Raw genomic sequence first — 50,581 nt, 5'->3', positions numbered from 1 at the left:
CTGGCAACAAGATTCTGATCAACCGTGGATTTGTGACCGCACAGGCAGCGGCGCAGGTGCGCGCGATGCTGGCAGAGAAACGCAAGTTGCCGGCCAGTGAACGATTGGCGGTAAATGGTTTGCTGCGCATCAGCGAGCCGGGCGGCGGTTTTCTGCGTCATAACGATCCGGCGGCGGATCGCTGGCATTCGCGTGATGTCGAATCCATCGCTGCCTCGCGCGGACTGACGCCGGTGGCGCCGTATTTCATTGATGCCGATGCCAGCCCGACGGCACCTGACCCGGTGCTGACAGTGAATGAACAGCCGGTCGGTGGATTAACGGTGATCGCCTTCCACAATAATCATTTGGCCTATGCACTAACTTGGTATGCTCTCGCCTTGATGGTCGTCGCCATTGTGGTGTGGATTCTGCGTACCGAACGTCGGCGCGCACGAGGTACCGGCGACCAGATCGATTGATTCGACGTCACCGGAACCGGCCATGGCAAAGAGCGAAACCGCAGGCAGCGAGCAGGGCGCACGCAGAAGATGGGTGCCGAACCTGGGCGGCAATGTCGCTGGCCACCGCAACATGCAGCAATTGATTCAGTTGCGCTGGATTGCGGTGATCGGCCAGCTTTCGACCATCTTTGTCGTTACCGTGGTGTTCGGTATCGATTTGCCGGTCAGGCTAATGCTCGAAGTACTGGTCTGCCTGATTGCCTTCAATCTGGCCAGTCATCTGCGCTGGCACGAGCGGCCGATCGTTTCGAACAAGGAATTGTTCCTCGCGATGCTGGTCGATGTGACGATTCTCACCGCCCAGTTGTACCTCAGTGGCGGCACCAGCAATCCCTTCGTTTTCCTTTATCTGCTGCAGATCATCCTGAGTGCCTTGCTGCTCGAAGCCTGGTCAACCTGGATGATTGTCGGTATCACCAGCACCTGTCTGGTCGGATTGTCGGTGTTTTCGCGGCCATTGGTCCTGCCCCCTGAAAACGAATCGCTGTTCTTCAGTTTGTATGTGCAAGGCATCCTGATCTGTTTCGTGCTGAATGCGGCGCTGCTCGCTTTCTTCATTATTCGCATCATGGGTAATCTGCGCATGGGCGATGCCGAACTGGCGGCCTTGCGCAATCGTGCGGTCGAGGAAGAACACATCGTGCGCATGGGCTTGCTTGCCTCCGGTGCGGCACATGAACTTGGTACGCCGCTGTCCACGCTGTCCGTGATTCTGGGGGATTGGCGGCGCATGCCCGAGTTCCAGAGCAGCGAAGTGCAGGCCGAGATTGCCGAGATGGAAGCGCAGATTCAGCGTTGCAAGAGCATTGTCAGCAGCATTCTGTTGTCGGCCGGTGAAGCGCGTGGTGAATCGTCGGTCAAGACTACCTTGCGGACTTTTCTCGATGAACTGGTTGCCGAGTGGCGCGAGAATCGTTCCGTTGCAGCGTTCGATTACATCAATCGCATCGAGCAGGATGTGCCGGTCGTGTTCGATTCGGTGCTCAAGCAGATGATCTGCAATGTGCTCGATAATGCGGCAGAGGCATCGCCGCGCTGGGTCGGTTTCGATGTTGCGCGCGAAGGTCAATCGCTGTGCTTGCGCATCACGGATGCCGGGCCCGGTTTTCCGCCGGCGATGCTGCCGCAGCTCGGCAAACCGTATCAATCGACCAAGGGCCGGCCGGGGCGCGGACTGGGTTTGTTTCTGGTTGTAAATGTCGCGCGCAAGCTGGGGGGCACCATCGCAGCGCGCAATCGCGAAGAGGGCGGTGCCATCGTCGAGGTGACCTTGCCGCTGGCCGCGATCAGTCTGGAAGAGGAAGAAAACGATGTTGGATGAACGACAGTTATTGATCATCGAGGATGACACGGCTTTTGCACGAACCTTGTCGCGCTCGTTCGAGCGTCGCGGCTACCAGGTCTTGCTGGCGACCAATCAGGATGAAGCGGCGGTTGTATTGCGTGACCATGTGCCGAGCTATGCCGTGGTCGATCTGAAGCTAGAGGGCAATTCATCCGGGCTGGCATGCGTACAAATGCTGCACAACCATAATCCCGCCATGTTGATCGTGGTGCTGACCGGTTTTGCCAGTCTGGCGACAGCGGTCGAGGCGATCAAGCTCGGTGCTTGCCAGTATCTGGCCAAGCCTTCGAATACCGACGACATCGAAGCCGCCTTCAACCATGTGGCGGGGACGACCGAGATCGAACTGACGAATCGATCGACCTCCATCAAGACGCTCGAATGGGAGCGCATTCATCAAGTCCTCGTTGAAACCGATTTCAACATCTCCGAAACGGCGCGACGCCTCGGCATGCATCGCCGCACGCTGGCACGCAAGCTCGAAAAACAGCGCGTGAAATAATAAGTGCATTGCTCGCCGTCCTTTCATGAGACGGCCTGCTATTTCCTGAGACGAGAATTTTGTAGCTCAAAAGGAATCTTTTCTCGCCTGCGGCCTCCAAGTTTCCACATCGGATTTCTTGCAATCTGATTAAGAGCCGTATCTGGTTCGCAGCGAGCTTACGCGCTCGGGTGTGAAATCCACGTAGTGACTAAGTCTTGTTGGTCTGGAAAACGAATAGTAGGTTTGTTCCGCGTATTGCGGTTTTCCACAGTTTTTCGGTTTTTAACCGCAATTTAATTTGAAAATAAAATATTCACGAGTAGAATAAATTCACATTGCATATTTTTCCGGAGGCGGATCATGTCAGAAGAACAAACAATCGGGCAACAGGTGCCGGCGCAGACCGGCTTCCGCAATCGCTGGGTACAACTGATCCTTGGCATCCTGTGTATGGGGTTGGTTGCCAATCTGCAATATGGCTGGACCTTGTTTGTCGAACCGATGAATGCCAAGCATCAATGGGGTACTGCAGCGATCCAATTGGCATTTTCGATTTTCATCGTGACGGAAACCTGGCTGGTGCCGATCGAGGGTTGGCTCGGTGACAAGTTTGGTCCACGTCCTGTGGTGGCAGGCGGTGCGATCTTTGCCGGTATCGGCTGGGTGCTCAACAGCATGGCCGACTCCCTGCCTTTGCTTTATACGGCGGCGGTGATCTCGGGTATTGGCGCAGGTTGCGTGTACGGAACTTGTGTTGGTAATGCACTCAAGTGGTTTCCCGATCGTCGAGGCTTGGCTGCCGGTCTGACTGCAGCGGGTTTTGGTGCTGGTGCCGCGATCACCGTGATCCCGATTGCCAACATGATCGCCAGCGATGGCTATGAAAAGACCTTCCTGACATTCGGCATTTTGCAAGGCGTGGTGATTTTTGCGCTGGCCTTGTTCCTGGTTCGCCCGCGTGCGCCAAAAGCTGCCGCCAATGGCAAGAAAATCGTTGAAGCGGCTGATTACACGCCGAAGCAGATGCTGAAAACGCCGGTGTTCTGGCTCATCTATGTCATCTATGTCGGTGTTGCCGCAGGTGGCGTGATGGCGACCGCACAGCTAGGCCCGATTGCGCATGACTATGGCATCGCCGGTACGCCGATCACCTTGTTCGGTGCAACCTTGCCCCTGCTGACAATGGCGCTGTCCATCGATAACGTGGCGAATGGCATCACGCGTCCGCTGTGCGGCATGATCTCGGACAAGATCGGTCGTGAAAACACCATGCTGATCGTGTTCATCGGCGAAGGCTTGGCACTGCTGGGTCTGATGCAATGGGGCCACAACCCTTATGCATTCATGGTGTTTGCTGCACTGATCTTCATGTTCTGGGGCGAGATCTTCTCGATTTTCCCAGCCATTTGTGGCGATACCTTCGGTAGCAAGTTTGCCTCGGCCAATGCAGGCACCTTGTACACCGCCAAGGGTGCGGCCGCGGCGCTGGTTCCGGTGGCTTCGCTGCTGGCTGTGGGCGGTAACTGGAATCGCGTTTTCATCCTGGCTGCGATTGTCACGATCACCGCAGGTATTGCTGCCAAGTTCCTGCTGGCACCGATGCGCAAACGCTTCATCGCAGATGGGCTGGAGCGTGCCAAACAGGCGCAGTAATCTGTTGCTGCATCATGAAAAAAGCCGGCTTCAAGCCGGCTTTTTTTATGGCTGGCTGGATCAGCCGGCATCGCCTCCCGAGACAAAACGTTTTTCGCCGCGCAGGTAACGTGACAACCACTGCAGCAAGGCAACCGCATCACCGAACTCAAGGAAACCTTCCTCGCCTTTTTCAGCGAAGACGCGTTTGCCGTTCAGGCTGCTGTCGATTACCAGACCATCGAAGGTTGCCATCGGAATGTAGCCTTCGTTGACCTTGAAGCGATTGTTGTTGAGAAGGGCATTGACGACATGACCGAGAAACTGGAATTCTGGTGTGCGCATCGATGCCATGTCGTGATCACGCATGTAGATGCCGACGGACAGCAGCGAGTTGCTGACCAGCACGCGGGCGTAATCCATTTTTTCCAATGGATGCTCACGCAAATACTCGCTCGCTTCATGGAAATCGATCTCTTCCGAAGGATGTGCCTCTTCAGCGACGATGTTGCCGGCTGAACCGGTCTTTTGCTGACGTGGTTTGCGCTTGAGCAGAAGGCCGGACAGTAAATCGGACTCGACCGAGCCGACCTCGTCTGCCTGCAAAATGGTGGCAACGGAAATCGGCAGGACCTGCAATTGTTCTTCGATCAGATGAAGCGTGCATTGGGAAACGCTTTCCCCGCTCATATTCGTGGCCATGTCGGTTCCTTTCTTGTTGTGGTTACGAGGCGAAAAAGGAAAGGGCGACGGTCGGGCGTATCCCGATTGCCTCCCTTCCTTGACAACTTATCGAGACAACTCATTGTAAGGATGGCAAAACACTTTTTATGTACGTTGACGAACAGTGCTGCTGTGCGCCAAATCCGGCAGGTGCCGGGATCATTGTGAACCAACGCACAGACTTTGGCGAGCGCCATGCCTAAGCTGGTCGCCATATTGCGCGTGCTGCATAGTGCCTGGCATATGTTTCCATGCACAGCGCCAGGCGCGCCTGATCGATAGCGAGAGGCATGTCTTGAAACAACGTTGGGTTGACGGTAATCACTTTGCCTTGCTGGAAAATGGCGAAGCATTTTTTCCTCGTGTATTCGAGGCGATTGCGGCTGCGCAGAAAGACATCTATCTCGAAACCTTCATCCTGTTCGACGACAAGGTCGGACGTGCCTTGCAACAGGCATTGATCGAAGCGGCACAACGTGGCGTGGAAGTCGACATGACCATCGATGGCTGGGGCTCGCCGGATCTGTCGGAGGAATTCATTTCGGCGCTGACGCAAGCGGGCGTGCGCGTGCATGTGTTCGATCCGGCACCAGGCATGTTTCGCCGTGTCCATCTTTTCCGCCGTCTGCATCGCAAACTGATCGTGATTGATGACACCTTGGGTTTCATTGGCGGGATCAATTTTTCTGCCGATCATCTTGGCGATTTCGGCCCCGAGGCCAAGCAGGACTATTCGGTGGAAGTCCACGGTCCCATCGTGCATCACATGTACGCCTTTGCACAGGCAGCGGTGAAGAAGACGCGTGAGCGACGTCGCTGGTTCCGCCGCGACCGTGGTGCAACGCCAAGGTCCTTCGCCGAACCGCAAGGCGCATTGGCTGCTTTCGTCTGGCGCGACAACCATCGCAATCGTAACGACATCGAGCGCCAGTATCGCCTGGCGATTCGGCTGGCGCGACAGCGCATCGTGATTGCCAACGCCTATTTCTTCCCGGGTTATGCATTTCTGAAATCCTTGCGCAAGGCGGCACGCCGTGGTGTGGAAGTGTCGCTGATCCTGCAGGGCAATCCCGACATGCCGATTGTCCAGTACGCGGCCAGCATGCTGTATCACCATTTGCTGAGTGCCGGTGTGACGATTTACGAATACTGCGATCGACCGCTGCACGGCAAGGTGGCTCTTGTCGACGACGAATGGGCTACGGTCGGTTCCAGCAATCTCGATCCCTTGAGTCTGGCCTTGAATCTGGAAGCGAACGTCATGATTCGCGATCGTGCATTCAATGCCGAGCTCGGACGCAGCCTTGATCGGCTGATGAAGGAAAGCTGCAAGAAGCTAAGCATCGAAGACATTCAGGAACCGACCTGGTGGCGTCTGGTGCGCAGCTTCTTCCTGTTCCATATTCTGCGTCGCTATCCGGCATGGATGGGCTGGCTGCCTACACATGCGCCTTCACTCAAGGCGGCGCATCGCACCCAGACCACCGCTTCGGTCGAAGCAGTGACCCAGGAAGCGTGATGCGCACATCGTCTGCCACACTGCCGGCCAAGTCGCCTGGCGACACGGAAGGCGGGTGGCGCGAACGTCCCTGGTGGCCGTGGCTGATGCGCTTTCTCAAAGTTGCCTTCTTTGTCGCCGTCACCTGGTTGATCGTCACACATGCGCGCACCATCGAATGGGGCGATGTCATCAATACCTTGAGGGAACGCTCGCTTTGGGCCTTGTGGCCGGCGATTCTTCTGGTGCTGGTCAGCCACGGTTTGTATGGCTGTTTCGATCTGCTGGGACGCTATCTGGTCGGCCATGCATTACGGGTGTGGCAAGTCATCAGCGTGACCATGATCAGTTACGCCTTCAACCTCAATCTGGGCTCGCTGGTCGGGGGTGTCGCATTCCGTTATCGCCTGTATTCGCGGCTGGGGTTGGATGCCAACACCATCACGCGTGTGGTGGCGACCAGCATGCTGACGAACTGGCTGGGTTACATGCTGGTGGCAGGATTGCTGTTCTGGTTTCGCCCCTTGTCCTTGCCGCCATCATGGAAGATCGATACCGTGCAACTGCACTGGCTGGGCGTGCCGCTGGTCAGCGTAGTCCTGGCTTATCTCGTGCTGTGTGCCGTACGAGGCGGCAAAACGCTATCGTGGCGCGGACATGACATGCAGTTGCCATCACTGCCATTCGGCTTGCTGCAGCTGGTGATGTCGAGTGCCAACTGGATGGTGATGGGCGTGGTGATCTTCTTCCTGCTGGAGCAGAAGATTGCCTATGTCGATGTCTTGAGCGTGTTGCTGATTGCCGCGATTGCCGGTGTGATCACGCATGTGCCGGCAGGGCTGGGGGTGATTGAAGCAGTGTTCGTGGCCTTGCTGTCACATCGCGTCCCGGCGAATGAATTGCTGGCCGGATTGCTGCTGTACCGCACCTTGTATTATTTCATTCCGCTGGGTCTGGCGACGATTGCCTATCTGTTGATGGAAGCCGGTGCGAAGTCATCGTCGATGCAGGCGAATCCTCATCAATCTTCGGCAAGTGGCGGGCACTGATCGGCCAGCAGCTTCTCGAGAAGCTCGGCCAGTTGTGTCTGTTCGGCCTTGCTCAGGTTGCATACGATGGCTTTCTGATTTTGCACATGCGGCACGATCATTTCCTCGATCAGTGCCAATCCCTTCTTGCTCAGTTTGACCAGCGAGCCGCGACCGTCAGTGGGGTGGGCTGTGCGCTGCACGAGGCCGGCTTTTTCCAGCCGTTCGATGCGGTTGGTCATGCTGCCGGAGGAAATCATCGCCGTGTTGTACAGCGCCGTCGGTGTGAGCGCATAGGGCGTGCCGCTACGACGCAAGGTAGCCAGGACGTCGAACTCGCCGGGTTGCAAGCCGTATTCGGCAAATAGCGGATGCAGGCGGTCGCGTGCAATCACTTGCGCAGTTTCCTGCAGGCGACCGAGCAACACCATCGGGCCGACATCGATATCGGGACGCTCCTTGCGCCACTGGCGGGCGGCTTTTTCTGCTCTGTCCATTCCGGGTTTCCTTATATATCTCTACGTAGAGATAAATTTTGCGGTAGTATCACATCTTGATATCTCGACGTAGAGATACTTTATCTGCTTGTATTGTGTTCATCAAGGTCGTTTGACATGGCATCCGCATCCCACGAGCGTTCTTCGGGTACTTCGCTGTTCTGGTTTTCGGTCGCGATTATCGTGATCGGGCTGAACCTGCGTCCTGCTCTGGCCACCATTGGTCCCTTGCTGGACGAAATGCGTATTGCCAACGGTCTTGGCAATACGGGAGCGAGCCTGCTGACGACGATTCCTGTAGTACTGATGGGCTTGTGCGGCTTGATGGCAGGGCGCTTGCGGCAATGGCTGGGCGTGAGTCGCGGCATCCTGTATGGCTTGCTGGCGATTGCGGCGGCCTGTGCGGTGCGTCTTGCTCATCCCGCTGCCAGCACGATGGTGCTGACGGCAGTCGCGGCCGGTCTGGGAATCGCCGTGGTGCAGGCCTTGTTGCCTGTGTTGATCCGCCAGCATTACGCGCAGCGTGCCGGCAACGCGATGGGTTTCTATACCACGGCCATTATGGGTGGCGCGCTGATTGCTGGTGTCAGTGCACCGCGTATTGCGCTCGAAAGCGACTGGGCATTCGCTTTCGGTATCTGGGCCTTGCCTGCGCTGTTTGCCGTGTTGCTCTGGTGGCTGCTACGCGTGGCCGAACCGACTGCAACACCGTCATCGGCACAGGTATCGCCTTCCTTGCTGCGAGTGCCGCGTGCCTGGTTGCTGATGCTGTTTTTCGGTCTGGGAACAGGCGCCTATGCGCTGGTGCTCGCATGGTTGCCGCCTTATTACACCGCTCTGGGCTGGACGCCTTCCGAAGCCGGTTCGCTACTGGGCGTGGTGACATTTGCGGAAGTCGCAGTCGGGCTTGCCGTTTCGACCTGGATCGATCGGCTGCGTGATCGCCGCATTGCGTTGCATGCCGCCATCACTTCCTTGCTGCTTGCACTGGGTTTGCTAATTGCGATGCCGATTGCTGCGGCATGGCCGATGGCGGTATTGCTTGGTTTGGGGATCGGTGCGCTATTCCCGCTTTCGCTGATCGTGGCAATGGATCACGCCGATACACCGCAACGAGCAGGTGAGATCGTTGCCTTCGCGCAGGGTGGCGGTTACATCCTCGCTGCCTTGTTTCCTTTCGTTGCCGGGCTGGTACGGCAATACGCCGATGACTTGCGTTACGCATGGATGCTGATGGCCGTGGGTGCCGTCATCATGTTTGTCATGGCACAGCGTTTTGCGCCAGACCGCTGTCATCTGCATGGCGCAGTCAAAAAAGGGCACAGCATGACATCTTCCACTGCATCGCCGTTGCGTCACGAACATCTGGGTACGGCGGCACTGCTGCTGATGTCGGTTGCGTGCGGCTTGTGCGCGGGCGGTAACTATTTCAACCAGCCGCTGCTGCATTCGATCGCCGCGAGTTTCCAGATCAGCGACGCCACGGCTGCCTTGACGGTGACGGTGGCACAAGTCGCCTATGCTTGTGGCTTGCTGTTGCTGGTGCCCTTGGGTGACAAACTGGAGCGCCGCAGTCTGGTGGTGTTTCTGATGTTATTGACGGCGGCCGGCCAGTTCATCAGCGGCTTCACGCATGAGATCGGTTTGCTATTCGCCGGCATCGTCATGGCGGGCCTGTTTTCGGTCGCGGCTCAGATTCTGGTACCGATGGCCGCTACCTTGTCCGACCCTGCACGCAGCGGGCGTGCCGTGGGTATCGTCATGAGTGGTTTGCTGATCGGTATTCTGGCAGCGCGTAGTGTGGCCGGCTTGTTGTCCGGGCTGGGTGGCTGGCATACCGTGTATCGCGCGGCGGGCGTGGCAATGCTGCTGGTCGCCTTATTGTTGTGGCGCGTATTGCCGCGTTCACGCAATCCGGTTGCCACGAGTTACGTGCAGATATTACTGTCCATGCTGCAATTGATTCGGTCCTTGCCGCGTTTGCGCAGCCGCTCGCTGATTGGCGGCCTGGCGTTTGCGTCGGTGAGTGCGCTGTTTTCAACAATGGCCTTGTTGCTGTCGGGGCCGGAATATGGGCTGGGCGATGCGCAGATCGGTCTGGTCGGACTGATCGGTGTTGCCGGCGCGTTGATGGCGAATGTTGCTGGACGCTTGTCCGACCGTGGATGGGATAGGCAGACCAGCACGGTGTGCGCCGCATTGCTGCTGGCAAGTTGGGGGGCATTGTGGCTGGGTGGGCACAGCCTCTTGTGGTTCCTGCTCGGCATGCTGCTGATTGATCTCGCGCTGCAAGGTTTGCATCTGTGCAATCAGCAAATCGTCTATCGTTTGCAGCCGGAAGCGCGCTCGCGCATCAATGCGGTCTACATGACGAGTTACTTCATCGGTGCAGCGCTGGGCTCGGCAGCCGGCTCACTCGCCTGGCATGTTGGCGGCTGGAGTGCGATCTGTGCAACCGGCGCCTTGCTGGCCGTGCTGACCGGGCTGGTGTTGTGGCGTGATCATCGACTTGCGCTGACGGCATGATTGCTGCACGAGGGCAAGACATCATGTTGCAATATGCCTCGTGAATACGGTTGTTAATCAATTGGCATGAACTTCGTCGGAAACCTTGCGGTCTACCAGACTCGCCGCCTGTTCTGGCCTTGTCTGAACGCGCATGTGTTTCACCCGTCGGCTTGCTCGGCGCAGTTTTCCGCAGTTCCATTTCCACGATGAACGATATGGCAAGACGCCGCTGGGAGCTCGATGCTCTGCGCGGCCTGATGCTGGTCCTCATGTTTGCGACCCATCTTCCCACCAAATACAGCATTGGCCTCGGACAACCTTTGGGTTTCGTTTCCGCAGCTGAGGGTTTTGTGATTCTGTCCGCTTTCATGGCCGGCATGATCAATACGCGCAAGGCCGAGAAACATGGCATTGCCTCGATGCGCCGTTCCTTTTTGCGGCGTGCGCTGGAAGTCTATGGCTGTCATGTTGCCTGCCTGCTGCTGCTATTCACATTGATTGCCACACTGGGCTTGGTGTTCCACCGTGATGAGTTCGTCAATTACCTCGGCTTTTATCTGAGCCAACCGTTGACGGGTTTGTGGGCCGGCATATTGTTGATCTATAACCCGCCACTCCTCGACATCCTGCCGTTGTACGTGATGTTGCTGCTCGTCAGTCCTTTCATTCTTTCGCATGGCATACAGCATGGTTGGCGTGGCATCTTCGTGATCAGCACATTGCTGTGGTTCGTTTCGCAGTTCGAGTTTTCTGCCTGGCTTTATCAGGGATTGGTCATGCTGACGGGCTTGCCGGTGCCATTCAATGAAACAGGCTCGTTCGAAACCTTTGCCTGGCAATTTCTCTGGGTGTTCGGTTTATGGCTCGGTTCGCTCGATGCACGTGGCGTATTGCGCGAGCGCAAGCCGTTTCCGCGCGGGGTGGTCATTGCGGCCTTGCTGACCGCAGCAATCTTCTTTATCTGGCGTCACATCGTGGGACAGGTGCCTTTCGGCGAGAACGAAGCCTTGAATGCCTTGCAGGACAAATGGCATCTCGGCCCGTTGCGCATGCTGAATTTCTTCGCGCTGCTGATCCTGATCCTGCATTACGGTGAACGCATGCGTCAGTCGGTGCCACGCTTGCGCATGTTCGAGGTCATGGGCGCGGCATCCTTGCCGGTGTTTTGCGTTCATCTGGTGATGGTGTTGCTGGCGCTGGCGCTGCTGGGGCAGAACATGGATCACCGCAATGATCTGGGCGATCTGCTGCTGTTGATGGGCGGCCTGTTCGGCCTTTATCTAGTGGCGAAGTTTGCGCTGGGCATGAAGCACAAACCTGCCTTGCCGACATGATGCTGTCTACGAATAGATCGATGGCGTTGGCACTTCACCGCTTAATACCCACTGGCCGACATCCTTGAGCTTGTAATCGAGCGAGTCGTGCAGCGTATGCACGCGTACATTGCGCCAGAAGCGGTCGAAGCCGTATTTGGCTGCCGTGGCGCGTGCGCCCATCACTTCAAAAATCTTCGATGTGATGTCGAGTGCGGCACGCGCTGCAGCAATCTTGGCTTCGTAAATCGTGACCGCCAATGCGCCACGCTCTTCTGCCGTCAGCGCGTCGCCGCGTTCCCATGCCTGTTGCAGATCGCGCGCAGCAGCTTCTGCCAGTGCAATTGCACCGCGCAAGGCAATCCATAAGTCCCCGTAATGCTGTTGCGTAAAGGGATCGTCGATGGCACGTTGCACGCCCGATGTGAACCACGGCCGCCCTTGTTCATGCGTGTAATGCCAGGCATTCAGCAAGGCACCTTGCGCGTTGCCAATGTAGATTTCGATCAGGATCAATTGCGAGACCAGCGTGCGCAAGGTGGCGCGCGGTGTACCGGCCGTGCCCGGCGGGCCCAGCACTTCATGCGGCTCCACCCGCACCTTGTCGAAGCTGACGGAACCGCTATCAGTCTGGCGCTGGCCCAGATTGTCCCAATCGTCATGCACGGTGATGCCGGCACGACTGGTCGGGATAGACAGGAACACGCGGTCGGCAGGGTCGGCCGAGCGGGGGGCGGTGACATTGATGATGTCCGAGCCGGTAGCGCCCGAGCAGAACGACTTGATGCCATTGAGTTCGAAATGTGCGGGATCGTCAGTCTGTGCTTCGCGCCATGTCAGTGTGGTGCGATGGTCGAGTCCGTTGGTTGCATTGCCCCAGAACCAGCGTTCACTCACTGTCTTGCCGAGATAGTGCTGCTTTTGCTCGGGGTTGCCGAACAGGTTGACGCTGGCAACTTGCAGATGCTGAAAACCGAACAGATGGGCAAGCGAACTGTCGACTTCGGCAAAGCGCCGGATGATACGATAGATGGTTGGCCACGGGGCTTCTTCGCCACCGAAGGCCGCCGGTACCGCAAGCGTCAGCAAGCCGCTTTCCCGCAGGGCTTGCCGTTCGGCCCAGGCCGTGCCGCCATTGTGGTCACGCTCGACAGCCGTCAGCGCGAGTGCGGACGCAGCCTGTTCAACCGCTTCGGTCCACGGGCCGAAATCACGCTTGAACAGATGTGTGGGTTCGACTACCGGCGCAGCCTGTCGTTCGTTGAGTTTCAGTAACTGGCCCATGGCGATAACTCCTGTTGTTTCAAGAAAGTGTGCGATTAGAACACCGGTACATTGGTGGCATCGACGCGTTTCGGTAGCAGGCCTTCGCCCAGGAAGGCATCGGCAATCTTTTGTTGCTCACCAAGGCCGTTGGGTGCCACGCTGCGCACGAGGTAGCTACGGCGTGCATTGGCCTGTTCCACCGTGGCGGCATCCAGTCCCCAGACAGGTGCCAGCAATGCCGCGGCCTCCTGCGGTGACTGCTTGACCCATTTGCCGGTTTCCTGCAACGACGTCACGATGGTTTTCACGATGTCGGGGCGGGCCTTGGCGAACGGTGTGGACGCGAGGTAGTAGCGCTGGTAATCCGCCAGATTGCGACCGTCCGCCAATACGCGCACTTTCGACTGTCGTTCGACGGCGGCGAGGAAGGGATCCCAGATCACCCACGCATCGATGGCATTGCGCTCGAAGGCCGCGCGACCGTCAGCCGGTGCCAGATAGGCTTGTTGCACATCCTTGAGCGAAAGACCGGCCTTTTCCAGTGCGGCTATTAGCAGATAGTGCGCGCCTGCTGCCTTGGCAAAACCGACGCGCTTGCCGCGCAGATCGGCAATTGTCTTGATCGGCGAATCGGCCTTGACGACGATGGCTTGTGCACTTGGCGATGGTGCTTCCTGTGCGATGTAGGTTAGTTGTGCGCCGGCTGCTTGTGCGAAGACCGGCACCGTATCGGCCACGTCTGCCGAGACATCGACGGCACCGACATTGAGCGCTTCCAGCAAGGGCAGGCCGCTGGCGAATTCATGCCAGGTGACCTTGACGCCGAGCGCGCCGAGTTTCTGTTCGAGTGTGCCGCGTGTCTTGAGCACGGTGATCAGTGTCGAGGACTTCTGATAGCCGATGCGGACGGTATCCGGCGTCTTCTGCGCATGTACGGATGTGGTTGCGAGCGGGGCGAGTGCCAGCAGCGCGAGCAGCGTGCGGCGGATGGAACGGCGGGTATTCACTTGTTGCTCCCTGAAGGTGTGTTTGCCATAACGGCATGGAATGAGAAAAATGGTTGAAGCATCAGATGGCGTGTATGTCTTCCAGCACATCGAGGATGCTGTCACGCGCATGTGCCAGTGCGTCTTCGTGGCGATTGCGTGGCCGTGCAATGCCAACAGGCAGTTCGTCGATGATTTCGCCCTGACCCATGATCAGTACGCGGTCGCTCAGATAGGCCGCTTCATCGATATCGTGCGTGACCAGCAGCACGGCAAAGCCATGTTCGGCGGCAAGTTTCAGCAGCAGATCCTGCAGGCGCATGCGGGTAAAGGCATCGACCGCCGAAAACGGTTCATCAAGCAATAGCAGTCGCGGTTGTCCGTAAAGGCCGCGTGCGATGGCGGCACGCTGTGCCATGCCGCCTGACAAGTGCTTGGGCAAGGCATCGATCGCATCGATCAGGCCGACTTCCTGTAACAGCGTGCGAATACGTCCTTCCTGATTTGCCGGGCTGGTCGTGCCGCGATTGAAGCCGACATTTTCGGCAACCGTCAGCCATGGCAACAGCCGTGGTTCCTGAAAGATCAGGCCGATCTCCTGATTCACGCCATCCAGCGGTTTGCCGTGCAGAGCGATGCGTCCGTCGAACTGACGATCCAGCCCAGCGATCAGACGCAGCAAGGTACTCTTGCCGCAGCCCGACTTGCCGACCAGACTGACGACTTCGCCTGCATCCAGCGACAGCGAGACATTCTGCAAAACGGCGCGTTCGCCGAAATGTTTGGCGTCGATGTGCAGATCGAGAAGGGCGCTCATGGTTCTTTCCTCATGCCGATCGCGTGGCCAGTGAGTCGGACCACGACAGCTTGCGTACTTCCAGCCACTTGAGCAGGCTATCGGTGAGTTTGCCGAGCAGTGCCAGCAGCAGGATCGCGGCCAGGACGACATCGGGACGGCTGGTTTCACGTCCATCGGTTAGCAGATAGCCGATACCGCGCGTGGCGGCGATCAGTTCGGCCGCGACGAGGAACATCCACGCCAGCGACAGACCATTGCGCAAGCCCGTGAACAGGCTGGGCAAGGCAGCCGGCAATACGATGCGGCGTGCCAGTGCTAACGGTGACAGCGCATACATCTCGCCGAGCTCGATCAATTTGCGATCGACGTTACGGATACCGGAAACCAGACCGAGATAAACGGGAAAGAAGGCACCGATGGCGATCAGCGTGATCTTGGGTGTTTCATCGATACCGAACCACAGCAGCAGCAAAGGTACCCACGCCAGACTCGGAATCGCCCGCAGCGCCTGGAAGGTCGGATCGAAGAAGGCTTCGACCTGCCGGTTCAATCCGACCAGCAGACCGAATGCGATGGCCAAGAGCGCACCAATTACATAACCGGACACCACGCGCGTGGTGCTGGCAGTGATGTGGCCAAGCAGCCCCTGATCGAGCAACGCTGCCAGAGTCTGGATAATTTCGGACGGCGGCGGCAACAGACGCGCTTCGACCCAGCCGATGTGCGCGGCCAATTCGGCGAAGGCGAACAGCGAAACCGGCAGTACCAGCCCCAACCAACCCAGATGGCGGCGCGCTGGCTTTTGCCGGATCACGCGATCATTGGCGGCATCTTCGCTACGCGGCTTGTGCGTCGCAAGCGAAGCCGCCGATGCGCCGGCGACGCTGGCTTGCGGCGTGAACGAAGGAAGGGAAAGCGAGGAAGGGCGAGACATGGCAGTTCCTTTATGGCCGATGTGTCAGGTCGCGTTGCACTTATCAAGCCGGCTTGCGCACGACGATGCCTTGCACGAAACGCGGATCGATCAAGGCATCGATGACGTTGTTGACATCGGTGCCGCGCTTGACGAGGTCTTCCTGCAACAGGATGGGGGCTGCCGCTTTCAGTGCATCGCTATGCTCGCGTCCGATCACCGGATTGGAAAAATCGGTGCGGTTGAGCTGTACCTTGGCAACGGCCAGAGAGATCTTTGCTTCTTCCGCCTGAATCTGCGATGCCTCCTTGGGGTTGGCAAGAATCCACAAACGCGTGCGTTCATACGCGGCGATGACCTGCTTGACGGTGTCCGGATACTTGCTGGCAAAGTCTTCCCGTACATTCAGGAAGCCATAGGTGTTGAATGCGACATTGCGATACAGCAGGCGCGAGTTGGCTTGCAATTCGCTGGCTGCCATGTGCGGATCGAGTCCGGCCCAGGCATCGACGCGGCCACTTTCCAGCGCGGCGCGACCATCGGCGTGTTGCAGGTGGACGATCTCGACATCTTTCTTGCTCAGGCCATTGAGCTTGAGGGTACGCAACAGGAAGAGATAAGGATCGGTGCCCTTGGTCGCGGCGATTTTCTTGCCTTTCAACTGCGCGACTGACGTGATCGGCGAATCTTTCGGTACCAGCAATGCCGTCCATTCGGGACGTGAATACACATAGATACTCTTGATCGGATTGCCATTGGCTCGTGACAGAACGGCGGCAAGCCCGGCCGTACTACCAAAATCGATGCTGCTGGCCGACAGATATTCGAGCGCACGATTACTGCCTTGCGATAAGGTCCATTTCACGCTGATGTTGGCTGGCTTGAGTGCTTCTTCGAGCCAGCCGAATTTTTTCAGCACCAGACTGGTCGGAGAGTAATACGCATAATCGAGTCGCACTTCCTGCGGTTGGGTAGAGGTGGAAAAGGCTGGCAGGGCAATGCCCTGCGTCAGACCGGCCAGTGAAACCAGTGAAGTCTTGCGAAGAAATGCTCTGCGATTCATGTTCTGCCTTCTCGAGTAGCGATACGAGCGCTTATGTATGTGGCGGCTGCATCAGCGTTGGAAAACGGCAGTGGTGAGCGAGACTCGTAACCACTGCGGATGTTGTAAGCGAACAAGAGTAGCGATGGCGAACCGGCATGTGAACGAATCTCTTCGCGCATGCATTCGCGTATTTTGCATAAGGCGCGATGCGCATAAGCGCATGCAAAAAACGCATTTGGCGGGTGCAGTCGATATCCCCATTCGTGGCGGGGATGCTGACGATGTGCGATGACTTTTGCGCTAGCATGCATTGATACGGAGCAGCAGCGTCAACCGATCAGACAAGGAGATGTCATGAATACCCGAATCGAACGCGATACCTTCGGTCCCATGGAGGTGGAAAGTGCGCGCCTGTGGGGCGCCCAGACGCAGCGTTCACTGCATCATTTCCACATTTCGACCGAACGCATGCCGCCCGAGCTGATTACTGCATTGGCAGAGGTCAAGCGTGCTGCGGCTGTCGTCAACAAGACGCTGGGGCGGCTCGATGAGAAGCGTGCCGATGCCATTATTGCTGCCGCAGATGAGGTGATTGCCGGGCAGCATCCGCAGGAATTTCCGCTGGCGGTCTGGCAAACCGGCTCGGGCACGCAAAGCAACATGAACATGAATGAGGTGCTGGCCAATCGTGCGTCCGAGTTACTGGGGGGCGAACGTGGAGAAAAACGCACGATTCATCCGAACGATCACGTCAATCTCGGGCAGTCGTCCAACGATATATTCCCGACCGCCATCTATGTGGCTGCTGCCTTGTCGGTAGCACGTCTGTTGCCGGCGGTGAGTGCCTTGCGTGCCACGCTGGAAGACAAGGCGGAGGCGTTTGCCGACATCGTCAAGATCGGACGCACGCATTTGCAGGATGCGACGCCACTGACGCTGGGCCAGGAATTTTCGGGCTATGTCGCCCAGCTCGACCAGGCGCACTACACGATCACGGTTTTGCATCCGCTTCTGTTCGAACTGGCCGCGGGTGGTACGGCGGTGGGCACCGGCTTGAATACGCATGCCGAATTCGGCGATCGTGTGGCTGTGGAATTGTCGAGCCGTACCGGTTTGAATTTCCGTAGTGCCGGAAACAAGTTCGCCGCCTTGGCTGCACACGACGGATTGGTTGCCGTGCATGGCGCCATGAAAACGCTGGCCGCAGCGATGATGAAGATTGCCAATGATGTGCGCTGGCTGGCTTCCGGGCCGCGTTCCGGTCTGGGCGAACTGAGCATTCCTGAAAACGAACCCGGCAGTTCGATCATGCCGGGCAAGGTCAATCCGACGCAAAGCGAAGCCATCACCATGCTCTGCTGCCAGGTTTTCGGCAACGATGTCGCCATCAATATTGGCGGTGCCTCCGGCAACTTCGAACTGAATGTGTTCAAGCCGCTGCTGGCCCACAATTTTCTGCAAAGCGCGCGTATGTTGACCGACGGTATCCACAGTTTCGATGCACATTGTGCGCAGGGCATCACGGCCAATCGCGATCGCATTGCCGATCTGATGGCGCGTTCGCTGATGCTGGTGACGGCGTTGGCTCCCCATATCGGTTACGACAAGGCAGCACAGATTGCCAAGAAGGCGCACAAGGAAGGCAATAACCTGAAAGAGACGGCGGTTGCCTCAGGTTGGGTGACGGCAGAAGAGTTCGATCAATGGGTGCGACCGGAAGACATGATTCATCCGGAATGATGACCGGCGTTTCAGATAGCACGTCATCGGCAGGGGAACGCAGCGAACGATTTTTCGCTGCTTGTCGCTGCTTCGTGATTCAGCTAGCGCTAGCCGCCTTCAGTCAGCGGCATCCTGCGTATGCAGGACATGCACGATGGCGAGCAGGATCAGGGCGCCGCCTACGGCGGAAATCATGTTTGTTTCATCGAACGCAGCGACCACACCTTGCGGTTCGAATACGGGGCCGAGCAGCCAGCCGCCAAGTACCGCGCCGGACATGCCGGTCAGCAGGTTCAATGTGACATCGGCGCGTGAATGTGCGGTGGGAACGGCGAGCATGGCACCGAGTGCCAGACCAGTGGCAATACACAGAATCAGTGGCATGGTAAGACTCCTTGCAGCGCATCGCTGCTGAAAAAAACGACCCCACCGGCAATGCCAAGCGGGGTCGTTCCGTTTGTTGCTATCGCGTGCCAGAGATCAGCTTGCGATTGGCATCAAATTAACGCTTGTCGTTGGCAGCGCCGATGCAACGCGATTTGGCTTCACCGCTCAGTGCATCGCACTTTTCTTTCTCTACCTTGATCATGGCGTCTTTCTTGTCTTCCGCTGCATCCTTGCGTGCTTCCGACACTTTGCGTGCTGCTTTGGCATCGGCTACGGCAGCTTCATGCTTAGCCTTGGCTTCTTTTTCGCACACGTCTTTTGGATTGCCGCTCAGGTCATCGCATTTTTCCTTGGCGACTTTGTAGTCGGCATCAGCGATGTCTTTACGTGCGCTTTGCAGTGCTTTGTCCGTACCTTTGTAGGCAGCTTCGGATTCGGCTACGGTGCGGGTGTGGGCAGCTTTGGCTTCTGCCTTGCAGACGTCCTTGGCATTGCCGCTCATCTTGTCGCATTCAGCCTTGGCTGCTTTTTCATCGGCATCTGCGCGTTTTTTCGTGGCGTCGTAGTCAGCCTTGGTCACTTTGCCTTGGTGATTGTCAGCGTGCGAAGTTGCCATGAAACCGAAGCTTGCGGAGGCAATGATGAGCATGGAGAGCGTTTTTTTCATGATAGTCGTCCTTTTTTAGTTGGTTTGATTTGCCTGAGCGATGAAATACGGCCTTGTGAGCCGGTTACTACGGGTACTGCGATTACTTGAAGCGCGGATCGTCGCCGTTACGTGCTTCGAAATCCTTGATTTGCTTTTCAGCTTCGTCCTTGCTGACGCCATAGGCTTCCTGAATCTTGCCGGCGAGTTGATCGCGTTTGCCTGCGATGACGTCGAGATGATCGTCGGTGAGCTTGCCCCATTGCTCCTTGACGTTACCCTTGAGTTGTTTCCAGTTACCTTCGACGATGTCCCAGTTCATGCTTTTCTCCTTCCAGTTCTTTTCATGGCGGCAAAATGCCTGCGTGACACTATGCAATCACTGGGCCAGGTTTTTAATCATTTAAAAACAATGACTTACAATTTTTCTTTGGGCTTTGTGTAAATATTGCAGAACGGATTGCAAGCGCTACATGTGGGAAAAAAGGAAGGCTTTGCAGGATAAGCAGCGACATCGTTGTCAGTGCGCGCGATGCGTGCGCATGCTGTGATGCAAGGAGGTGGGTTCAGGTTTGCTGGTTGCCGCAGGCGGCCGAATCGGCATGTGCGTGCGCATCGTTCCGCAAGGTGCCGAACCAGAGTGCGTACTGGCGTGTGAAGCTGGCACCAAGGAAAAAAATTTGCGCCGAGTAGTAGACCCACATCAGCAATGCCACGAGTGAGCCGGCAGCGCCGTAACTGTTGGCGATACCGCTGTTGCCCAGATAGACGCCGATCAGATATTTGCCGAGGATGAACAGCGCAGCGGTGCCGAGCGCGCCGATCATCACGTCGCGCCACGACAGCTTGATCTGCGGCAGCGTCTTGTAGATGACGGCAAACAGGATCGCAATCACGCAGTAGGAAAGCAGATTGGCCAATGGCCACAGATAGATGGCGGTTTCCTGCCACAAGCCGTTCCAGTATCGCTGGATCAGCGCCAGCCCGGCGCTGATGACGAGCGACACCAGCAACAGGAAAGTCAGCACCATCACCATGCCGAAAGACAGCAGGCGTACCTTGAGTACCTCGCGCAGCCCTGCCTGGCGTGCGATCGGCACATGCCAGAGTTCATCGAGACTGTCCTTGAGTTCGGCAAAGATGGTAGTGGTGCCGACGATCAGCACACCGGTCGCGATGAGGGTGGCGATGAAGCCGGCATCGCGGTTCTGTGCATGCGTAAGCAGCATTTCAATCGCCTGCGCGCCGGTCGGACCAACCAGGCTGGTCAATTGCGCAAAGATCTCGCCGCGTGCAGCTTGCGGGCCGAAGAATGCGCTTGCCACCGCAACGGCCAGTACGAGGATGGGCGCCATCGAGAAGAGCGTGTAGAACGCCACGGCTGCGCCCTTGCTGCCGCCGCGCAGTGCAAACCATTCCGTGATCGAGCAGACGGCAACAATGCGCATACGCCGCCAGACGGAGAGTGTGCTTGCTGTATCGGCAGTCGCGGAAGAGTGTGCCATGACGATTCCATTCAGAGGACGCGAACAAGCTGGCGTCATGTTGAAAAGACTGATGCGCAAGGGAAAAGTTGCGTCGGCACTGACTTGGGAGCTTGGCCCATAGCTTGATCAGCAGGATGCCATCTTTCTTGCTTTCCTACATCTTGACGGGCGTTCGGCCTATAGAGGCGCGCCTTGCTGGCTGCTAGGATCGAAGCGTTTCTGAAATGCATTGTCGGCGTTGCGCCGCCAGGGTATGAGGATTGACGCAAAACATGAAAGGAGAATCGTCATGGGAAAATACTTCATCGCATGGTTGCTCGGTGTACCGGCTTTTGTCCTGGTGCTGATCTACCTGATTTTTTGATGTTTCAGTTTTCGAAAAAGGAAAAGTCCGCTGCGGCGGACTTTTTCATTTCTTCTGGGTTTTGAGGAATTTCCCTTACCAGAGGAATTCAAGAATCGGTCCTTCTTGCGCATCTCCGTGTCATGCGTTCGACTGCGGTAGCGTGAATCCTGTGTTCTTACGCAAGGTTTTGCTGCATTTCCATAAAAAAGACGCAAGACGGATGCATGTCCTCGTCAAAAAGTGGACAATGCTCAAGGTTGTTCATACTCCAGTCGCACTTGTTTTTCACAGGTAGCTGGTCTCATTTGCCGGAGTTTCCAACATGTTCCGATTGCTCGGATATCGTGCGCTGTATGCGCCGCTGCTGGCGGCCTGTTTTCTGGCTGTCATCGGCTTGACCTCCATCGTCAACGCCCAGCAGCAATACTGGATTCTGGAGTATCCGGTGGCCGATTTCGTGCCGATGAATCCCAATACCGGTCTGGCTCTTGTGCTTGTCAGCATGGCGCTCGCATTGCGTTCGATGCGTTTCCCCAGCAGAGTGGTGAAGGCGGGGGCATCGATGCTGGCATCGATTTTCTCGGTTGCCGTCATCGCGGCAGGCACGCTGGCGCTGTTGCGTGAATTGTTCAATGTGCAGATTGGCGAAGATTATGTGATCTCTGCCATGCAGGCGTCGATGCAAGGCGCGAACATCGTTCCGCTCGCGGCAGCCGGCTTCGTGCTGGCAGGAAGCTGCCTGCTGTTCATCGATTACCGTACGCCTTCCAATCACTATCCTGCTGAATACAGCGCTGTCATTCTCGGGGCTGTGATGAGCGTCCCGCTGATCGGGCATATCTATCATGTGATTTCTTTCAGCGACACAATCACCACGCGTGATGTCGCACCGATGACCTCCATTGCTTTCGTGGTACTGGCCCTTGGGATTCTGGCAGCAAGGCCTGGGCATCGTTTGATGAGTTTGTGGAACAGCCAGTCGCCTGGCGGGCCATTGCTGCGTCGCCTGTTACCCAATAGCCTGCTGTTATTGATCGTGCTCGATTTTCTGGTCAAGTGGGGCGCGCAGCATGGCTTCTATCATGCCGACAAGACCTCGCCCATTCTGATTCTGTTGGCCAGTTCGCTCTTGTTCATCATGTTTTGTCGTACGGCGAACTTGCTGAACCGCGAGCACGAAGTGCGTCAGCAGGGGGAAGAGGCTCTGGCCGAGAGTAATGCGTTGCTGCGCGCCGTCAGCGACAACACGCCGGATGCCATTTTCGTCAAGGATCGCGCAGGCCACATGATCTTCGCCAATCCTGCCAAGTTGCGCTTGCTGGGCAAGGAAAGTGATGAAGTCATCGGTTTCCGCAGTCAGGAACTGTATATCGATAGTGAAGATGCCAATCGTGTCATGCATGAGGATCGGCTCGTGCTGGAAAGCGGTGTGGCGCAGGTATTCGAAACCACCACGCATTTTCCCTCCGGCATGCGCACCCTGCATTCGACCAAGGCGCCGTGGCTCAATGCCAAGGGCGAGATCATGGGCTTGGTCGGCATCAGTGTCGACATCACGGATCGCAAGCGCATCGAAGACGCCTTGAAGGCGCACGAAACGCAACTCGAAGCATTGGTCGCATCGCGCACGGCGGAGGTGAATGAACTGATCGGCCACCTTGAAACCACGCGGGAAGAAGAGAAGAAGGCCATCGCCCGTGAATTGCATGACGATCTGGGTTCGGCCCTGACGGCGCTGAACATGCATCTCTCGCTGATTTCACAGCAGATGCCGGACGAGCCGAAATTCACCGAACGCATGGCCAAGATCAAGACCTTGCTGACCTCCATTACGACCGCAACGCGCCGCATCCAGAATGGCTTGCGTCCCGACAAGCTCGACGTATTCGGGATCAAGGTGGCGATCGCCGAGCAGGCGCTGGAGTTCGAGAAGTATTCCGGTATCAGTTGTGAGGCCAGTCTGCCGGACGACAATCTGGCTTATGCGCCGCGTGTCGATATTGCACTGTTCCGCATGGTGCAGGAATCGCTCAACAATATCGCCAAGCATGCACAGGCTTCGCACGTGGACATCATCCTCGACGACACGGATGATGAAATCATTCTGCATATTCGCGATGACGGTATCGGGATTGCGCCCGATCGCCTCACTGATGTCATGACGCATGGATTGCGTGGCATGCGTGAGCGGGCAACTTACCTGGGCGGCGCCGTCAACATTCGTAATGCGCCGAATGGCGGGACCCTGATTTCGGCGATCATTCCGAAGATTCCGGCCAATATGCGCTATGAAAACGGTGTGGATCTGGCCGGGGAGCTGGAAGAAAGGCAGGACGGTGTGCTGTAAGGCAGCACCGTGCTAACGCTGATGCATGCTGAAGCTTGAGGAAAAAGGAAGACGGTATAAGACTGCGACGCCTCAGGCGCGGGAACCGGAACGTCCGTCTCTTCCTGGAAGAGCGTTGGCGTCACGGCATTCCTGGCGTGCAGCGGTTTCTTGCAAAAGGGCGAATAGCTGCGGGAATTCGGACGTCTTGTCATAGAAGTGGTTGACGCCGTACTGCCGCCCCACACGGCGGAACACTTCACTGGCATTGTTGCTGCAGATGATTTTGAGCGCAGCAGCGAATTTGGTGTTATCTGCAATATTGCGCAGCAGATTGATGCCATTGCCCTTCTTGAGCTGGATATCGACGATCAGAATGTCGAAGGTATCGGCTTGCAGGCGCGAGAGCGCCTCGTCTTCTGACTCCGCCATGCCGGCGACCGTCAGGCCTTCGATCATGGCCATGTTCTCGACCATCAGATCACGAATTTCCAGAGAGTCTTCCACCAGAAAAACCCGTAGCGGATGATCGCAATGTGCCATGTTCAGTTTATTGATCGTGTCGTTCATAGTGTTGCCGCTTCTGCGTTCCTGCTTGCCCTTCGATGCTGACCGGATGCTTGTCTTGATCAGTCGATCAGATTTTGCTTGATGGCGTAATAGATGATGCCCGCATTGTTTTCCATATTCATCTTCTGCAATACGCGGGCGCGGTAGGTACTGACCGTCTTGACGCTCAGGCAAAGATCTTCGGCAATCTTGGTGACGCCATGCCCTTGGCACAGCTTGTAGAAGATTTCGTATTCACGTTTGGACAGCGTTTCGTGCAATGGCTTTTCGGTATTGGCATCCAGTTCGGTCGTCAGCAATTCGGCGACGGCGTGGCTGATGTACTTGTGGCCGCGCAAAATAGTCTGGATCGCATTGACCAGTTCATCGGCCAGTGCTTCCTTCTGGACGTAACCGCTGGCGCCGCTGCGCAGAATCTGCACGGCATAGCGGCTTTCCGGATGCATGCTCAGAATCAGCACCGGCAGATTGGGTTTTTCCCGCTTGATCTGCTTGAGCACTTCCACACCGCTCTTGTCGGGCATGTTGATGTCGAGCAGGACGATGTCGTATTCCTGCGAGCGGATCATGCGGATGGCTTCCTGCGCAGTGCCTGCTTCGCCTTCGATTTTCATGTCCGGCACTTGCGAGATGAAGTGCTGGACACCGGCCCGGACTACTGCGTGGTCATCGACTACCAGAATTTTGATCATTGTCGTGATGTGAGGTGAGGTTTGAGCAGATGTCAGTTACGCGCCTGTACGCCGTATGGCCGTGCATGTGCGATGGCATCTTGCAGAAACAACTTCGATTGATATTCGTTCAATCGATTGTAAAGGGTTTTCAAACTCACGCCCAATACCTCTGCAGTCATGGTTTTATTGCCGCCACAGTGGTCTAGTGTGGCGCAAATCAGTTGCTGTTCGGCTTCGGCGAGTTTGCAGCCCAGCGGTACGGTCACCGACTCGCTGGAGGATTCGCTGACGGCCGGTACGGCCTTCATCGGGCCCAGTGCAGCGGCGATGTCCAGCTCGCGATCGGCCAGGATAAAGGCACGGTGCACGATGTTCTTGAGTTCGCGCACATTGCCAGGCCAGGCATAGCTTTGCATCAGACGCAGTGAAGCACGCGAGAAAACCTTTTTGCCATCTTCCTCGTCGTTGAGCTGTTCGAGAAAGAGATTGGCCAGCAGCGAGATATCGTTGCCGCGCTCGCGCAGGGCCGGCATGCAGATGGGGAAGACAGCCAGACGGTAGTAGAGGTCGCTGCGCAACAAGCCGGCTGCGACTGCTTCGGCAGGGTCGCGGTTGGTGGCGGCGACCACGCGCACGCGTACTTCGGTTTCTTCATCGGCACCAATCCGATAGAAGCGATTGGTTTCGAGTACGCGCAGCAGCTTGACCTGCATGTCCAGCGACATTTCCGTGACTTCATCGAGAAACAGCGTGCCGCCGTCGGCGCGTTCGAAGCAGCCCTTTTGCATGCGGATGGCGCCCGTAAAGCTGCCGCGTTCATGGCCGAACAATTCGGCTTCGATCAGTTGCGGGGAAACCGCGCCGCAGTTGAGGGCGACAAACGGTTTGTCATTGTTACGTCCCATCTGATGGATGACGTTGGCCACCAACTCCTTGCCAGTACCGCTTTCGCCGACGATGAGAACGTTGGCATTGGTTGGTGCGACCTTGCCGATCATGCGGAACAATTGCAGCATGGGTTCTGACGCCCCATACAGTTTGCCGCAGCGTTGCAGCACATTGTCCATGTCCGGCAGAGGTCTCTCGTGCAGAGACGGTCGAGTTTGCGCATCCAGCATCGGCAGGCCGACGACATTGCCACAAACATTCAATCCGTTCGACATGGGTTTCTCCTCTGAAAACAAGCTGTATTTTTTACAGGGAAGATTGTCTGTCGGGTGTCCATATTGCTGAATCGGTGCTTCACCAATTGTGATGTAGGATTATCCCTACAAAACAACACTGCTGTCGGGCTGTCAGCGAATGCAGTGCGGAGGAGCGCTTGATATGACGGAAAAAATGTCGATGGCAGTATTTGCCAGCTCGCTGTTATCTGCCGCCGTCCACATGATCCACTTCAGCGTTCTCTCGTTTTTGCATGACGGTAGAGCACGATGTTTCTTGATCGCAAGTGGAAATATGGCGTTTATTTGCCCATCCATACGTTGCTCTGCTGGCGCACAACGTCGGACAGTGAGCCGCTCTTCTCATAACTGGCGCGCAGCCACGTGGCGTCGCCCTGGGTCTGAATGCGCTGACGCAGCAGGGTGATGGCATCGCCGGTGCCCAGTGCGTCGGCTGCGTCGGCAATCAGGTCGAAAGTGTGCAGGATATCGTCCTGAATCGAGGATTGCGTGCCCGTGATCGGATTGATGAACGCCCCGTGCAGGCCAAAGCGGCAAGCCTGGAATCGATTGTACGAATAGGTCAGATACGTTTCCTGGGCAGGATGCAGATCACGGTTGTCCATGAAGTATTTGCTCAGGGTTTGCGCATAAGCGGCGAGCGCTACGGCCGTTTCGATCGACAGCGGCGTATCGCAGACGCGAATCTCGACGGTTCCGTATTCCGGCTTGGGGCGCAAGTCCCAGTAAAAATCCTTCATGCTGGCAACGATCCTCAGACTCGACATCTTGGCGAAATACGCATTGAAGCCGGCCCAGTCGCAGATGAAAGGCATGTAGCCACTCAAGGGGAAGGCATTGATGCTGGTCAGTCGTGAGGACTGGAAGGTGGTATCCACACCTTGGTAGAACGGTGAGGAGGCCGACAGCGTGATGAAGTGCGGAATCGTGCGCGACAACAGATGCGACAGTCGCATCGCTTCATCGCCACTCGGGCAACCGATGTGAATATGCTGGCCATATACGGTGAACTGCTTGGCCAGATAGCCATAGAGATCGGAGACGAGGCGATAGCGGTCGGTCGGATAGATGCGCTGGTCTTCCCAATGCTGGAACGGATGCGCACCACCGCCGGCAAGGCCGAGGTTGAGCTTGTCGGCGGCATTGACGAGCAGTTTGCGCATCTCGATCAGCTCGGCCAGCATCGCGTGGTGATCGGTGTGCACGGACGTCGCGATCTCGATCATGCTTTCGGTGATCTCGGGCTTGATGTCGTAGCCGTGCTCGGTGCGATTGATGATCTCCAGCAGATCGTCGGAACCGCGCGTGAGGTTGTAGTCGCGGCGGTTGACGATTTGCAGTTCGAGTTCGACACCCATGGTCAACGGTGTCGAGTTGTTGAATTCCAGCATGCGTTTTTCCTTGATCCGCTTGTTGATTTAGTTCCTGGCTTCGCCCGAAGCGACCAGTGCATGGCGCGTGAAGATCGGGCCCAGCAGTTCGAGGATCACGAGAATCGATACCACCAGCGCGCTCAATTGCGCACCGAATTGCGGGTAGTAGCCGACGGCGTGTTGCACCATGATGATGTTGAAGCCGGACAGCGGAATCAGGCCCACACCGAGCAGCGCACCCTTGCGTAGGGCAATGCCGTTGATGCGCGCCATCGCGGTGGTGGTGGTCAGCGTGATCAGCAGGCGCAGGGCGATGAAGGCCAGCGCTGCAGGCCATAGCATCAGCAGGTGCGACAGTTCGAGGCGCGCGCCGGCAAACACGAACAGGGCAACGTACAGCACGCCGGTGAACGGGCTCAAGTCGGTTTCCACCACCGTGTGGCGCGGATCGTTCTTGCGGCTGGCGATGCCGAACAGCAGCAGCGCGATCAGCGCCGACAGATTCAGCATGAAGGTAATGCCGACCGTGGCGGCGATCAGTGCCAGTGCGAGTATCGTGCGCGCCTGCACATCGCGCCCCAGAAAATGGCCGATCCATACCAGCAGCCGGCTCATGATCCATCCCAGCAGGGCAGAACCCAGCAGCAGGTAAAGCGGATGCAGCAGGATGCTCTTCCAGCCGGCATCGTATTCCACATGGACGGCAATCAGGCCGATGGTGAAGGCGACGAATCCCAGCGCGTTGCCGATCACCACGATATGCAGCAGGCGTTCGGTCAACTGCCCCTCGGCCCGGGTTTCGCGCACGACATTGAGTACCACGGCCGGTGAAGTCGCCATGCCGAGCGCTGCCACCATGGTCGCCACCAGCTTGCTGACGCCGAACCACGTCATCAGCAGGAACAGCGCAAAGAAGGTAACGACGCTGAGTACCACGCCCGTCACCAGCAGGCCACGTTCGCGCAGCAACCACTGGTAATCGACGCGCCGCCCAAGCTCGAACAGCACCAGCCCCAGCGCCAGATCGACCAGCAGGCTCATTTCACCGAGCAGGGAGACATCGATCAGATTGAGGACCGAAGGGCCGATCAGCAAACCGGTCAGCACGTAGCCGGTAATGGCCGGTACCTGTGGAAACACGCGGCGCAGCAGGTGCGCACCCAGCAGGCCGGCGATCAGCAGCAGACCGGTGGCGGTCAGGACATTCAGTGCGCCTGGTAGCGCAGGAAAAAAACTATGCGACGTCATATTGCTCCCGGCAATCGATTGCGGCAGGTCGGCCTGGTGCAGCGATGTTTGTTTGGCACAAGCGCCAATGCGTCGCTACAGAATGCGAGCCGGGCAAAAACACGGTGTGCCCTGGCTGATCAGGCTGACTGCTTTGCCATCTGGCAATGTTGGATACTTTTGTCACGTTTTCGTTGCAACACGATGACGTGACGAAGTGCGTGGTGACAGGCAAGTTGCGGCGGACTATCGACCGACAGCGCAACCCGCTGTCCGGCAAGGAGATGCTGGCGTCATGCAACATGCTTCTTGCGGGAAACCCGGCAATGTCTGCCGGGGTGCCGATTATAGTGGAAAAAATCCCCTATCCTCGGCGTGGGCCAATCAATGCAGTTTCACGCGTGGTGACGTCTTGCGCTGCAGCCACTGTCCGAGCGAATCTGCGGCAGTACGCAGCCAGCCATGCAGGGCGGCCAGATGCATGCGGTACAGCGAGATATACAGCAGGCGCGCCAGAATGCCTTCGATGAACAGCGTGCTGCCGATCAGTGGGCCCATCAAGTTGCCGACGGCATCGAAACGGCCCAGCGATACCAGCGAACCCAGATCCTTGTAGTGATAGCGTTCCAGAGATTGCCCGGCCAGCCGGCGCCGTATCGCATCGAACATGAATTGGGCTTGCTGGTGTGCCGCCTGGGCACGTGGCGGCACCGTGCTGTTCTTTTCAGGCCATGGGCATGACGCACAATCACCGAAAGCGAAGATATCGGGATCGACGGTTTGCAGTGTCTGTTCCACGTCGAGTTGCCCCAGTCGATTGACTGGCAGGCCGAGTGTGCCGAGTACGGGCGGCGCCTTGATGCCGGCAGCCCACACCGTCAGATCGGCTTGAACACTGCGACCATCGGCCAGCAGCACGCTGTCGGCACGGACTTCCGACACCTTGGCGTTGGTCAGCACCTCCACCTCGCGTTCTATCAGCAGGGCAGTGGTCTTCATCGATACCGGTTCGGGCAGCGCCGACAGGATGCGTGGTGCTGCTTCGATCACGGTAATGCGGATATCCTTGCGTGGGTCGAGATGATGCAGGCCGTAGGCACTCAGCACTTCGGCCGTGTTACGCAATTCTGCCGACAGTTCGACGCCGGTCGCGCCACCACCGATGATGGCGATATGCAGTTGATGCTCTTGCTCCTTGCTGTGGTGACGCAAGCCGTGGTCGGCACGCATGCACAGGCTGATCATGCGACGGCGGAAATGCTCGGCCTGATGCAGCGCGTCCAGCGCAATCGCATGCTGTTCGGCACCCGGCACATTGAAGAAGTTGGTGACGCTGCCAATCGAGAAGATCAGCGTGTCATAGGCAATCTCGCGTTGCGGAATCAGTTCTTCGCCGCTTTCGTCGTTGATCGGCCCGATGGTGATGCACTTGCGCTGGCGGTCTAGCGCCTGCAACTCGCCTTGATTGAAGATGAAACCGTGCCAGCGCGCCTGCGCTGCATATTCAAGCAGATGGGTGCCCGCATCCATGCTGCCGGCCGCGACTTCATGCAGCAGCGGTTTCCAGATATGGATAGAGCCACGATCCACCAGCACGACTTGCACGCCGCGATCGCGTTTGGCCACGCGGTCGCCCAGTCGTGTCGCCAGTTCGAGCCCGCCGGCACCACCGCCGACGATCACGATGCGGTGCGGCACGCGCTCGGCCTTGCCGGCCGGTATCAGTGCATTGCTGGATGTGCTTTCTGTTGTCATGTCTTCTCTTCTCCCTTTTGACGTTATCTTTTTCACGCCATGCACCGTGTCGTACGGCGAGTGTCTGTTTGGAGAGAGCAGATGCGAGGTTTGTTCCTCGCCTGCAATATCGACGTTCAGTCAAAGGCGAAGTTGTAGAACAGCGTTAGTGCGCTGGTGGTCCCGGCTTCACCCTCCACCGTGATACGCGGTGTCAGCGTGTAACGCAGCAATAGTACGCTGCTTGCCGTTTCCAAACCTTGCTTGTAGCTGACATACAGGCGCGATGAAATGCGCTTGCCCAAGGTGACGATGCGTTGCTGCAGGCCGGTATCGCTGGTGCCGATGCTGAAATCGTCGAGGCCGAACGCCGTGGCGATCTGCGACGACACGCCGGCAGCCGCGCCCTGCGTGAGCAGCGAACTGGCCGCTGCCTGCAAGGCGCTGATATCGCCTTCGCCGGCACCCGACAGGCTGCGCCCCAGCACCAGCCACGACAGCTTTTCGGCGTCGGCAACGACCGGATCGGATACCAGCGTGATACGCGGCGTCATCACCGTGCCGCGTACCGACACACCGGCTTCGACATCCTGTCCGCGCCGCATCGCGAGAATATCGATGTTCGGATTGTTGAGCGGGCCGTTGAAGCGCAACAGGCCCTGTTCGATCGCCAGTTCGCGGCCGTAAGCCTTGAACGTGCCCTTGGCGACACGCAAGGTACCTTCGGCACGCAGCGGGCCGCCGGCATCGGCCAGCAGGCGAATGTCGCCGACAATGGTGCCGTCGATGCCGCGTCCGGTCAGCTGAATGCCCTTTCCGAGATCGATGCCCACATCGAGCGCCAGCACGGTACGTGTGCCTTGCTTGTCGCTCTGGCCGACCACGATTACGTCATCCGACAATTGCGGCGCTTCCGAGGAACCGATATCGATCATGCCGGAATCGACCGTGAAGCGGCCATTGGCCTTGGCCTGACCAGCGCGCCAGCCGACCACGCTGCTGCCGCTGATGACGAGCTTGCGATCGAAACGGTCCAGCAGCAGATAGCGCGAGGCGTTGACGTTGAGTTCGAGCGCCAGTTCCTGTCGCACCATGCTCAGCGGGCCGCGAATGTTGAGCGTGCCTTCACCGTTGCGAAAGGTCAGGTCATCGACCACCAGTTGATCGCCCTGGAAGTGGCTACGCAGGGTACCGTTGCGCAGATCCACACCGGTATCGGTCATCAGGACGCGCAAGCGATCGGCATTGATGCCGCCGCTGAAGCGCGGCCGGCCGAACGTACCGTCGATGGCGACATCCGCCTTGACGCTGCCTTCGGTGACCAGCGTTTGCGAGACCAGCGGGCCGAGCCAGTTGAGTGTCGGTGCATCGACACGGGCGCGGCCTGTGAAGGGGGCGCTAGGTGCAATCGAGAAGCGGCTGTCGGCGCCGCCGATCACGGTATCCAGATCGACTGCGATACGACCCGGCTTGCTGCCTTCGGCAAGGAAATGCAAGCCGAGGCGGCCGTTGTTGCTCGTGCCGTTCAGGCTCAGCGTCGTCAATCCCAGACGTGCCGACGTATTGCTCAGCATGGCGATGTCGCCACTTTCACGCCGCAGGTTGAAACTGCCATCAAGGCGGTTGCTCATGCGCAGATCCCATTCGCCGCCGACCGTCATGTCGGTATTGATGGGTGCCTCCGCCGCGCCATAACGCAGCAGGTCGGCAAGCGGCAAGCGGGCGATGTGGCCGCGTGTCGTGATGCCGCGTTCATTGCGCAGGAATTGGTCGATGGCGATGCTGCCGCCACCAAGTGCCAGATTGAAGCGTTCAAGCAATACCTGCTGCTGCGATGCCTGCAAGCTGGCAGCCTCGCTCAGCTTGACGTTCAGGCGACCATCGGCATCAAGCCGGGCGATCGTGCCGCGCCATTCGGGATTGCGCGCGAGATTCTGCAGCCCGCCACGCGCTTCCATGTTCCAGTTCTGTTGCCGTTCGGCCAGCACCGCACGTAAAACATGCTGCGCCGTCGTGCCGTCGCCACTGATCTCGAAGTGCTCGGCATCGAGTTGCGCGCCGCTGATGCCGTCGCCGCGTACACGCAGCATCAACGGCGCACTGGCTTGGCCGCCAAAACGGGCGCTGGCAGTCAACTGGCGCAGTTGCTGGGTTGAAGTACGCAAGCCTTGCGCATCGGCTTCGAGGCCAAGGCTGGCAAGCAGGAAGGCGTTGGCGCGGCGGTCCAGCGCCACATCGAGCTTGCCTTGCGTACCGTCCACTTGCAATTGGCCCGGCAGGCGCAGGCCTTTTGCGGTCCAGTTGGCGGCCAGCTTCGGTTGCTGCACGTTCCCACGCACGTCGCCATCAAGTTTCAGCACGCCACCGAATTGCTTGCCAAGTTGTGCCAGATTTGGCGCATCGATATGGAATTCGATGCGTGCATTCTGTTCGGCCAGACTGCCTTGTGCCGACAGGCGGTTGCTGCCGGCGGTCAGTGTCAGTGCCGGGATCGACAGGGTTTGCGCGCGCAAGGCCAGTTGCCCGTTACCGGTCAACGCTTGGCCTTCGAGCTGGCTGTCATTGATGCGGAAGTTCGCATCGGCTTCCAGCGCCGGGTGTCGCTTGCCCTTGGCAGCAAGGTCGGCGTTAAGCATCAGCTTGGGCGCATCGGCAAAGTCACCGAAATTGCGCGGGTCGAAGTTGCGTATTTTCGCTGTGGCATCGAAAGCTTGTGTGTCGGCTAGGCCGATGCGTGCGGTGACATCGGCCGCGGAATTGCCTGCGCGCAGTTCTGCCTTGTCGATGACGATGGCATCGTCGGCAACCAGTGCATGCGCCTGCAAGGTCAGCGGATTGCGCTTGAGCGGCTCGGCCAGCGACAGCGTGAATTCCTGCCGGCCCGTCGCATGGCGAATGAGCAGGCTGCCGGCCAGTTTCGTCGCACGCATGCGGCCATCGAGCCGTTGCAGATCGAGTGCATCGGTCTTGAGCGTCATGTTGAGCGCGCCATCTTTCATATGGCCACTGCCCTGGATGGTTCCGGCCGGACGTTGCTGGCTGCCGAGGTTGGCGGCAATGTTGGAAATGTCCAGCCGCTGCGCTGTTTGTGAAAAATCGACTTGCAGGCGCGACAGCGGCGCACGGCCACCGTCGTAGAGGCCGGCTGCAGGATTGCGCAGCGACAGCGTGCCATTGCCGCGTTCGTCGGCTTTCAGGTCGAGATCAAGAGCCGTGGTCGGCAAGCCCTCGGCGAGCAGCGCGAGATCTAGTTGTCGCACCTGCAGATCGGCCTCGCCCAGCGTGCGATCAGCGAATGGCTGCAATTGCATGTGGCCTTCGATACGTGCCGCGTCGATGCGCAGGTTCGTTCCCAGTTGTATCTGCGCCAGCGAGCCGCCAGCCGTGATCTTGCCTTTGGCGGCAATGGTACGTTCGCCGACCGTGTTCTCGCTATCGATGCTCAGCGCGGCATCAAGTGCATAGGGTTTGGCCGTTGCCAGTTCGAGGCGACCTTGCACGTCACCGGCGAACGCATTGGCACCCGAGGTCGAGCGCGCGCTGAAGCGGTCGAGGTTGAGCAGGTAGCGTTCGCCGTCGTAATCGAGGTTGAAGGCGAAGGCACCGAGCGTGACGACATTGAGCGGTCCCCAGGCCAGTTCACCGCCTTCGACCTGTACGCCATCGATCTTCACGCGCAACGGCAGGCTGATGCTCGTTGGCAGCGTGGCGGGTTCGCTTTTCTGATCGATCTTGCTGCTGACGTTGAGCTTGCCGATGTTGAGTGTCGTTACATGCAGACGGCCTTGCAGCAATTCGCGTGGGCGCAGGGACAGTGCGAGGCGATCGATGACGATCGTCTGGTTTTCCAGTTTGATCTGCAGGCGACCGACGCGCAGCAGACTATCGAAGCTGCCTTCCACCTGTTCGACCGTCACCATACCGACTGTGAAGCGTTCTGCCAATGACAGGGCGGTTTGCGCGCCGCGTTCGCTTTGCAGTATCCAGCCAGCGCCACCGATGCTCAGTACCAGCACCAGTAGCGGCAGAGTGAGTGCAACGACCAGCCAGCGGCGCGCCTTACGCGACTTGTGTGTGGGGCGCGGTGCTGGTTGCGGTGCGGAGGGTGTCGTGTTGTCAGAAGCCATAGCCGATCGAAAAATGGAGGCGTGGTTCCTTGGTTTCGTGTCCGTAGGCCAGATCGAGATTTACCGGCCCAATCGGACTGCGCCAGCGCGCACCGACACCGCTGCCATGCATGAACTTGAATTGTCCCCACGAGTCCGCCGCATTACCGGCATCGGTAAAGACCGCCGCTCCCCAGGACGGGTTGATGCGATAGACGAGTTCGGCGCTGGCAACGGCCGTCACGACGCCACCGACGATGGCGCCGTCCTGCGACACGCCCAGTCGGTTGTAGCCATAGCCACGCACGGTCTGGTCACCACCGGTACGGAACAGCAGATCGCCGGGGACCGTATCGCGACCGGCGCCAAAGACTTGTCCGACCTGTCCGCGCAGAACGGCTTGCAAGCGTCGGTTCCACGTTGGCGATAGCCAGGCGGCACGCGCGACCACGCGGGCGATGTTTTCTTCGTTGAGAATGCCGCTGGGGCCGGCACCGAGTTCGATCGAGGCGACATAGCCACGCGTCGGCGAAATCATGTTGTCCACGCGGCGCCGCGTGTAGGTGTACGAAGCCAGCAGCGCCTGACGATCGGCGCGATAGGTGTCGCCCACGCGTTGCTGATCGGCGTAAGCCGTCAGTGCCCACACCTGTTCATTGTTGCGGTCGGGGCTGGTCAGGCGTGGTCCGGCCTGGATCTTGTTATTGATCTCGCCAGCGCTGTTGGTGTACTCGTATTGCGCACCCATGCTAGGCCGCCAGCCATTGCTGATCGGCGGCAGATAGACGTTGGAGCCGATCAGGCGATTGTCGCGATCGACCTTCAGGTTGGATTCGAGCCGCCAGTCGCGACCGAGGAAGCTGCGGTTCAGCCATTTGACTTGCAGGCGAGCGCCCGAATCGGTGGAGAAGCCGATACCCAGCGACAAGCGCTTGCGTTCGTTTTCGTTGAGGTCAAGCCGCACTGGCACGTTATTCGGTTTGGCCGGATCGATGTCGACGGTGGCAAAAGCGGAACGGAAGTAACCCGTATCCTGCACACGCGCCTGCAATTCGTTGAGCTTTTCCTGCGAGTAGGGATCGCCGGGCTTGATCGGATTGAGATCGGTGACGATGCGGCTTTCGTAGCGTTGCAGACCCGTGATCTCGACTTCGCCAAAGGTGAACGCCGGCCCCGAATCGACTTCGATGCGCAACGTGGCGCTGGCGGTCAGCGGTTCGATGCGCGCTTCGCTGTTGGTGATCGCGGCAGCGGGGTAGTCGCGCACCAGAAGTGACTTCAGCATCTCGCTTTTGGCATCGTCCCAGGCTTTTTGCTGGAAGATGCCGCCGACTTTGAGGCCCCACTGGCGGCGCAAGCGTTCTACACGACGCGGATCGGCTTCGGTGATATGCCCGGTAATCACCAGATCGACCGCCGTAACCAGCGTGCGTTCATTGAGTTCGACGCGAAAGCGTGCGACCCAGGGCGAGCCATCGCGTTCGACTTCATGCGTGACCTTGGCTGAGAAATATCCTTCCGTTGCCAGCAGCGAACGGATCTGGTTGGGTGCGATGGCAATCAGCCGTTCCACCTCGTCTTCCTTCAGCGATTGGTCACGGCGTTTGCTCAGTTCGAGGTTGTCGGTCAGAAAGGGCGTGAGGCCGCCTGCACCTTCGATCTCGACGCGATAAGGCATGATGCGGTCGCCTTCGCTGGTAGTGGCGGGGCTGTCGGCGTTGTCGGATGAGGCCGCAGTCGTGGCCGGTGTGACGTTTTCCGGAGCCAGCTTGTCCTGCGCCCATCCCTGACCTGCCAGCAGGCAGGTGAAGAAAAACAGCGCGACCAGCAGCGTGCGCGTGCTAAACAGCGGCGCGGCATGTGCAGGCCGGGCGAGAGTGGGCAGAGTGATTCTGTTCGGCACGATGTCGGACGTGGGGGCAAGCGGGTTGGCAAACTGATGTCGTGCAGACATCGACGGAGCGGCAGCGTGAACGCATTGCCAACTGTGCAAGCTTAGCAGTTTTGCAGCAGAGACGGTTCGACCGGGCGGACAATAGCCGAGCGACAGATCGCGCCACCTGTCCGACCTTCATGCCCGACCATGGTTCCCGCGCTTGTGGCAGGCTGCGCCCGTGTTCGCCCGAAGTTGTCCTTGGCGTGCAAAGTGCCTATAGTGGCGGCTCACCCGCCTTTGCGCGATTTTCTGCCGTTTTCCGTATTGCCATCATGCCCCGCAAACAGACCTCTCCTCAATCCTCCCCTGACTTGCCTGCCGAGATTCGTCCCGGCCAGTCGATCGAACTTTTGAAGGAACTGCACATCCTCACGCGCGACGGCAAGCTCAATCAGGACAGTCGCCGCAAGCTCAAGCAGGTCTACCACCTTTACCAATTCATCGAACCGCTGCTGCAACAGGTTTCGCAGGATCACGCCGACATCACGCTGGTTGATCATGGTGCCGGCAAATCGTATCTGGGCTTCATTCTCTACGATCTGTTTTTCAAGCAGCGTCAGGATCAGTCACATATCTACGGCATCGAAACGCGTGAAGAACTCGTGCAGAAATCGACGGCGCTGGCTGAACAGCTCGGTTTTCCCGGCATGTCGTTCCTGAATCTGTCGGTGGCCGATTCCATCGTCTCCGATCGCCTGCCAGCCAAGGTCGATGTCGTGACCGCCTTGCATGCCTGTAATACGGCAACCGACGATGCGATTCATTTTGCCTTGAAGAAACAGGCGCAGTTCATCGTACTGGTGCCGTGCTGTCAGGCGGAAGTGGCAACCGTGCTGCGCAAGAACAAGGGGCAGGCGCTGGCCAATCCCTTGACGGAAATCTGGCGACATCCGATTCACACACGTGAATTCGGCAGCCAGGTTACGAATGTGCTGCGTTGCCTGCAACTGGAGGCACACGGCTATCAGGTCAACGTGACCGAACTGATCGGCTGGGAACATTCGATGAAGAACGAACTCATCATCGCGACCTACAAGGATTTGCCGCGTCGTCGTCCCGCCGAACGTTTGCATGAAGTGCTGCAGACATTGGGTCTGGAAGAAATGTCGTCACGTTTCTTCACGCCAGCCTGATTGACTCAGTGCCGTTGCTGCGCCATTTGTTGCAAGTAGGCCAGCAGGTCATCCAGTTCATCTTCGTTCAATGTTTTTTCACTGAAGCCGGGCACGCTCGATTGCGCCCAGTGCCGTACGCTGGCCGGATCGCGAATCAGCTTGCGCAACCAGCTTTCCTGAAAATACTCGGTCGGATTGGCGGGCAGATTCAAATCCGGCCCGATCGCTGCATCGCCGCCGCCATTCATGCGATGGCAACTGGCGCAATGCGTGGTGAACAGAGGCAAGCCGCGTTGTACGCTGGCGTAACGTGTATCGGTGGCCGCCAGTTTCGGCAGCAGTTGCGGATAGCGTACTGTCAACGCTTCGACATTGCGCAGGCTGGCAATCTGGAACGGCCATTGTTCAGATGTGATGCCGGCCTTTTCGGGATGCAGCCAGACCAGATAGAATGCGCCGGCACTGCCGCTGCCCGGTTTGCGTTCAGGCCACGGTGCATTGGCCGGTTCAATGGCGATCCACGGTTCGGCTTCTGCGCGCAGCAGTTCGCCACGGATGTTGGCGACGAAGCCATCCGTTGCAACGACTTGCAGTGTATCGATGGCCGACACTTGACGTACGATGGCTTTCAAGGGAATCGCACGGTATGTCATGCTGCGGTGATAGACAGGATCATCGTCAATCGTGATCGTGCGTATCTCGGGATGGCGTAGCAGATTGTTGCGCGCAAGTTTCTGTTGCTGGTTCGGCAGGACAAGTTCGAGTACGGGTTCGTCGGCTGCATGCGCGGCAAGTTGCGAGGAGGCACAGAAGGCCGCGATGGCGAGTATGAGGATGAAGCGAAGGTTGAGAGACAGCATGCCTGATTTCCCGAAGTATGTCGTGTCGCTTGTGAGGCGATATGCCGCCGCACAGTATAGCCAGCCACGCCAGGCTATCCATGGGGGAGAGTCACAAGCGTGAGTTGGTATCTGTATATGCTCGAATGCTGCGACGGCAGCATCTACACGGGTATTGCACGCGACGTACAGGCGCGTTTTGCGCAACATCGGTGCGGCAAGGGCGCGCGTTACACGCGTTCGCATCCGCCACGTCGCCTGTTAGCCACCGTGACTTACCCTGATCGTGGCACGGCCTTGCGGGCCGAGTATGCAATGAAGCGTCTGAGTGCGCGTGAAAAGCGCCGCTTTTGCCTGCAGCAGGCGCAACTGTGGCGGGTTGGCAGGGAACAGTTGCTTTCACCTATTTGAGTCTTTGCATAGCACCGCTCTCGCGTCGTGTACCCTTGAGGCTTGAGTAAAAACAGGGAGTCCGATGAAGAAGCAATTCTCCAGCGCCTGCGAGCGCAATGCAGAACCCATTTTTTCCATCTTGCGCGATGTGTTCGCGTCTGTGCAGCGTGTGCTGGAAATCGGCAGCGGCACCGGGCAACACGCGGTCTACATGGGGCAGCGGTTACCGCATCTGATCTGGCAGACCAGCGATCTTCCTGCTTATCACCCCAGTATTCACGCCTGGTTGGCCGAGACGCCGCTCGACAACGTCTTGCCGCCGTTGATGCTGGACATGACACAACCGCACTGGCCGCCGGCAGAATTCGATGCCGTCTTCACGGCCAATACCAGTCACATCATGTCGTGGGACAAGGTCGAGACCATGTTCGATGGTGTCGGCAAGTTGTTGCCATCAGGTGGCATATTCGCCGTCTACGGGCCGTTCAATATCGGCGGCACATATACCAGCGATGGCAATGCGCGCTTCGACGAAGCCTTGCGGGCGCAAGACGTACGCATGGGGTTGCGCGATCTGGAGGAGGTGCAGAAATTGGCCGTGATGAATGGCTTCATCCTGCATGACGATCACCCCATGCCAGCCAACAATCGCCTGCTGATCTGGCATAAGCGTTGATCGCATGCCGTGCCAGCCATCCGGTGATCGGGAAGCCTGGCAGGCATGACGCGCTGTATTTACTTCTTCACAGGTTTGGCAGGGGCCGGTTCGCGGTCCACGTGGCAACCCGTATATTCCTTGCCATTCATTTCGAACAATGCGGTATCGCCCTTGTTCCAGAACAGCGTCTTGCCATCCGTGTAGCGCGCACCCGAGGCTGATACCACCTGCGGCAGCGCGATCGTACGGCCGGCCAGCGACAACTCGACCACGCCTTCCGAGAAGTGCGCGATCATGCTGATCTCGTCACATTGGAAGGGCACAGCGCCCTTGGCGACCGGTTTCGGTGGTTCGACCGGATTGCGCATGCGGTTGACGGTAATCGCAATCGGCTTGTCTTGCTCGGCAAAATTGACAGCGACCGGTTGATCGGTTGACCACAGAATCTGCTCGGTGCCGTCGATGATGGTGGCGCTCAACGCATACTGGCGCTTGAGATCGATGGCCTTGGGTTGATAGCGCAGATTGAATGCCACCGGTACCTGCGTGCGCGGTTCGATCACCTGTTGTGCGACGAACGTGCCGCTGCTCTCGGCGCGCGTACGGTCTTCAAGGCTGACGATTACTCTGGCATCGGGTGGTAGGGCAGCGCGTTCGCGGTAGGTGACGCTGCCTGACAACTGACCCGACAAGCTCGCGCTCGCATCTTTTTTGAACATGCTGGAACAGCCCGCCAGCAGGGAAATCGAGAGAACCACGGCCGTGGTGCGGATGGATAAGATCATGGCGTTTTTACTTTTCCTGTCAGAGTGCGTGAACAATCTCGTTATCCTCGCATATTACTTGCTTCGACTGTGTGGGCTGGCGTACCCGCGCACGGTGCGCGAATGGCGTATGATGCCAGCCGCTTCGTATTCCTTGTTTTCGTTCCCGTTTTGAACCGACCATGCGGATGACCTGATGATGCCCATTTCCTTGCGCCTGGCTTGCCTGACAAAGCTGCTTCTGTTTTGCATGACGAGCGGTCTTGCGCACGCTGCTGATACGAAAGACTACGAACATACACGTTGCGGCGAGAAGCCCACCGTTGGCGAATTGCGCAACTACCCCGGCGTCTACAACTTGTATTTCGAAAACGATCTGTTCGCCGGCACCGATAACAACTACACCAATGGCGTCAAGCTGTCGTGGATCTCTGCCAACTTGCAGGATTACACCAGCGATCCCTGCCTGCCTTTGTGGATACGGCGATTGAACCGCCTGTCGCGCAATCTGCAGCCGGGCGCCTACGAGTCACGCAATATGGTGTTCAGTCTTGGACAGGAAATGTATACGCCGACCGATCGCACGCGGACGGATCTGATCACCAATGATCGTCCCTACGCCGGCTGGTTGTATCTTGGCATGGCTTATAACGCCCGTACCGAGAAGGAAATGGATACGGTCGAGCTCGATATCGGCATGGTCGGTCCGGCATCGTTGGCACGACAGTCGCAGAATTTCATTCACGATCTGCGCGGCATCGATCGTTTCAACGGCTGGGACAACCAGTTGAAGAATGAACTGGGCATCATCTACGTACGCGAGAAAAAGCAACGCGTGCTGGAAATGGGCGAGTCTGGCGGGCCGAAGATGGATGCCATCACGCATTACGGCTATGCACTGGGCAACGTGAAAACGTATCTGAATGCCGGTGTCGAATTCCGTATTGGCAGCTACCTGCCCAACGACTTCGGCACTTCGCCGATTCGACCCGCATCGGACAGCAACGCGCCGCTGGCAGGAAAATCGTGGCGTCGTCTGTCGGAAGGTGGCGTGCATGCCTTCGTCTCGCTGGATGGACGGACGATGCTGCGCAATATCTTCCTCGACGGGAATACCTTTGCGGATAGCCATAGCGTATCCAAATACTATCTTGTGGGCGATGTGGCCGCGGGGATTGCATGGCAATGGCGCGGCGGCAAGATCACCTATGCGCAATATCTGCGCAGCAAGGAATTCCACGGCCAGGTCAAACCGCAGAGTTACGGTTCGATCACGCTGAGCCTCGAATACTGACCAGACGGTTTAGGCAGCGCGCAATAAAAAAGACGGTATCGCTACCGTCTTTTTTATTTTTGCATGCAGCTCTTTTATTCCGGGAGGCCGTCGAAGAATTCCACTTGGCCGGTTTCGAGCGAGTATTCGGCCCCGACCACGACCAAGCCTTCGTTCTCGATCAGGTTTTCCAGCAGTTGCGAACCGTGGCGCAACTGGTTGCATGAGGCGCGAATGTTGGCGCGTACCGATTGATGCACGAGGGCATGCTGATCATGCTTGAGATCGGTTTCCATCAATGTCTTCAGCGAAGGGCTGATGCGATCAACGATCGATTTCAGATGAGGCGACTGGTTTTCACTAGGACGCTTGAGTTCTTCCAGCGTGGCGAGAATCGCACCGCACTGCGAGTGCCCGAGTACGACTACCAGTTTTGTGTTGTAACGAGCCGCGGCAAATTCCACGCTACCGATTTGCGATGGAGCCACGACGTTGCCGGCAACGCGGATTACGAACAGATCGCCGAGGCCTTGATCGAAGACCATTTCGGCCGGTACACGCGAGTCGGAGCAACCGAGGATGATGGCAAACGGATCTTGTCCATCGACGACTTCACTACGGCGCACCTTGGTCGTCATGCTTTCGATACTGCGAATATCGGATACGAAACGTTGGTTGCCCTCACGTAGGCGTTCGAGTGCTGCTTTGGCTGTGCGCTTTGGCATGGGAAATTCCTGTAAGTGTCTTGTTGGCGTTACGGACGAGCGCCCTGAATGGCGTCGCGAAGACGATGTTTTGGCAAACAGAGCGTCGCTGAGGGCATTACTTTAAAGCATTCGGCCAAATTTTGTCTTTGCAAAACGTTAAAGGAATATCGGCAGGTACGCCGTCAGGCGCAATTCAGGCGTTTGAGCATAAAAAAAGCAGGCGGCAAATTGCCCGCCTGCTTACGCGGTGCCTTCTTTCGAAGTCGGATCAAAAATCGAAGAGTTCGGCCAACAGGTTTTTGCGCTGTTTCTGGCCATAACCTTCCTTGACGTAACCGTAGCGGGGATCCTGATAGAGAAGCGGTGGACGACGCGATCCTGCCGCTTGCGGACGCAGCGGGCTGGGCGGCTCCGGCGGCAGGGCGCTGATTGAACGTTCAATCAATTTGTCGAGTTCGCCACGGTCCATCCAGATGCCGCGGCAATTGGGGCAGTAGTCGATCTCTATTCCGTGTCGGTCGGACATGATGAGTTGCATGTCCTTGCAGATAGGGCATTTCATGGTGTGCATCCTGTAGTGCGGCAGTACCGCGGTCTCCCTGTACCTGTCCACTTGCGCTTTTATGGACGGCAACTTTTCTGTGTCTGGACGTAATGTAAGGGCAGTTTTACTTCATTAAAATTCGAATATACTCAGCTTTTCGTTCGTAAAAACTGAAGAGCGAGGCGCTATGAATGCAATCAACTACAAGCATTTGCATTATTTCTGGGTGGTCGCCAAGTCGGGTGGCATCGGTCGCGCAAGCGAGCGCCTGCACTTGACGCCACAAACGATCAGCGGTCAGATTTCCTCGTTCGAAGACATGCTCGGCTATCCGCTCTTCAACCGCGTCGGTCGCCGTCTGGAACTCAACGACGCCGGGCGTGTGGTGCTCAGTTATGCCGACGAAATTTTCACCATCGGTGAAGAGCTGCAGGAGATTCTGCGCACGCGGCCCGATGGTTTGCCCATGCAATTCCGCGTCGGCGTCGCCGATGCCGTACCCAAGGCTATCGCCTATCTGCTACTGGAACCATCAATGGAGTTGCCGGATTCGCTACGGCTGGTTTGCCGCGAAGGGACATTGACGGACCTGCTGGCCGATCTGGCGATTCATCGTCTGGATATCGTCATTGCCGACAGCCCGATGCCGGCCAATATCGATGTGCGCGGTTACAACCATTTGCTGGGCGAGTGTGGTGTGAGTTTCTTTGCGGCCGATGGATTGGCCAAGCAATACAAGAAAGGATTCCCGAAGAGTCTCGATGGTGCGCCATTCCTGATGCCGGGCGAACTGGCTGCCGTGCGGCCGCGTCTTCTGCGTTGGTTTGAAAAAGAACGCGTGCATCCACGTATCGTCGGCGAATTCGATGATGGCGCCTTGCTGCAGGCATTTGGTGAAGCAGGAAAGGGGATTTTTGCGGCACCGTCTGCGGTGGCCGATCAATTGCGCAAACAGTCAGGCGTGACTGAACTTGGCAGCACCAACTTGGTGACCGAGCAGTTTTATGCGATTTCTGTGGAAAGACAATTGACGCATCCGGCCGTCGTGGCAATCAGTTCCGCTGCACGCGAGAGTCTGATTCGTTGACGGCCGAATGGTGGTGATGGTGGTGACTTACTGGAATGAACCTACCTGAACTGGATTGAAGGGCACGACCGTGATGTGGCTGCCTTCACGCTTGTCGAGCTCAACTACTTCATGGGTGTCGGACTCGGTGTTGCGGTCTTGTTCGTCCTCGGCACTGCTGCTCATGGACAAAATGCGGGTGGTGATCTCATCGTGAGTCTTATACATGATCGTTCCTTTCCTGTGGCGGATCGAGCATTGCCTTTCGGCATGATCGATACTGGCAAAAATTCTGCGCAATATGCATTGCGGAGAATAGAGGAGCCCTCGTTGGAGAGCGATCAGCGCTTGTCCCAAAATCGGGTAGGAATGCACTGACCCGTGTTCAAACTGCATGTGACCATGTTGTTCGACTGCGGTGTACCAGACTGGCGTCCGACCAACAGTGCGTAGAGTCTAACACACGATGGTGAAATGATTGTGGCGGGCAGTTATGACGGCAAGATGACTGCACAATGCGTGTAATTGCACGAAAGCAATAGGGCTGCGCCGGCTGAAAAATGCCGGCGGCAGCGAGGAAAAACAACGGGGAATGTAGCAGGAGCAGGAAGCGGGGCCGGAAAAAGCGCCCAAAGCGGCTTAGGCTGCGGGGATGTCGTCGACAGGTTCGGCTTCGCGCTGTTCCTGACGCCATTCCATGAAGGCTTTCAGCACCAGCGTTATCATCGCCATGCAAGCCAGCAGACCGGCCGCAGTAAACGCGGCAGCCGTCTTGTAATCGTTGTTGAGTTGTTCGACCAGCAATGGCAGTGTCAGGGTCTGATTCATGATGGTGCCGGATACCACCGCGACTGCGCCGAATTCGCCGACGGCACGCGCATTGGTGATCACGCAGCCGTACAGCAGCGCCCACTTGATGTTGGGTAGCGTCACCTTGCGGAAAATCTGCCAGCCGCTGGCGCCGAGCGAGAGGGCCGCGATTTCTTCTTCGGTCCCTTGCTTTTGCATCAGTGGCATCAGAATGCGCGCGATGTAGGGTGCCGTGACGAACACCGTCACCATGATGATGCCGGGCCACGCGAACATCAACTGAATGTCTTCCGCGTACAGCCAGCGACCGATTGCGCCTTCAAGGCCATACACCACCAGATAGCAGAATCCGGCGACCACGGGTGAGGTGGCATACGGGATTTCGGTCAGCGTGATCAGCAGGCGACGACCCACAAAATCGAAATGCGTCACGCACCAGGCCAGCAGGATGCCGAAGACCAGATTGATCGGTACGGTCAGCACGGCAGCCAGCAAGGTCAGTCCGATCGCGTGCGTCATGTAGCTTTCGTTAAGGTTCTGCCACAGCAGAGCGACGCCGCCACTCAGCGCTTGCGCGAAGATCAGGCTCAGGGGCAGTACCAGCAGAACGACTGCCATGAAAATGCCGAGGCCGATCAATACCCATTGATGCCATTCGTTCGGACGTTTGATTGCTTTTGCCATGATGTTCTCCGTCCTTATGCGCCTGTCGATTTGTTGAACAGACGTCCCTGTACCACTTGCAGCAGGAACAGCAAGGTCAGCGAGGCGAACAGCACGACCGAGGCGATGGCTGCAGCAGCCGGATAGTTGAATTCTTGCAGGCGCACGAACAGCATCAGCGAGGTCACTTCCGTTTCGAATGGGATATTGCCGGCGATCATGATGACGGCACCGAACTCACCGAGACTACGAATGAAGGCCTGCGACGAACCGGCGATCAAGGCAGGAACCAGCGTTGGCAGGATGACGCGCCAGAAGATTTGCCATTTGTTGGCACCCAGCATCATGGCGGCTTCTTCAAGTTCCTTTTCCATGTCTTCCAGCACGGGTTGCACCGAACGTACGATGAATGGAATGCTGGTGAAGATCATGGCGACGACGATGCCGGGGAATGCATAGGAAATCTTGATGCCGACTGCATCGAAGAACTGGCCCAGCCAGCCGCTTGGGATGAACAGGGTGGAAAGCGTCAGGCCGGCGACCGAGGTGGGCAGCGCGAACGGCAGATCCATCAGCGAGTCGAGCAAGCGACGACCGGGGAAGTTGTAGCGTGTGATGATCCAGGCCCACAGAAAGCCGACTGCGGTCACTACCAGCGTCGAATAGAGCGCGCCCAGCAATGTCACCTTATAGCTTTGCAGCACGCGCACATCGGTAATGGCGAACCAGTACTCTTGCCAGGTCATGCCGCTGACATACAGTATCAGCGCGGAAATCGGCAGCAGGATGACCAGGCTGATATAGAGCGTCGAAATGCCGAAGCTCAGCGAAAAGCCGGGAAGAACCGGTGTGCTGCGGAAAAAGCGTAAGGACGGAGTTGCGTTCATGGCGGAGTCATTGCGGCAGGGCCGCGGTTACCTGTTGCCAGGCAAAGCCTTGGCCGAAAAACAAACGACCATCACAACGGATGGTCGTTTTGCAGGGTGGCATTGTAAACCACCCTGGGTCTGTGGGCGAAACCGGCAGTCTTTGACGCTGCCGGCCGGCATCAACGACGCTGGGCCAGCAGCTGATCGAGCACGCCGCCGCTACCGAAGTGCTTGTCCTGGATCGTATCCCAGCTACCGAGCACCGTGTTCGGGTTGATCAGGCGCACCTTCGCGTAACGATCGGCCACGACCTTGGCAACGTCAGGGTGATGGACGCGGTAGTTGAAGGTCGTCAGCAGCAACTGGATTTCACGCGAGTACTGATAGTTCAGGTAATCGGTTGCCAGTTTGCGTGTGCCTTTTTCATCGACAACCTTGTCGACCACGGCAACCGGAAATTCTGCCAGCACGGAAACCGGGGGCACGACGATTTCATAACCGCCCGCCTTGAACTCATCACTCTTCGCAATGTTGATGACTTCCGATTCGAAGGTCAACAGCGCGTCGCCCTGGTTGTTCTGAGCAAAGGCCACGGTTGCACCACGACCGCCCGTTGGGAAGTTGACGACATTGCGCAGCAGCTTGCCGACGAATTCCTTGGTTTTGGCTTCGTCGCCCTTGAATTTCTCATTGGCGTAAAGCCATGCGCCCAGATAGCTGTAGCGCGCATTGCCAGAGGTCTTCGGATTCGGGAAGACGACTTTCACGTCATCACGTACCAGATCGTCCCAGGTCTTGATGTTCTTTGGATTGCCCTTGCGCACCAGGAAAGCGATCGTGCTGTAGTAAGGCGAGGCATTGTTCGGGAAAGCCTTTTGCCAATCCTTGCGCACCAGACCGCGCTTGGCCAGGATGTCGATGTCGGTGACCTGGTTGAAGGTGACGGTGTCGACCTTTTTACCCTGGATGATGTCCTGTGCCTGACGCGACGTACCTGCAAACGATTGATCGATCTTCAGATCCTGGCCGGTTTCCTTTTTCCATTTTTCCTGGAATTTCGGATTGATCGTGGCGAACAGCTCGCGGGCGACGTCATAGGACGCGTTGAGCAGCGGCTTTTCCTGTGCTTGCGCAGCGCCGGCGAACAATGTGGCGGCGATGGCCGACAACAAGACAGCTTTCTTGAACATGTGAAATCTCCATCAATGAATGTAGTACGGCAAATTTCGTTGCCTGACGCAATCTTTTGCGATGAAGGCGAACTATAACAAACGTGCTTATGCGCTCAAACGATATCTTTCATATTTAAATATGCGGAAAACGTATAAGGCGGGGTGATCGTGTTCAGCCATCTGAGGGCCGCTTTTGCGTCAAGTTTGTGCCTGTTCATAGGCTTAGTTCTCGTGGATGCACCTGTTTTGCGCAAAAGGCTGGCTGAATCGTCCTAGGCTGGGCTAAATGGCCTGGCATCACTATTGCTTGTAAAAGCATAACGAGAGGCGGGTGACCGCTTCTTGAGCATGGAAGCTAGGGTTCCGGTCGCGCAAGCGATGCTGGTCCGAGAGCATCCGGTCGCACCCCTTGGGGCGACTACACGGAGGGATAAAAACCCGGGAGGCCATCACAACAGGTTTTGTGATCGCTCGCCTCTCATTTTATCCACCCTCTGGGAGCGCTTTCATGCTGACATCCGTATTTTCCCGTCTGTCATCTTCTTTCCTTCGCAAATTTTCCGTTTCGCTGATCTGCCTGTCGCTGGGCCTTGGCGCACTGGCGCCGGCGCATGCCGAAGTCAAGGTTGGCGTATCCGATTGGCCGGGCTGGGTTGCCTGGTATGTGGCCGAACAAAAAGGCTTCTTCAAGAAACATAACGCCAAGGTCAAGCTGGTCTGGTTCGCCAATTACACGGATTCGATTTCTGCCTTGTCCGCCGGTCAGCTCGATGCAAACTCGCAAACCTGGTCGGACACCATGACCCCGCTGGCCAAGGGCGTCAAGCTCAAAACGGTTCTGGTCAACGACAACTCTGCTGGCAACGATGCCTTGATGGTCAGCCCCAAGATCAAGTCGATCGCCGATTTGAAGGGCAAGACGGTCGCGCTTGAGCAATACAGCATTTCGCATTTCGTCCTGGCGACTGCACTGGCCAAGAACAAGATGAAGATGTCTGACGTGAAGATTCAGAATCTGTCGGCTGGCGACGCGGCCGCCGCGTTCATGACAGGTCGTGTCGATGCTGCCGTGGTGTGGAATCCATGGGTATCCAAGATCGAAACCAGCGGCAAGGGCCGCGCATTATTCACCTCCAAGGAAATGCCAGGCCTTGTGCCCGATCTGCTGGTCGCGCACGAAAAAGCGCTGCTCGACAAGACCAAGCGTGCCGATCTGGTTGGCATGATCGGCGCATGGTTCGAAACCGAAGCTTTCATTCGCAGCAATCCGGATGAGGCGATCAAGATCATGTCCAAGGTCGTCGGCATGTCGGCTGCCGAGTACAAGGTCTTCCTGCCAGGCACGCGTTTCTTCACAGCCAACGACAACAAGAATGCGATGGATGCGGCGCAAGCGCAGTCGCTGGTCGCTGTCGGCCCAACCATTCATTCGTTTCTCAAGGAAAACAAGCTGATCGATGGTCCCGTCGATTTTGCGAAAGGGATCGATGCCTCGCTGCTGAACGATGCGTTGAAGAAGTAAGAGGTCGATCATGTCCGAGCTTGCTCCTGACGTGACGGCTGCGTCTCCGGTAACGCGTAGTCGCCCACGCAATCGCCGCCTGCCCTGGGCAGTGCGCGGCGAGATGCCGCGGTATGCGTTTGTCGTCCTTGCCGCCGCCGGTTTTGCCTTGCCATTTCTGGCATGGTTGATCGTTTCCGGTCTGGCCTTGTTCGACCCCGTCTTTCTGCCGACGCCATGGAAGGTCATGCAGCGCACGGCCGAATGGTTGGTGGAAGACGAACTGCTTGGCGATATCGGTATCAGTGTTGCGCGCGTGTTCGGCGGCTTCATTGCCTCGGCGGTCATCGCCGTGCCGATGGGTGTGTTGATTGGCACGTACGCACCGGTGCGCGCCTTGCTTGAGCCGCTGACCGACTTCAGTCGCTATCTGCCTGCTGTTGCCTTCATCCCGTTGATCATGTTGTGGGTCGGCATCGACGAGAGCGCCAAGATTACGGTGATTTTCGTTGGCACCTTCTTCCAGATGGTGCTAATGATTGCCGACGACGTGGCCCGCGTACCGAATGCTTCGGTAGAAGCGGCGCGCACCATGGGCGCCAGCAACAGCGAAGTGCTGCAGCACGTGTTGATTCCCGCCGCGCGCCCGGCGATCCTGACGACCTTGCGTACGATGATGGGTTTGTCGTGGACGTACCTGGTGGTGGCCGAGCTGGTGGCGGCGAATTCCGGTCTTGGCTTCTCGATCCTGAAGGCGCAACGCTTTCTGCAGACAGACAAGATTTTCGCCGGCATTTTGCTAATCGGTCTCGTCGGCCTGCTCACGGATCAAGCCTTCCGCTGGTTGCACCGTCGCTGCTTCAAATGGCATCACCTGCGAGGTGGCGCATGACTATAAAAATTAGCGTGCGTCAGCTCGACAAGTTTTACGGCACGGGTGAACGACGCAATCAGGCATTGCAAAACATCAACCTCGATATCGGGAGTGGCGAGTTCGTTACGCTGGTCGGGGCATCGGGCTGCGGCAAGTCCACGCTACTGCGCACGATCGGCGGTCTGGAGGAGTACGCGGACGGCGACATTCTGTGCAACGGCAAGATGGTCGACGGGCCGGATTCGGATCGCGCTATGGTGTTCCAGAGCTACAGCCTGTATCCGTGGCTCACGGTGATGGAGAACATCAAGTTCTGTCGTCGCCTCAAGCGTCATCGCGAAGGGGCAAGTTCGGCGGACGTTGAATTCGCCGCCGGCAGGGCGGATGCCCTGATTCGGCTGATGGGACTTGGTCACGTCGCCAACGCCTATCCCTCCGAACTCTCGGGCGGCATGCAGCAACGCGTCGCCATTGCGCGTGCCTTCATGGTGCAGCCGGACGTGCTTCTTATGGACGAACCGTTCGGTGCGCTCGATGCACAGACGCGTGAAGTCATGCATGACCTGATTCGCTACGTCTACAAACTCGAAAAGACCACGGTCGTGTTCGTCACGCACGACGTGGAAGAAGCCATTTATCTCGGTCAGCGTGTCGTCGTGATGGCACCGCGGCCCGGTCGTGTCGATTCCATCGTCGACGTGCCGTTCGGCGACGAGCGTCATCTCGACATGAAGCTCACGCCGGAATTCGGCGCACTGAAAAAACACATCCTCGATCGCATTCGCGAAACCTCGGGCATGAAGACCGACCTCGAACAACTCGGGAAGCTGGTACGTACGGCCGATCCCGCAATGAACAAGTAATGGAGAAATTGACATGACAAGCGAATCCATGGATGTCGCAACCTCACAAGGCAGCGCGCCTGATTTTGTACCCGATTATGCGCACGAGCTGGCGCCCGATCTCGTCGGAAAAGTACTCTGGACCGAGATGTTCCCCGGTGGCGCGCACTGGTCCTACCGTGTGCGGCGCGGCACGACCTTGCGTTTCATCGATCTGGAAGGTGGTGCCAACG

The 50,581-nt window shown here is 57.7% G+C and carries 45 protein-coding genes, 2 pseudogenes and 1 riboswitch; of the genes and pseudogenes, 20 read left to right on the top strand and 27 right to left on the bottom strand.

Annotated features, from left to right (window positions below):
- The 4 genes from QZ725_RS09845 to oxlT form a co-directional block, all read left to right on the top strand.
- Positions 1–461, top strand: a 461-nt coding sequence (locus QZ725_RS09845) for an SURF1 family cytochrome oxidase biogenesis protein (RefSeq protein ID WP_293779027.1), incomplete at its 5' end; no start/stop codon positions are given.
- Positions 462–483: 22 nt separating this feature from the next.
- Positions 484–1,824 carry an ATP-binding protein gene (locus QZ725_RS09840; protein ID WP_293779025.1) on the top strand — a complete coding sequence of 447 codons (1,341 nt, stop codon included), beginning with the start codon at positions 484–486 and terminating at the stop codon, positions 1,822–1,824.
- On the top strand, positions 1,814–2,350 hold the full coding sequence (locus QZ725_RS09835; RefSeq protein WP_293779023.1) for a response regulator transcription factor: 537 nt from the start codon (positions 1,814–1,816) through the stop codon (positions 2,348–2,350). Before QZ725_RS09840 ends, QZ725_RS09835 begins: the two co-directional genes overlap by 11 nt.
- Positions 2,351–2,692: 342 nt before the next feature.
- Positions 2,693–3,985: an oxalate/formate MFS antiporter gene (gene oxlT / locus QZ725_RS09830; protein WP_293779021.1), complete on the top strand. Its 1,293-nt coding sequence runs from the start codon at positions 2,693–2,695 to the stop codon at positions 3,983–3,985.
- 60 nt (positions 3,986–4,045) lie between these two features.
- Here oxlT and QZ725_RS09825 read toward each other — a convergent pair whose 3' ends face one another.
- Complete coding sequence (locus QZ725_RS09825) at positions 4,046–4,666, bottom strand: hypothetical protein (RefSeq protein ID WP_293779019.1); 621 nt, start codon at positions 4,664–4,666, stop codon at positions 4,046–4,048.
- 316 nt (positions 4,667–4,982) lie between these two features.
- Between QZ725_RS09825 and clsB the strand changes: the two genes are divergently transcribed.
- Positions 4,983–6,206: a cardiolipin synthase ClsB gene (clsB, locus tag QZ725_RS09820; protein WP_293779017.1), complete on the top strand. Its 1,224-nt coding sequence runs from the start codon at positions 4,983–4,985 to the stop codon at positions 6,204–6,206.
- Positions 6,206–7,234 (top strand): lysylphosphatidylglycerol synthase domain-containing protein, encoded by a 1,029-nt coding sequence (locus tag QZ725_RS09815; RefSeq protein WP_293779015.1) that lies wholly within the window; start codon positions 6,206–6,208, stop codon positions 7,232–7,234. Before clsB ends, QZ725_RS09815 begins: the two co-directional genes overlap by 1 nt.
- On the opposite strand, the gene QZ725_RS09810 is transcribed toward QZ725_RS09815, so the two are convergent.
- Positions 7,207–7,710, bottom strand: a complete 504-nt coding sequence (locus QZ725_RS09810) for a MarR family transcriptional regulator (RefSeq protein WP_293779013.1) — start codon at positions 7,708–7,710, stop codon at positions 7,207–7,209. The genes QZ725_RS09815 and QZ725_RS09810 overlap by 28 nt on opposite strands.
- Positions 7,711–7,827: 117 nt before the next feature.
- On the opposite strand from QZ725_RS09810, the pseudogene QZ725_RS09805 reads away from it, so the two are divergent.
- From QZ725_RS09805 to opgC, 3 genes and pseudogenes are all read left to right on the top strand, one after another.
- Positions 7,828–8,874, top strand: a pseudogene (locus QZ725_RS09805) (MFS transporter); the annotation flags it as partial.
- Between the two features lie 162 nt (positions 8,875–9,036).
- The gene (locus QZ725_RS09800; protein ID WP_293779031.1) at positions 9,037–10,236 is read left to right on the top strand and encodes an MFS transporter; all 1,200 of its coding nucleotides are present in this window, start codon (positions 9,037–9,039) and stop codon (positions 10,234–10,236) included.
- A gap of 197 nt (positions 10,237–10,433) precedes the next feature.
- A complete protein-coding gene (opgC, locus tag QZ725_RS09795; RefSeq protein ID WP_293779011.1) occupies positions 10,434–11,552 on the top strand; it encodes an OpgC domain-containing protein in 1,119 nt (372 codons plus the stop codon).
- Positions 11,553–11,558: 6 nt separating this feature from the next.
- Here opgC and QZ725_RS09790 read toward each other — a convergent pair whose 3' ends face one another.
- The 5 genes from QZ725_RS09790 to QZ725_RS09770 all read right to left on the bottom strand — a co-directional run bounded on the left by QZ725_RS09790 (position 11,559) and on the right by QZ725_RS09770 (position 16,558).
- Positions 11,559–12,815, bottom strand: coding sequence for an acyl-CoA dehydrogenase family protein (locus QZ725_RS09790; protein WP_293779009.1), 1,257 nt, complete (start codon positions 12,813–12,815; stop codon positions 11,559–11,561).
- A gap of 35 nt (positions 12,816–12,850) precedes the next feature.
- Positions 12,851–13,804, bottom strand: a complete 954-nt coding sequence (locus tag QZ725_RS09785) for an aliphatic sulfonate ABC transporter substrate-binding protein (RefSeq protein WP_293779007.1) — start codon at positions 13,802–13,804, stop codon at positions 12,851–12,853.
- Between the two features lie 61 nt (positions 13,805–13,865).
- Positions 13,866–14,600 carry an ABC transporter ATP-binding protein gene (locus tag QZ725_RS09780; RefSeq protein WP_293779005.1) on the bottom strand — a complete coding sequence of 245 codons (735 nt, stop codon included), beginning with the start codon at positions 14,598–14,600 and terminating at the stop codon, positions 13,866–13,868.
- Positions 14,601–14,610: 10 nt separating this feature from the next.
- A complete protein-coding gene (locus tag QZ725_RS09775; RefSeq protein ID WP_293779003.1) occupies positions 14,611–15,516 on the bottom strand; it encodes an ABC transporter permease in 906 nt (301 codons plus the stop codon).
- A 43-nt stretch (positions 15,517–15,559) separates the two neighbouring features.
- A complete protein-coding gene (locus tag QZ725_RS09770; RefSeq protein WP_293779001.1) occupies positions 15,560–16,558 on the bottom strand; it encodes an aliphatic sulfonate ABC transporter substrate-binding protein in 999 nt (332 codons plus the stop codon).
- A gap of 336 nt (positions 16,559–16,894) precedes the next feature.
- Between QZ725_RS09770 and fumC the strand changes: the two genes are divergently transcribed.
- Positions 16,895–18,280 carry a class II fumarate hydratase gene (gene fumC, locus QZ725_RS09765; protein WP_293778999.1) on the top strand — a complete coding sequence of 462 codons (1,386 nt, stop codon included), beginning with the start codon at positions 16,895–16,897 and terminating at the stop codon, positions 18,278–18,280.
- A 99-nt stretch (positions 18,281–18,379) separates the two neighbouring features.
- Here fumC and QZ725_RS09760 read toward each other — a convergent pair whose 3' ends face one another.
- The 4 genes from QZ725_RS09760 to QZ725_RS09745 all read right to left on the bottom strand — a co-directional run bounded on the left by QZ725_RS09760 (position 18,380) and on the right by QZ725_RS09745 (position 20,800).
- Positions 18,380–18,646 (bottom strand): GlsB/YeaQ/YmgE family stress response membrane protein, encoded by a 267-nt coding sequence (locus QZ725_RS09760; protein WP_293778997.1) that lies wholly within the window; start codon positions 18,644–18,646, stop codon positions 18,380–18,382.
- Positions 18,647–18,764: 118 nt separating this feature from the next.
- Positions 18,765–19,316, bottom strand: a complete 552-nt coding sequence (locus QZ725_RS09755; RefSeq protein WP_293778995.1) for a hypothetical protein — start codon at positions 19,314–19,316, stop codon at positions 18,765–18,767.
- Between the two features lie 82 nt (positions 19,317–19,398).
- Positions 19,399–19,617 (bottom strand): CsbD family protein, encoded by a 219-nt coding sequence (locus QZ725_RS09750; RefSeq protein ID WP_293778993.1) that lies wholly within the window; start codon positions 19,615–19,617, stop codon positions 19,399–19,401.
- Between the two features lie 244 nt (positions 19,618–19,861).
- Positions 19,862–20,800, bottom strand: a complete 939-nt coding sequence (locus QZ725_RS09745; RefSeq protein WP_293778991.1) for a YihY/virulence factor BrkB family protein — start codon at positions 20,798–20,800, stop codon at positions 19,862–19,864.
- A 650-nt stretch (positions 20,801–21,450) separates the two neighbouring features.
- Here QZ725_RS09745 and QZ725_RS09740 point away from each other — a divergent pair.
- Positions 21,451–23,475: a PAS domain-containing protein gene (locus tag QZ725_RS09740; RefSeq protein ID WP_293778989.1), complete on the top strand. Its 2,025-nt coding sequence runs from the start codon at positions 21,451–21,453 to the stop codon at positions 23,473–23,475.
- Positions 23,476–23,547: 72 nt separating this feature from the next.
- Here the strand turns inward: QZ725_RS09740 and QZ725_RS09735 are convergent, their stop codons facing one another.
- The 8 genes from QZ725_RS09735 to QZ725_RS09700 all read right to left on the bottom strand — a co-directional run bounded on the left by QZ725_RS09735 (position 23,548) and on the right by QZ725_RS09700 (position 36,276).
- Complete coding sequence (locus QZ725_RS09735) at positions 23,548–24,024, bottom strand: response regulator (protein WP_293778987.1); 477 nt, start codon at positions 24,022–24,024, stop codon at positions 23,548–23,550.
- 59 nt (positions 24,025–24,083) lie between these two features.
- Positions 24,084–24,716 (bottom strand): response regulator transcription factor, encoded by a 633-nt coding sequence (locus QZ725_RS09730; protein WP_293778985.1) that lies wholly within the window; start codon positions 24,714–24,716, stop codon positions 24,084–24,086.
- Between the two features lie 32 nt (positions 24,717–24,748).
- Positions 24,749–25,861 (bottom strand): sigma-54 dependent transcriptional regulator, encoded by a 1,113-nt coding sequence (locus QZ725_RS09725; RefSeq protein WP_293778983.1) that lies wholly within the window; start codon positions 25,859–25,861, stop codon positions 24,749–24,751.
- A gap of 302 nt (positions 25,862–26,163) precedes the next feature.
- Positions 26,164–27,273 carry a YbdK family carboxylate-amine ligase gene (locus QZ725_RS09720; RefSeq protein ID WP_293778981.1) on the bottom strand — a complete coding sequence of 370 codons (1,110 nt, stop codon included), beginning with the start codon at positions 27,271–27,273 and terminating at the stop codon, positions 26,164–26,166.
- A 27-nt stretch (positions 27,274–27,300) separates the two neighbouring features.
- Positions 27,301–28,503 (bottom strand): cation:proton antiporter, encoded by a 1,203-nt coding sequence (locus QZ725_RS09715; protein WP_293778979.1) that lies wholly within the window; start codon positions 28,501–28,503, stop codon positions 27,301–27,303.
- A 363-nt stretch (positions 28,504–28,866) separates the two neighbouring features.
- On the bottom strand, positions 28,867–30,237 hold the full coding sequence (locus QZ725_RS09710; protein ID WP_293778977.1) for an NAD(P)/FAD-dependent oxidoreductase: 1,371 nt from the start codon (positions 30,235–30,237) through the stop codon (positions 28,867–28,869).
- Between the two features lie 116 nt (positions 30,238–30,353).
- A complete protein-coding gene (locus tag QZ725_RS09705; RefSeq protein ID WP_293778975.1) occupies positions 30,354–34,343 on the bottom strand; it encodes a translocation/assembly module TamB domain-containing protein in 3,990 nt (1,329 codons plus the stop codon).
- Positions 34,333–36,276, bottom strand: coding sequence for an autotransporter assembly complex family protein (locus QZ725_RS09700; RefSeq protein WP_293778973.1), 1,944 nt, complete (start codon positions 36,274–36,276; stop codon positions 34,333–34,335). Before QZ725_RS09700 ends, QZ725_RS09705 begins: the two co-directional genes overlap by 11 nt.
- 254 nt (positions 36,277–36,530) lie before the next feature.
- Between QZ725_RS09700 and QZ725_RS09695 the strand changes: the two genes are divergently transcribed.
- Entirely contained in the window at positions 36,531–37,391 is an 861-nt protein-coding gene (locus tag QZ725_RS09695) for an SAM-dependent methyltransferase (protein ID WP_293779029.1), read from the top strand.
- A 5-nt stretch (positions 37,392–37,396) separates the two neighbouring features.
- Here the strand turns inward: QZ725_RS09695 and QZ725_RS09690 are convergent, their stop codons facing one another.
- Positions 37,397–38,233, bottom strand: a complete 837-nt coding sequence (locus QZ725_RS09690) for a cytochrome c (RefSeq protein ID WP_293778971.1) — start codon at positions 38,231–38,233, stop codon at positions 37,397–37,399.
- 99 nt (positions 38,234–38,332) lie between these two features.
- Between QZ725_RS09690 and QZ725_RS09685 the strand changes: the two genes are divergently transcribed.
- A complete protein-coding gene (locus QZ725_RS09685) occupies positions 38,333–38,623 on the top strand; it encodes a GIY-YIG nuclease family protein (protein ID WP_293778969.1) in 291 nt (96 codons plus the stop codon).
- Positions 38,624–38,687: 64 nt separating this feature from the next.
- On the top strand, positions 38,688–39,281 hold the full coding sequence (locus QZ725_RS09680) for a DUF938 domain-containing protein (RefSeq protein WP_293778967.1): 594 nt from the start codon (positions 38,688–38,690) through the stop codon (positions 39,279–39,281).
- Between the two features lie 59 nt (positions 39,282–39,340).
- Here the strand turns inward: QZ725_RS09680 and QZ725_RS09675 are convergent, their stop codons facing one another.
- Complete coding sequence (locus QZ725_RS09675) at positions 39,341–40,048, bottom strand: YbaY family lipoprotein (RefSeq protein ID WP_293778965.1); 708 nt, start codon at positions 40,046–40,048, stop codon at positions 39,341–39,343.
- A 175-nt stretch (positions 40,049–40,223) separates the two neighbouring features.
- On the opposite strand from QZ725_RS09675, the gene QZ725_RS09670 reads away from it, so the two are divergent.
- Positions 40,224–41,321, top strand: coding sequence for a lipid A deacylase LpxR family protein (locus QZ725_RS09670; RefSeq protein ID WP_293778963.1), 1,098 nt, complete (start codon positions 40,224–40,226; stop codon positions 41,319–41,321).
- A 74-nt stretch (positions 41,322–41,395) separates the two neighbouring features.
- On the opposite strand, the gene QZ725_RS09665 is transcribed toward QZ725_RS09670, so the two are convergent.
- Together QZ725_RS09665 and QZ725_RS09660 are read right to left on the bottom strand one after the other, a co-directional pair.
- Positions 41,396–42,025, bottom strand: coding sequence for a carbonic anhydrase (locus QZ725_RS09665; protein ID WP_293778961.1), 630 nt, complete (start codon positions 42,023–42,025; stop codon positions 41,396–41,398).
- A 250-nt stretch (positions 42,026–42,275) separates the two neighbouring features.
- The gene (locus tag QZ725_RS09660; protein WP_293778959.1) at positions 42,276–42,569 is read right to left on the bottom strand and encodes a zf-TFIIB domain-containing protein; all 294 of its coding nucleotides are present in this window, start codon (positions 42,567–42,569) and stop codon (positions 42,276–42,278) included.
- A 169-nt stretch (positions 42,570–42,738) separates the two neighbouring features.
- On the opposite strand from QZ725_RS09660, the gene nhaR reads away from it, so the two are divergent.
- The gene (nhaR, locus tag QZ725_RS09655; protein WP_293778957.1) at positions 42,739–43,638 is read left to right on the top strand and encodes a transcriptional activator NhaR; all 900 of its coding nucleotides are present in this window, start codon (positions 42,739–42,741) and stop codon (positions 43,636–43,638) included.
- A gap of 27 nt (positions 43,639–43,665) precedes the next feature.
- On the opposite strand, the gene QZ725_RS09650 is transcribed toward nhaR, so the two are convergent.
- The 4 genes from QZ725_RS09650 to cysP all read right to left on the bottom strand — a co-directional run bounded on the left by QZ725_RS09650 (position 43,666) and on the right by cysP (position 47,149).
- Positions 43,666–43,845, bottom strand: coding sequence for a hypothetical protein (locus QZ725_RS09650; RefSeq protein WP_293778955.1), 180 nt, complete (start codon positions 43,843–43,845; stop codon positions 43,666–43,668).
- A gap of 411 nt (positions 43,846–44,256) precedes the next feature.
- Positions 44,257–45,111 carry a sulfate ABC transporter permease subunit CysW gene (gene cysW / locus QZ725_RS09645; RefSeq protein WP_293778953.1) on the bottom strand — a complete coding sequence of 285 codons (855 nt, stop codon included), beginning with the start codon at positions 45,109–45,111 and terminating at the stop codon, positions 44,257–44,259.
- Between the two features lie 14 nt (positions 45,112–45,125).
- Entirely contained in the window at positions 45,126–45,977 is an 852-nt protein-coding gene (cysT, locus tag QZ725_RS09640) for a sulfate ABC transporter permease subunit CysT (RefSeq protein WP_293778951.1), read from the bottom strand.
- A 161-nt stretch (positions 45,978–46,138) separates the two neighbouring features.
- Entirely contained in the window at positions 46,139–47,149 is a 1,011-nt protein-coding gene (gene cysP / locus QZ725_RS09635; protein WP_293778949.1) for a thiosulfate ABC transporter substrate-binding protein CysP, read from the bottom strand.
- A gap of 326 nt (positions 47,150–47,475) precedes the next feature.
- A riboswitch (guanidine-I (ykkC/yxkD leader) is annotated at positions 47,476–47,578 on the top strand.
- Between the two features lie 61 nt (positions 47,579–47,639).
- Between cysP and QZ725_RS09630 the strand changes: the two genes are divergently transcribed.
- The 4 genes and pseudogenes from QZ725_RS09630 to QZ725_RS09615 all read left to right on the top strand — a co-directional run.
- Positions 47,640–48,653 (top strand): ABC transporter substrate-binding protein, encoded by a 1,014-nt coding sequence (locus QZ725_RS09630; RefSeq protein ID WP_293778947.1) that lies wholly within the window; start codon positions 47,640–47,642, stop codon positions 48,651–48,653.
- A 10-nt stretch (positions 48,654–48,663) separates the two neighbouring features.
- Positions 48,664–49,524: an ABC transporter permease gene (locus QZ725_RS09625; RefSeq protein ID WP_293778945.1), complete on the top strand. Its 861-nt coding sequence runs from the start codon at positions 48,664–48,666 to the stop codon at positions 49,522–49,524.
- Positions 49,521–50,369 (top strand): ABC transporter ATP-binding protein, encoded by an 849-nt coding sequence (locus QZ725_RS09620; RefSeq protein WP_293778943.1) that lies wholly within the window; start codon positions 49,521–49,523, stop codon positions 50,367–50,369. Before QZ725_RS09625 ends, QZ725_RS09620 begins: the two co-directional genes overlap by 4 nt.
- A 13-nt stretch (positions 50,370–50,382) precedes the next feature.
- A pseudogene (locus tag QZ725_RS09615) lies at positions 50,383–50,581 on the top strand (urea carboxylase); the annotation flags it as partial.

It is taken from the genome of uncultured Oxalicibacterium sp., assembly GCF_913776015.1.
Taxonomy (GTDB): domain Bacteria; phylum Pseudomonadota; class Gammaproteobacteria; order Burkholderiales; family Burkholderiaceae_D; genus Oxalicibacterium.
Note: the sequence above shows the minus strand (reverse complement) of the source record. Positions and strands in the feature narration are given on the sequence as shown.

Coding starts and splice junctions, on each gene's coding strand:
- QZ725_RS09710 (WP_293778977.1), bottom strand. CDS start 30,237: ATGACAACAGAAAGCACATCCAGCAATGCACTGATACCGGCCGGCAAG.
- QZ725_RS09700 (WP_293778973.1), bottom strand. CDS start 36,276: ATGTCTGCACGACATCAGTTTGCCAACCCGCTTGCCCCCACGTCCGAC.
- opgC (WP_293779011.1), top strand. CDS start 10,434: ATGGCAAGACGCCGCTGGGAGCTCGATGCTCTGCGCGGCCTGATGCTG.
- QZ725_RS09680 (WP_293778967.1), top strand. CDS start 38,688: ATGAAGAAGCAATTCTCCAGCGCCTGCGAGCGCAATGCAGAACCCATT.
- QZ725_RS09825 (WP_293779019.1), bottom strand. CDS start 4,666: ATGGCCACGAATATGAGCGGGGAAAGCGTTTCCCAATGCACGCTTCAT.
- QZ725_RS09725 (WP_293778983.1), bottom strand. CDS start 25,861: ATGTCGAACGGATTGAATGTTTGTGGCAATGTCGTCGGCCTGCCGATG.
- QZ725_RS09835 (WP_293779023.1), top strand. CDS start 1,814: ATGTTGGATGAACGACAGTTATTGATCATCGAGGATGACACGGCTTTT.
- cysW (WP_293778953.1), bottom strand. CDS start 45,111: ATGGCAAAAGCAATCAAACGTCCGAACGAATGGCATCAATGGGTATTG.
- QZ725_RS09720 (WP_293778981.1), bottom strand. CDS start 27,273: ATGCTGGAATTCAACAACTCGACACCGTTGACCATGGGTGTCGAACTC.
- QZ725_RS09755 (WP_293778995.1), bottom strand. CDS start 19,316: ATGAAAAAAACGCTCTCCATGCTCATCATTGCCTCCGCAAGCTTCGGT.
- QZ725_RS09630 (WP_293778947.1), top strand. CDS start 47,640: ATGCTGACATCCGTATTTTCCCGTCTGTCATCTTCTTTCCTTCGCAAA.
- QZ725_RS09735 (WP_293778987.1), bottom strand. CDS start 24,024: ATGAACGACACGATCAATAAACTGAACATGGCACATTGCGATCATCCG.
- QZ725_RS09730 (WP_293778985.1), bottom strand. CDS start 24,716: ATGATCAAAATTCTGGTAGTCGATGACCACGCAGTAGTCCGGGCCGGT.
- oxlT (WP_293779021.1), top strand. CDS start 2,693: ATGTCAGAAGAACAAACAATCGGGCAACAGGTGCCGGCGCAGACCGGC.
- QZ725_RS09780 (WP_293779005.1), bottom strand. CDS start 14,600: ATGAGCGCCCTTCTCGATCTGCACATCGACGCCAAACATTTCGGCGAA.
- QZ725_RS09665 (WP_293778961.1), bottom strand. CDS start 42,025: ATGCCAAAGCGCACAGCCAAAGCAGCACTCGAACGCCTACGTGAGGGC.
- QZ725_RS09650 (WP_293778955.1), bottom strand. CDS start 43,845: ATGTATAAGACTCACGATGAGATCACCACCCGCATTTTGTCCATGAGC.
- QZ725_RS09740 (WP_293778989.1), top strand. CDS start 21,451: ATGTTCCGATTGCTCGGATATCGTGCGCTGTATGCGCCGCTGCTGGCG.
- QZ725_RS09625 (WP_293778945.1), top strand. CDS start 48,664: ATGTCCGAGCTTGCTCCTGACGTGACGGCTGCGTCTCCGGTAACGCGT.
- QZ725_RS09810 (WP_293779013.1), bottom strand. CDS start 7,710: ATGGACAGAGCAGAAAAAGCCGCCCGCCAGTGGCGCAAGGAGCGTCCC.
- QZ725_RS09800 (WP_293779031.1), top strand. CDS start 9,037: ATGACATCTTCCACTGCATCGCCGTTGCGTCACGAACATCTGGGTACG.
- QZ725_RS09815 (WP_293779015.1), top strand. CDS start 6,206: ATGCGCACATCGTCTGCCACACTGCCGGCCAAGTCGCCTGGCGACACG.
- cysP (WP_293778949.1), bottom strand. CDS start 47,149: ATGTTCAAGAAAGCTGTCTTGTTGTCGGCCATCGCCGCCACATTGTTC.
- QZ725_RS09690 (WP_293778971.1), bottom strand. CDS start 38,233: ATGCTGTCTCTCAACCTTCGCTTCATCCTCATACTCGCCATCGCGGCC.
- QZ725_RS09670 (WP_293778963.1), top strand. CDS start 40,224: ATGATGCCCATTTCCTTGCGCCTGGCTTGCCTGACAAAGCTGCTTCTG.
- QZ725_RS09705 (WP_293778975.1), bottom strand. CDS start 34,343: ATGGCTTCTGACAACACGACACCCTCCGCACCGCAACCAGCACCGCGC.
- QZ725_RS09790 (WP_293779009.1), bottom strand. CDS start 12,815: ATGGGCCAGTTACTGAAACTCAACGAACGACAGGCTGCGCCGGTAGTC.
- QZ725_RS09770 (WP_293779001.1), bottom strand. CDS start 16,558: ATGAATCGCAGAGCATTTCTTCGCAAGACTTCACTGGTTTCACTGGCC.
- QZ725_RS09760 (WP_293778997.1), bottom strand. CDS start 18,646: ATGCCACTGATTCTGTGTATTGCCACTGGTCTGGCACTCGGTGCCATG.
- QZ725_RS09620 (WP_293778943.1), top strand. CDS start 49,521: ATGACTATAAAAATTAGCGTGCGTCAGCTCGACAAGTTTTACGGCACG.
- cysT (WP_293778951.1), bottom strand. CDS start 45,977: ATGAACGCAACTCCGTCCTTACGCTTTTTCCGCAGCACACCGGTTCTT.
- QZ725_RS09840 (WP_293779025.1), top strand. CDS start 484: ATGGCAAAGAGCGAAACCGCAGGCAGCGAGCAGGGCGCACGCAGAAGA.
- nhaR (WP_293778957.1), top strand. CDS start 42,739: ATGAATGCAATCAACTACAAGCATTTGCATTATTTCTGGGTGGTCGCC.
- QZ725_RS09715 (WP_293778979.1), bottom strand. CDS start 28,503: ATGACGTCGCATAGTTTTTTTCCTGCGCTACCAGGCGCACTGAATGTC.
- QZ725_RS09775 (WP_293779003.1), bottom strand. CDS start 15,516: ATGTCTCGCCCTTCCTCGCTTTCCCTTCCTTCGTTCACGCCGCAAGCC.
- QZ725_RS09750 (WP_293778993.1), bottom strand. CDS start 19,617: ATGAACTGGGACATCGTCGAAGGTAACTGGAAACAACTCAAGGGTAAC.
- QZ725_RS09745 (WP_293778991.1), bottom strand. CDS start 20,800: ATGGCACACTCTTCCGCGACTGCCGATACAGCAAGCACACTCTCCGTC.
- QZ725_RS09675 (WP_293778965.1), bottom strand. CDS start 40,048: ATGATCTTATCCATCCGCACCACGGCCGTGGTTCTCTCGATTTCCCTG.
- fumC (WP_293778999.1), top strand. CDS start 16,895: ATGAATACCCGAATCGAACGCGATACCTTCGGTCCCATGGAGGTGGAA.
- QZ725_RS09695 (WP_293779029.1), top strand. CDS start 36,531: ATGCCCCGCAAACAGACCTCTCCTCAATCCTCCCCTGACTTGCCTGCC.
- QZ725_RS09660 (WP_293778959.1), bottom strand. CDS start 42,569: ATGAAATGCCCTATCTGCAAGGACATGCAACTCATCATGTCCGACCGA.